The organism is Halalkalibaculum sp. DA3122 (assembly GCF_043951865.1).
Taxonomy (GTDB): Bacteria; Bacteroidota; Rhodothermia; order Balneolales; family Balneolaceae; genus JAMQKA01.
Window position 1 is genome coordinate 1 of sequence record NZ_JBINJF010000022.1, and the last position, 57,671, is coordinate 57,671.

Annotated in this window: 28 protein-coding genes and 1 pseudogene (1 of these 29 running past the window's edge); 27 read left to right on the plus strand and 2 right to left on the minus strand. The window is 51.7% G+C overall.

Going from position 1 to position 57,671, the window contains the following annotated elements:
• Positions 1-186 precede the first annotated feature (186 nt).
• Together ACG2F4_RS13830 and nhaC are read right to left on the minus strand one after the other, a co-directional pair.
• Positions 187-1,287, minus strand: a complete 1,101-nt coding sequence (locus tag ACG2F4_RS13830; protein ID WP_395261472.1) for a cis-3-hydroxy-L-proline dehydratase — start codon at positions 1,285-1,287, stop codon at positions 187-189.
• Between the two features lie 447 nt (positions 1,288-1,734).
• Positions 1,735-3,120, minus strand: a complete 1,386-nt coding sequence (gene nhaC / locus ACG2F4_RS13835) for a Na+/H+ antiporter NhaC (protein ID WP_395261473.1) — start codon at positions 3,118-3,120, stop codon at positions 1,735-1,737.
• 909 nt (positions 3,121-4,029) lie between these two features.
• On the opposite strand from nhaC, the pseudogene ACG2F4_RS13840 reads away from it, so the two are divergent.
• The 27 genes and pseudogenes from ACG2F4_RS13840 to ACG2F4_RS13970 all read left to right on the plus strand — a co-directional run.
• A pseudogene (locus tag ACG2F4_RS13840) lies at positions 4,030-4,541 on the plus strand (transposase).
• A gap of 458 nt (positions 4,542-4,999) precedes the next feature.
• Positions 5,000-5,656 (plus strand): RNA polymerase sigma-70 factor, encoded by a 657-nt coding sequence (locus ACG2F4_RS13845; RefSeq protein ID WP_395261474.1) that lies wholly within the window; start codon positions 5,000-5,002, stop codon positions 5,654-5,656.
• A 542-nt stretch (positions 5,657-6,198) separates the two neighbouring features.
• Positions 6,199-7,293, plus strand: a complete 1,095-nt coding sequence (locus ACG2F4_RS13850; protein WP_395261475.1) for a FecR domain-containing protein — start codon at positions 6,199-6,201, stop codon at positions 7,291-7,293.
• 125 nt (positions 7,294-7,418) lie between these two features.
• Positions 7,419-11,030, plus strand: coding sequence for a SusC/RagA family TonB-linked outer membrane protein (locus tag ACG2F4_RS13855; protein WP_395261476.1), 3,612 nt, complete (start codon positions 7,419-7,421; stop codon positions 11,028-11,030).
• Between the two features lie 40 nt (positions 11,031-11,070).
• Positions 11,071-12,678 (plus strand): RagB/SusD family nutrient uptake outer membrane protein, encoded by a 1,608-nt coding sequence (locus ACG2F4_RS13860; RefSeq protein WP_395261477.1) that lies wholly within the window; start codon positions 11,071-11,073, stop codon positions 12,676-12,678.
• A gap of 174 nt (positions 12,679-12,852) precedes the next feature.
• Positions 12,853-14,664, plus strand: a complete 1,812-nt coding sequence (locus ACG2F4_RS13865; protein ID WP_395261478.1) for a hypothetical protein — start codon at positions 12,853-12,855, stop codon at positions 14,662-14,664.
• A gap of 48 nt (positions 14,665-14,712) precedes the next feature.
• Positions 14,713-16,761: a beta-galactosidase gene (locus ACG2F4_RS13870; RefSeq protein WP_395261479.1), complete on the plus strand. Its 2,049-nt coding sequence runs from the start codon at positions 14,713-14,715 to the stop codon at positions 16,759-16,761.
• Positions 16,762-17,159: 398 nt separating this feature from the next.
• Positions 17,160-19,376, plus strand: coding sequence for a beta-galactosidase trimerization domain-containing protein (locus ACG2F4_RS13875; protein ID WP_395261480.1), 2,217 nt, complete (start codon positions 17,160-17,162; stop codon positions 19,374-19,376).
• A 72-nt stretch (positions 19,377-19,448) separates the two neighbouring features.
• Entirely contained in the window at positions 19,449-20,945 is a 1,497-nt protein-coding gene (locus ACG2F4_RS13880; protein ID WP_395261481.1) for an endo-1,4-beta-xylanase, read from the plus strand.
• A gap of 399 nt (positions 20,946-21,344) precedes the next feature.
• On the plus strand, positions 21,345-23,276 hold the full coding sequence (locus tag ACG2F4_RS13885) for a hypothetical protein (protein WP_395261482.1): 1,932 nt from the start codon (positions 21,345-21,347) through the stop codon (positions 23,274-23,276).
• Positions 23,277-23,740: 464 nt separating this feature from the next.
• Positions 23,741-25,180: a sulfatase gene (locus ACG2F4_RS13890; RefSeq protein ID WP_395261483.1), complete on the plus strand. Its 1,440-nt coding sequence runs from the start codon at positions 23,741-23,743 to the stop codon at positions 25,178-25,180.
• Between the two features lie 843 nt (positions 25,181-26,023).
• Positions 26,024-27,847 carry a hypothetical protein gene (locus tag ACG2F4_RS13895; protein ID WP_395261484.1) on the plus strand — a complete coding sequence of 608 codons (1,824 nt, stop codon included), beginning with the start codon at positions 26,024-26,026 and terminating at the stop codon, positions 27,845-27,847.
• A gap of 332 nt (positions 27,848-28,179) precedes the next feature.
• On the plus strand, positions 28,180-31,896 hold the full coding sequence (locus ACG2F4_RS13900) for an FG-GAP-like repeat-containing protein (protein WP_395261485.1): 3,717 nt from the start codon (positions 28,180-28,182) through the stop codon (positions 31,894-31,896).
• 185 nt (positions 31,897-32,081) lie between these two features.
• Positions 32,082-33,320 carry an FG-GAP repeat domain-containing protein gene (locus ACG2F4_RS13905; protein ID WP_395261486.1) on the plus strand — a complete coding sequence of 413 codons (1,239 nt, stop codon included), beginning with the start codon at positions 32,082-32,084 and terminating at the stop codon, positions 33,318-33,320.
• Positions 33,321-34,210: 890 nt separating this feature from the next.
• Positions 34,211-36,418 (plus strand): beta-galactosidase trimerization domain-containing protein, encoded by a 2,208-nt coding sequence (locus ACG2F4_RS13910; protein WP_395261487.1) that lies wholly within the window; start codon positions 34,211-34,213, stop codon positions 36,416-36,418.
• A gap of 841 nt (positions 36,419-37,259) precedes the next feature.
• Complete coding sequence (locus ACG2F4_RS13915; RefSeq protein ID WP_395261488.1) at positions 37,260-38,891, plus strand: glycosyl hydrolase family 28-related protein; 1,632 nt, start codon at positions 37,260-37,262, stop codon at positions 38,889-38,891.
• 467 nt (positions 38,892-39,358) lie between these two features.
• Positions 39,359-41,998, plus strand: coding sequence for a PQQ-dependent sugar dehydrogenase (locus tag ACG2F4_RS13920; RefSeq protein ID WP_395261489.1), 2,640 nt, complete (start codon positions 39,359-39,361; stop codon positions 41,996-41,998).
• Positions 41,999-42,106: 108 nt separating this feature from the next.
• A complete protein-coding gene (locus tag ACG2F4_RS13925) occupies positions 42,107-42,760 on the plus strand; it encodes a hypothetical protein (protein WP_395261490.1) in 654 nt (217 codons plus the stop codon).
• Positions 42,761-43,125: 365 nt separating this feature from the next.
• Entirely contained in the window at positions 43,126-44,583 is a 1,458-nt protein-coding gene (locus ACG2F4_RS13930; protein WP_395261491.1) for an endo-1,4-beta-xylanase, read from the plus strand.
• 264 nt (positions 44,584-44,847) lie between these two features.
• Positions 44,848-45,924 carry a YncE family protein gene (locus ACG2F4_RS13935; RefSeq protein WP_395261492.1) on the plus strand — a complete coding sequence of 359 codons (1,077 nt, stop codon included), beginning with the start codon at positions 44,848-44,850 and terminating at the stop codon, positions 45,922-45,924.
• A gap of 610 nt (positions 45,925-46,534) precedes the next feature.
• Positions 46,535-47,950 carry a glycoside hydrolase family 28 protein gene (locus tag ACG2F4_RS13940; RefSeq protein ID WP_395261493.1) on the plus strand — a complete coding sequence of 472 codons (1,416 nt, stop codon included), beginning with the start codon at positions 46,535-46,537 and terminating at the stop codon, positions 47,948-47,950.
• A 118-nt stretch (positions 47,951-48,068) separates the two neighbouring features.
• Positions 48,069-49,769, plus strand: a complete 1,701-nt coding sequence (locus ACG2F4_RS13945) for an FAD-dependent oxidoreductase (RefSeq protein WP_395261494.1) — start codon at positions 48,069-48,071, stop codon at positions 49,767-49,769.
• A 128-nt stretch (positions 49,770-49,897) separates the two neighbouring features.
• The gene (locus ACG2F4_RS13950) at positions 49,898-51,298 is read left to right on the plus strand and encodes a Gfo/Idh/MocA family protein (protein WP_395261495.1); all 1,401 of its coding nucleotides are present in this window, start codon (positions 49,898-49,900) and stop codon (positions 51,296-51,298) included.
• 225 nt (positions 51,299-51,523) lie between these two features.
• Positions 51,524-53,095: an arylsulfatase gene (locus ACG2F4_RS13955; protein ID WP_395261496.1), complete on the plus strand. Its 1,572-nt coding sequence runs from the start codon at positions 51,524-51,526 to the stop codon at positions 53,093-53,095.
• A gap of 154 nt (positions 53,096-53,249) precedes the next feature.
• Positions 53,250-54,722 (plus strand): sulfatase, encoded by a 1,473-nt coding sequence (locus ACG2F4_RS13960; protein ID WP_395261497.1) that lies wholly within the window; start codon positions 53,250-53,252, stop codon positions 54,720-54,722.
• Positions 54,723-54,956: 234 nt separating this feature from the next.
• A complete protein-coding gene (locus ACG2F4_RS13965) occupies positions 54,957-56,294 on the plus strand; it encodes a sulfatase-like hydrolase/transferase (RefSeq protein ID WP_395261498.1) in 1,338 nt (445 codons plus the stop codon).
• A 207-nt stretch (positions 56,295-56,501) separates the two neighbouring features.
• Positions 56,502-57,671, plus strand: the 5' portion of a protein-coding gene (locus tag ACG2F4_RS13970; protein ID WP_395261499.1) for an alkaline phosphatase D family protein. Its footprint extends 459 nt past the window's final position; only the first 1,170 of its 1,629 coding nucleotides appear in the window; the start codon lies at positions 56,502-56,504; its stop codon lies beyond the right edge, outside the window.

Genomic DNA, 57,671 nt, shown 5'->3' on the forward strand with positions numbered 1-57,671 from the left:
TGTACGGGCAGCCGGAATACGCCCAGCGGACGCGGGAGCTGAAAGAACGGCTGCGCGGCCTGCGGACTCAATACCGGGATACGACGGGCCCTCCGATACAATTGAATGAGGATCAGTCTGGAAAGTAATTACCGGATCCTTTTTAAAAATCAAGTGACTGCTGTGAGTTTTTACTGGAAGATCAAATTAACAACTCCAAACGGGATCACCTAAAACGTCCATTCGTGGTTTAATACCAAGGCCCGACCTGGTGGAGGCAGCCATGCGACCGTCCACACGTTGTGGAGCGCCCTCGGCAATAGAGGTAGTAACATAACTGTTGAAATCAGTAGAGCTAAAAATAAATTCCGGGGGGGTACTGTGGGCAAGATGAGCAATTGCTGCAGTTATGATATCTCCTCCCCAACTATCTTCCAAAGTCATTGCTATACCCAAAGAAACACAGAGGTCTCGAGCTTGCCTGGCACGGGTTAACCCACCGAATTTGCTGATTTTGATATTGACCACATCCATGGCTCGGTCATTAACTCCTTGTAATATCATCTCCACAGAATCTATAACCTCATCAAGGATGAACGGCAGGTCCGTATGTTCCCGAATTGAGTGACATTCCTGGTAGGAATTACATGGCTGTTCAATATATACATCAACATCTGCTACATTTTTTACTACACGCATTGCATCATGTTTCAACCAGCCCGTGTTTGCATCCGCAACTAAAACATCATCGCTATCAAGGACATTACGAACAGCGCGGATACGATCTATATCGTCATTTGCATTCCCACCAACTTTGAGTTGAAATTTTTTGTAGCCTTCTGCTTTGTAGTTAGCGACATTTTCAGCCATTTCGTCCGCCGGCCGTTGGGATATTGCTCTGTAGAGAGGAACATTCTCTCCATAACGCCCTCCAAGAAGCGTGCAGACAGGTTTATCAGCCGATTTGCCGAGTATATCCCAGCAAGCCATATCTATCGCCGATTTAACATAGGGGTGGCCCTTTAACAAATAATCCATCTGGCGATTGATCTTCTGCAGCTGTGTAGGGTCCTTTCCAATAAGTTGAGGGGCCATTTCCTTTAACCCCGTGCGTACACCACGGGCATAGGCAGGAAGATACACCGGGCCCAACGGACACACTTCCCCAACACCCGTAATGCCAGAATCAGTTTCCAGCAGGACAACAGTACTGTCAAACACGTCAACGCTTTTCTCTTCTGACCAGTTGTAACTACCTTCGTGGAGCGGAAGATCAACCTGATAAACCTTAATACTCGAGATTTTCATAGAATAAGTTTGATTTAATGTTTTTGATGTGGGTTAACTGGTTATGCTATTCAACTTTTTTAACAGACCCGTTGATAATTTGATGGCAAATACCAGAATATTTACCGAATTTGATTTGATAAAAGATAAAGTTATAACTTTAAAAGTATATGCTTGGGTTTATAGTACTTTTTTTTCTAAAACTGTTAGTTTTTTAATCACTTCCCTTTCAAATATTAAATCTATTTTATATAAGTCCCCGACTGGGGTGGTACCCCTGTCCTTCAGTTCTTGGATTTTTAGTTGAATAGTCCGAAAAATGGGAAGTTGAAACCAGCTGACCCCAATTATGCAAGCCCCTTAGTCTTGGTTTTCTATCGGCTTTTTTCCATGCCAAGGAAGTAAAAAAATCGAGGAAATCGGTAAGGCCCAAAAGGAATTCGTCTTTAATTTATAAAATCGAATTTCCTATTCCGGTTCCGTATACCAAATGGCAATATTGAACTGTCCAAAAATAATCGCAATCAACAAAACCAAAATATTATACCACAGAAACGGCAGGTAGCTAATTGTGCTGACGCCCAAGGTCGTGGCCATGAAAATTCCACCATCTGTCCAGGGTACCATGGGAGTAGTTACGGTGCCACCTGCTTCAGTATTACGGGAAAGAACCCTTCTGTCGATACCCATTGAGCTGTACCTTTTTTCGGTAAGCGTACTGGCTGTAATAAGCGAAACGTAAGCAGCACCGCCGAAAAAATTGCCGAAGAATCCGCTCAATATAGTGGAGGTGGTCAACTTCCCGACGGTATCGGCCCACGCGAGCAGTTGGTTGCCAATAACCTGGAGTATGCCCACTTTTCTCATCAGTCCTCCCAGTCCCAATGCGAACATGATTAAAACGATGACGCCATACATAGATTCAATTCCCCCCCTGTTCAGCAAGGTGTTTATAAATGCTGCATCTGTTTCTATTAAGCTGCCAGAGTACAGTGACCGAACTGAATCAAGGGTATTCAAGTTTTGAAAGGCTCCGGCACATACAACGCCAAGCAAGGCACCAAACGTAATTACCGGTAGTGAAGGTAATCGAAATACCAGTAGTACAATGACCACGACAGCGGGGAGCAATAGGTATATACCGGTATTAAAATGTGTGGAAATGGCCTCCCGAAATAGCGTCGCCTGGCTTAAATCAACGTTGCTACCGCCATAATTAAATCCTGCAATTAAAAACAAAACGAATGCAATTCCCGCTGCAGGAATACTGATATAGAGCATTGACTTTACGTGATCTATCACCCCTACCTGGCATAATGAAGCGGTCATAATTGTAGTATCGGATAACGGGGATAATTTATCACCCAAATAAGCTCCCGATATAACTGATCCTGCTACCAAAGGCAATGAAAAACCAAATCCTTGACCAATGCCCATCATGGCAATCCCGACAGTTCCGACAGTACCAAATGAGGTGCCAGTTGTAAGAGATGTAACACCACAAATGATAAATGCTGAAGCAAGAAAAGTTTCCTTGTTCATGATCGATAAACCATAATAAATGATACTCGGTACTATTCCCCCCGCAATCCAGGACCCAATCAGGGCCCCAACACCTATGAGGATTAGCGCAGCATCCAAGCCGCTGTATATCCCTTTGACCAGTCCATGTTGCATATCTGAATAACGAAATCCGATCTTTATACCGAGGCCAATTACGATAAACCAGCAGGCAAACAGCGCAAGTTGAATAGGCAACTGTAGCTGGGCAAGGGAAAAAAACAATATTGCCAGAATCAGTATCATTACAGCAATAACTTCCCATTTCGTCGGGAGTCGAAAATCATTATCCATAGTTCTGTATTTGATTACATCTCTAATATCGGGCAAGCTAAGGAATTCCTTAAATACATTAAGGAGAAAAGACTATAACAAAATAGAATTAACTAATTGAATACTATTTTGCTATTTACTGGCACAAAATTAAATTAAGGAAGGGTTTTGGAATGAATTTAAAATCCACAGTTCATTCATTTCTTTTAACAACGTGCTTCATTGTGCCTTGCAAGTCTCAGTGTCAGCCTGTCAGCTGTATACGAAATCCCGGGTGAGGAAACAGCCGGCAGGCACAACTCTTTGTTATACCGGCGGCTGGGTGATACACATGGAGGAGTGATCTGCGAAACGGCAACAACATTGCCCGTCAGGTTTTGGATTCCCCAATTGCCAAAAGTGGAGTTGCATATTCAGGATAAAGAAAGGAACCCTTATTCTTTAATAAAAGTCCATTTGGCCAGCAGTTTGGTGCCGGGATCAATAACCACTTCCTCAGGTTCTTTTTCGACAGGAATTGTTAGTTTCATAGTCCGTTGATCCATAACGTATTTTTTAACGTCCGGCAGAATTTGATCATCATCGTAGATCCCGATTTCTATGGGTATTTCAAACTGAAACTGCTTAGCTTGAACCTGGCTTAACTGTATCTAGAGTGTAAATCTAACTCTGTCTAAGTTTAGTAACTTAAAACTCACTAACTTAGACAATTATGACACAAGAAAAATAAATAACCTGCAGAAAAAAGCCCTCCAGCAATTAAGATCCGGAGAGTTGTTATTTGGCTCTGATGGTGCCTTCGCTCCGATGCTCAAAGGCTTCGTCGCAGGCGGAGATGGATGCGCATCTGGACCACCAGGAACGCAAGGCAGGTAATAAGCGTAACGGCAAAGGCAGAAAACAATCAAAAGCTCGGCCGGTAGCTTCTAAATCGACACTCCCCAAGACCGCCAGAGTAGCTTCTATCCCCAACTGGTCAAGAAACGCGAGACGGTGCTGGCGCAGAGCCTTGCCAGCAAAATTATCGGTCTCTACGGGCTGGGGATGAGTCTACGGGGCATCCGCGACCACATCGCTGAAATGTACGACACAGAGCTTTACTGCACCATGCTCTCCCAAATTATCGACCGGGTTATTCCGGAGGTCAAAGCTTGGCAGAGTCGGTCCTTGGAGCCGGTGTATTGCATCGTATGGCTGGATGCGATGCACTATAAGGTCCGCTCGGAAGGCCGTGTGACCCCAAAGCCCTCTACAACATTCTGGGGATCAACCGGCATGGCTACAAGGAGGTATTGGGCGCTTATATCTCCAAGAGCGAAGGGGCCAACTTCTGGCTGCAGGTGCTCTCTGATCTGAACAATCGAGGGTTGGAGGATATCCTGATTGCCTGTACAGATAACCTGCGAGGCTTCACCGAATTTCCTTCCATCCAACCTATATAGACACATGATACATTTTAGTCGGTATCGGATTTTGGAATAAGTACTCATCTATTGAAATTCTACAGGATTTGTCATGTTATCTAGGACGAATTGCAACAAATTATATGCAGATGGAATCAAATTTTTCGGTTTTATGTAAATGGATTATATGAATCGGCACTTTTGTGTAAAGCACCTAGTTCTTTTGTTTTGTAGAGGTCTAAATAGTAGATTCTTTTAAAACATTATTTTTCAACTTCTTATCTAAATTGAACTAGTCAATGTAAATAAATCAACGCCCGCAAAATTATTTAAAAAAGGTATTGAAGTTTGCTTTACAATGAGAAGAAAATATCGAGATTTATAAGATTATTAAGTTAAAAGTCCCAAAAACAACAAGATATGATTTATATTTAAAATAATTGTTTCATAGGCAATTATTAGCCAGCGGATTAGGGAATCATTTTAAGATATAAGGTATGTCTAGTAATAACAATAAGGGATCTAAAAATACTATAGGATCTGATTTAACATCTGATCGGGATGCTGTGGAAAAATATTGGGTAAAAGCTGTACAAAAGGGAGATAAACAAGCCTACCGCATGATGTTTGAGGCTTGGTATGATCCACTGCTCCGCTTTGCGTTCCGTTATGTTGAATCCAGAGCTATTGCCGAAGGTTTGGTACAGGAAGTATTCCTATGGATATGGCAGAACAGGGCGGACTGGGAAGTACGGGGTAAATTGAAAACTTATTTATTCAGGGCTGTAAAATATGAGGCTATTGACCACCTGCGAAAAGACCGAACCAGGGATAAATATGTTGAGAAATTTTCAGAGATACGTGAAACCAAGGTTGAGCCCAAACTGCCCGAAACCGATGATGAAAGTGAATTTATCCGCGCCACACAACAGGCTATTGAAGAACTGCCGGAACGGGCAAGAATGGTATACAAATTAAGCAGATTAGAGGGGCTTACGTATAAAGAAATTGCCCAGGTGCTGGAGATCTCACCCAAAACGGTTGAGACCCACATGAGCCGGGCACTGGATTACCTGCGGGACAGGTTAAAAAAATTTCTGCCTGTGCTGGTAACCCTGTTGTATTGTCTGCCAGGTGCTAATTTCCTTTTTTAGTGTAGCTACCACAAAATTCGCTAAGCATTTAGCCACAGATTTACACTGATTACAACAGATAAGAGGCCTTTATAATACTGTTGTTTTGACCTCCCCAAGCCCTACTGTGTATCCAACGGAGCTATGAAGAGATATTTCAAAGGTCTCGATAAGATTTATATGCCGAATAAGTGTCCTCTAATAACTACTACACGAATTAACTAATAACTATGCTAGTGTGGTGGTTACCACTTTAAAAAGTATAGTAACGCAAGTAGTGTAATAGTAAACAAGAATTCCCCTTTGAAGACCCTGTCCCGACCGCTGTCGGCAGGGTTTGGGAGATGTAGTACTCCCAATAAACTGTTTCACTACTTAACATACTTCGTGATAACCAACACTAGTTAAATATCGGAACCAGGCAGAATGCCGTCTGTCATATCTGAGAGGTGTTTTGCATAATGCGAAAAAAAATATAAAAAATTCAGGGTACCCGGATTTTGATACGCCGTTATAGGTGAATGTGATTTTATAGATCGTAAAACAAAAATTAAACCAAGAAAATGGGGTCACGCATTAATATAAATCAACTTCATCGCTACCTGAACGGGGAATGTTCAGAGGAAGAGAAGCGGCATATCGAGGAGTGGATGCGGAAAGACCTTGAAAACAAACAGGTTGTAGATGAATTACGCCGCATATTAAGCGTTCAGCCTGAAAAGGAGCTTAATTCGGATACGCAGATGGCCTGGCGAAAATTGGCCAATAAGATTAAGGAAAGCTCCCGAGAAAAGACAGACAAACCTGCAAATGATGACCAGCGGTCAGAAAAAAAGTATGTTTTTCAACATTCAGCTTCCCGCAGAACGGCCGCCAGTACGAAAAATAAGAACTACTTGAAATATTTTGTCCGGGCCGCAGCCGTTATGCTAATTGCACTGGTGGGCATCTATTTTTTTATCAATCCCGGAGCGCTGTCCACTTCTGACGCTTCTAAGAACGTTTCCATGAAAGAGGTGGTTACCAAGCGTGCACATGAGGCTGAGTTATCATTCAGTGACGGCACAAAGGTAGTGCTGAATGCGGAAAGCAAAATCAGGTTCCCCGAGCAGTTTCAGGCCAATACCCGCAAAGTTTTTTTAGAGGGCGAGGCCTATTTTGAGGTGGCCCACCTGCCTGATTCTCCCTTCATCGTACAAACCAATGGTGCCGAGGTCACTGTGCTGGGTACGCAATTTAACGTAAAAGCCCGCCCGGAAGAGTCTCAGATATCGGTGGCTGTTGCCGATGGAAAGGTTTCACTTGCATCAAAAAGCTCGTCTGAAGAAACCATTGGTGAAGAGGTTATTTTGGGTGCCAATCAGATGAGTGTCATTAAATCGGGGGCAGCTCCCATCGAACCTGCCAGTGTAAACATTGAAAAGCATCTTGCATGGTTACGGGGCGATTTTGCATTTGATGAGGAACCATTTGTCAACGTATTAAAGGAGTGGGAGCGCCGTTTCGATGTGAATTTTATTGTGGAAGACGCTTCACTAAAGTCAGTAAAGTTTTCAGGAGAATTCAGACGAGAAAGTCTTAACGAGATGCTTCAGTTAACATCTCAGTCTCTGAATTTTAACTACGAACGACAAAATAACACCATAATCATAAACTGATAAGATATCCATGAACATATGTACGACACACTCATAAATACAATGATGATATTATCGGTGCAATTGATGCCCGTAAATATTCGATTATAATGTTAATGTTAGTTAAGGAGGAAATGGGGATTATTATGAAGATACCGAATACCGTAATATACACACTAAGTGCATTAGTTTGCTGCCTCTTCTTGATGCCTTTTTTGATATCGGGCCAGACAGTTGAGGCCCAAAGCGGTGACGATTTGGATGCGACATATACGCAGCGATTGTCATCTGTGGATTATGTAGAAGTTGAAGAGGGTAAATACCGGACCTTTAATTTTGAGTTTCGGAAAACGCCCTTCAAAGATGCTCTCCAGAAAGTGGCAGAAAAAGGGAATTACAAACTGCTTTTTAACCACAACCTGGTATGGGATAAGCGAAAAGTGACTATGGAAATGAATCAGGTGAATCTGCGAGAAGCCTTCAACCGGATTCTGGGGCTTACCCCGCTTGATTTTGTTGTTGCCGGTAACGGCTACATTATCATTACGCAGAAAGTGGAGAATATGAAGACCAAAGTTCAGATTGAAACAGTTACTGGCGTAGTGACCGATGCCAATACCGGGGAGACGATGCCGGGAGTCAACGTTGTGGTTAAAGGAACCACAACCGGTACCTCCACCAACAGCGAAGGACGTTTTGAATTAAACGTACCCTCTCTGCAGGATACACTGGTATTTTCTTTTGTGGGATATCAGCGCAATGAAGTACCGATCAACGGGCGCACGCAGTTGAACGTGAATTTGCAGTCTGAGGCTATATCGGGAGAAGAAATTGTAGTCACCGGTTATGGTACGCAGGCCAGAAGAGAGGTAACAGGCTCCATCGCCTCCGTTGAATCCGAACAGATCAACCAGGTGAGTGAGTCTTCACTGGAAAATGCATTACAAGGTCAGGTTGCCGGCTTGCAGATGACGCAGACTGGTGGTTCGCCCACGCAGATGTCACGAATTGTGATCAGGGGTATCAACTCGATATCAGCCGGTACTGAACCGTTGATTGTCATTGACGGCATGCCCGTTAACGGCAGTCATCAGGATGCCGGCGGCATGGACCAGGGTATCAACCCGCTCTCCCTGGTTAATCCGAATGATATTGAATCGATCGAGGTGCTGAAGGACGCTGCCGCAACCGCTATTTACGGTTCTCGTGGCTCCAACGGGGTTATCCTGATCAGCACCAAAGACGGAAGGCGCGGCGCTGGTACGTTTGACATGAACTATCAAACCGGATTCAGCACCCCCGTCGGTACCTACGACCTTCTCGATACGTCTGAGTGGCTGGAAATAGTGGATCTTGCACGTGCAAATAATCCGAATAATCTGGATCCATTCGACCCGCTGAGTGATTATGACTGGCTAAATCTGCCTCCCGAAGGCCAATTAGACAGACAGGAGATTCAGAACATCAATACCGATTGGTTTGACAGGATCCTGCGGCCGGGGCAATTCCACAGCTTAAATGTTTCGTCCAGCGGCGGTACAGAGGGAGGCACCAGCTACTACGTGTCTGCCAACTACCGTACGGATGAGGGGTATCTCAAAACAAACAATATGAACCGGATTGTTACCCGCGCCAACGTTGATCTCGCACCTCTCGAAAACCTTACCGCCGGTATTCGCACCAACTTTACCTTCCTGCAGCAGGATGAAGTACCGGTCAATGGCGGACCGCCCTGCTGCAACGATCAGGTTGCCAATGGTAACTGGACCCAGGCCGTTTCCGGAGCACTGCCCTGGTTACCTGTTTATAACGATCAAGGCGAGTTGTTCCACCAGCGTTCTGGAAATAACCTTGTGGCTACCCTACACGACGAGTGGTACACATCATGGAGCAGAAATCTGCGTACGCTCGGTAAAATATTTGCCGATTACCAGATTCCCAATTTTGACAATCTGGAGATTCACTCCGAAATATCCCTTGATTACAAGTATAACAATGCTCTGAGGAGTGCGACCGGTGATCTCCGGCCTTCAGGGGAGCCATACGGGCGCCAGCAGGGTTCCGAAGCCTGGTCGTATAATTACAACATTTATGGGACCTATCAGGACAGCTTCCTGGGGCTGCATAATATAAAAGTTACAGCCGGTACGGAGGCGTTCTCAGAAAATTCACTGAATTCCTTCCTGGAGGCCCTGAACCGCACGGCTACGGATGAGATGATCGGTAGCCCGGGAGGTAGTTCTATACAACGCTTGTCATTTAACCGAAGCCGGGAAACCCGGTTTATCGGATACTTTGCACGCGCCAACTATAATTATCAAGGACGCTATATCGCACAGTTTAGTATCCGTCGTGACGGATCCTCCGTATTTGGTGCGGATAAGCAGTTTGGTACTTTCCCGGCTGGATCTGTCGGCTGGGTTATATCCGATGAGCCCTTTATGCAGAATGTAGACTTTTTGAGTTTCCTGAAACTGAGAGGAAGCTATGGACTGACAGGTAACGCCAACATACCCACAAACGCAAAATTCAACAGTTTCGCAGGCTGGAAACGATATGGCAGCGTGCCAGTCGGGTACTACTTCAACCAGGTTGGCTCTCAGGAAGTTGGTTGGGAGACAACCGAAAGTACTGATGTAGGTTTTGAATTCGGAATCTTGAATGACCGGATTACGGGTAATGTATCCTACTACAAGCAGGATGTTACGGATATGCTGCTCGCAAGCCCGATAGCCCAATCCAATGGAACCGCATCGGAGCAGATTTGGGCAAATATCGGTGACCTGCAAAATCAAGGTTTCGAAATTTCAGTCAATTCCCAGAATGTCGCAGAAGGCGATTTCTCCTGGAGGACCGAATTAAACCTGACGCTCAACGACAACGAGGTACTCTCGCTTACGCCTGTTATTTCAGATAACAACTCCGGTCTGCGGCAAGGTGTAACCAACACGCGTATCGGTCAGGGCATTGGCCTGTACTTTATGGCTGAATCGGCCGGATTAAATCCGGATACCGGATATGAAATGATCTACGCGGTGGACAATGATCCGTTCCTTGTCAACGATAACGGCGAATATGTGGATCAGAATGGTAATGTGATAAGCGAAGAAAACCGGATAAATAACCCGAACTTCCTTGAGACGACCGATGAGATGATTCCGGCCACAGAATCCAATGTGAGCAATAACCGCACACTGATGGAGGGCAAGAGCGGCATCCCGACCTATTATGGCGGGCTTACCAACACGCTTTCCTATAAAGGCTTCGACTTCACATTTACCCTGAATTTCCAGGGTGGTAATTACATATATGATCAGGTTTTGCAGGGCAAAACACGGCCGGCAGGTACAGGTAACTACAGTACTGAGCTGCTCGGTAACTACTGGACAGAAAATAACCGAAATGCCAGGTATCCGAAGCCAAGCTGGAACAACCAGTACATGGTAGACGGCAGTGTAGAGAGTTTCGGCACGCAAACATCGATGTATCTTTACAAGGCAGATTTTCTGCGTCTGCGCCGGGTACGGATAGGATACAACCTGCCTCCCTCCATATTAAACACTTTGAATATGCGTGGGCTCGAAATCTACCTCAGCGGAACGAACCTCTGGACATATGCTCCGCACCATCCGGGTCTTGACCCCGAGGTCACCAGCTTTGGCAATCCGGAGCAGCGAAATCTGAACCCGGGCGTGTTGGGTACAGGGTATCTGCCCCCTTCCCAACAGTTCAGCTTGGGTGTTAATCTGAGCTTTTAACAACAAGTTTGTTACTCTCTAATCAGAAAAGGATATCATTATGAAGAAGACGAAATTACTAACATTCATAGTCGCCTGCTTGTTTGTGGCAATCGGTTGTGAAGGAGAAGATTACCTGAATAACGTGACCCCCTCTTCAGGTGAGGGTCCCGGACAGGGTGAATGGCAATCTGTAACCGATCTGGAACACTTGGTCGTAGGCTCCTACTGGATGACCTCAGGCGAATGCTGCAATGAAACCACATTTACTTTTAGCAGCTTTGCCCGAACATTGCCAACAGATATTACGGTTCCGTTCAGTGATGCCGGAAACGGCTATTTTATCGGACCTAGTGAAGCCAATGTGTTTTATGATCTGAATCATAATCCCGATAATTCGGCGCTAAATAAAATTTGGCGGAGTGCGTATGCCGTAATAGGTAACTCCAATGACGGCATTCAGTTCATTAATGAAAATTTCATGAACAACGATGGTGAACCTCCGTTTGAGGATCCCGATAACCAGATCTCCAGGATCTACGGTGAATTCAAGTTCCTTAGGGCATATAATTACTATATGCTGGCCAAAACATTCTCTCCGCCCTACAGCCAGGATAATCTCTCGGAACAATCAGTCATAATACGTACCGAACCAACGGCCGGATTTGGTGAAGCCAACAAGCCCCGGGGCACAGTTGAAGAACTCTATGATGTGATCGTTTCAGATCTGGAGGCTGCGATCGAAAATCTGCCCGATGCACCGCGCTCGGTCGATCCGGAGCAGTATAATTACAGCCGGGCCACCAAACCCGCTGCAAAACTGTTACTTGCACGGGTAGCTTTTGAAATGCAGAACTGGGACCTGGCCCAGCAAATGGCGACCGAGGTTATCGAGGATTCCCGGTTTACTCTGGATGAGGATCCTATCGTGGCCTGGGAGCAGGATATCCATACCCGCCCCAATGAAGTGGTCTGGTATTACCAGTATGTTGACGGTGACGGCGTAGGCCATGCCAGTAACTGGAAATGGCCAAAAGCGTGGAACTCATGGAACGCCACACGTGCCGACTGGGGGCTGAGTGGTTCTATTGTCAACAACTCAAAGTTCATTGCTGCCAGTTATTCCTTCCTTGAAAAAGTGGATTGGATCGATAACGTAAATGACAGGAATGAGACCACAGAGGCCACCAACGACCTGCGTTACCAGCAGCTGTACAAGCGGTTTGAGGCCGGTGATGACACCGGCGGGCTTGAGTTCGATCGGCCTACTGTTTGGGTGAACAAGTACTATAGAAATCCCGACGCTCCGCCGGTGACCAATGTACCGCTGTTGAGGGTTTCTGAAATGTACCTGACCCGGGCGATTATCTCATTCCTCGGCGGCAATGGTGCCAACCAGGATGTTGCCCAGGCGCGCAGCGACATCAATACCATTCGCGAGCGGGCAGGACTCAGTCCCATTGCACAGGGTGATCTCACCGCCGAAATAATTCACGCAGAACGGATGCGGGAACTCTCATTCGAAGGAGACCGGCTGCCGTATCTGCAGGCACTCCGCCAGGATATACCTCGTGGAGACCGTTCTGCAAACAGCCCGTTGCCATGGAATGACGGAAGCCTTGTATTCCCCGTCCCTACTGGTGAAACCGACTTTAACAATGCTCTATAAGTAATGTTGAGCTGGCAGAACCCTTAAATTACTGAAGGAGTACGATGGAAACTTCGTACTCCTTTTTATTTGCAGGAGGAAACCTTGGGAAATCAGCATCCGGATAATTCATCCTGGTATCTGGTGATGAGGGTTTAATTGAATAGTGGAAAAAATGCGGTTTAAAGGGATGTGATGAAAGAAGATACAAGTATATTTCGCTGCATTAGGTTTGTACAATTACTAATTCTGTTGGGTTTTGCCATTCATTTAGCAGGATGTGAGTCGAATTCCACTTCCGAGAGGTACAGTAACCAGTATATAAAGGGATGGAATATTCTTTCTGATAACGAGCAGAAATCCCAGCTGGTGATCGATCATCTGGAGGAATACGATATCAATCACCTGCAGATATCCCACCAAATTGTCATGGATCTGAAAGATGTCCGCAACACCGAAAAACGGCAACTTACCAATGAGCTGACTAAAAAGGCCCATGAAAAGGGAGTTGAAGAGGTAGTGGTGTGGGATCACGCTCTTTATGATCTCGACTACTATCCCGATCGATTTAAAACCGGTCCCGACAGAACCATCAACTTGGACAATCCCGAATTCTGGAAGTGGGTAAAACAGGATTACCGTGATATGCTGGATATGGTTCCCGGGATAGACGGTATCGTCCTCACTTTTATCGAAACCGGCGCACATGTGGAGGATCAGTATTCCAAAAAATTGGAAACCGAGGGACAGAAGCTGGCGGCCCTGGTGGATACGCTATCCAGCGTGATTATTGACGAGCGGGACCTTTCGCTGTATGCCCGTACCTTCTTTTACACCAAGCAGGAGATGCGTGCCGTGCTGGATATGGTTGAGCTGATTGAGCATGACGAGATCACAATCATGATGAAAGAGTCGCCGCACGATTTTATCATGACGCACCCGAACAACCGTTATGTGGAGCGGGTGGACCGCCCGGTACTTGTAGAGTTTGACCCAACCGGGGAATTCCACGGACAGAGCATCGTGGCCGGAACGTTTGCGGAGCATATCAGAGATCGATGGTCCTATTTTCTGAACCAATCCAATGTCGTCGGTTATGTGGCCCGTACCGACAGGTTTGGAACTACCCAGATCCTGAATCGTACTTCAGAGCTGAATTTATATACCCTTCACGCACTTCAGCAGAATCCGGATCTCGACCTCGACCGGATCTATGAAGAATTTATTACTCAGAACTACGGGAAAAAAGCGGTGCCACCTCTAAAGCTAGTATTCCAAAAGGCCGAGGACATTACCAAGTCCGTTTTTTACTCACTGGGATTGAATACGGCCAATCATTCCCGCCTCGATTTTGATTATCCCTCCATATACGGCAGACACGTCTCCGGGAAGTGGCTGGAAAATCCCGTTGCGGATATCGCTCATAATGTGGATACCACCCTTCATTACTGGAATGAAGTGGTCAATCATCTTTCTCCCCCGCGATATAAAGAACCTGATGGACCCTTGAAGATAGAGGCCCACTGGGTAGTGGAAAACGGATGGGTGGAACCGGGTGAAAAAATGACTATGGAATACCTCCGGATGGTTGTCAGGGAAAAGAATTACGGGGTGGAACTGGCACGTAAAGCCCTTCAGGAGATCGAAAACGCCGAGCCGTACATTGAAAGCAGTCAACAGTATGACAAGCTATATCAAACATTCAGGCGAACTCTTATCACCGCCAGGCTGCGAAGAGGTGCAGCCAAATCGTATTACGGGTACAGGTTGTATAACCGGGGTGCGCCATACCAGACCGAAGAGCTGAAAGAAGTACTTAAAAGCGGGCTACAGGAATTGGCAGCGATGGCGGATACCGTCGAAGCTTATCCCCACCCGCATACCGAAGGACAGTGGAACTGGTGGGAAGATGCGGAGGATGCCCGTGAGCTGTATCGCAAAGTAAATTCGGACGGGTATGAGCCGTACGGATCGACCGGAGTTCAACTTGTTCAGCCGTTGAAATGACTGTTGAACCGGGACAGCAAATTTTATGTGAAATTAAATCGCAGGCTTATGAAATCACTCTTGGAAAAATGTGGTGAACTGTCGATCGCAATATTGCTGGTTGTATTATTCTCTGTTTCGGCTTCGGCCCAGGTACCGGAAATAGGCTCGCAGGTAGGCCTGCCGGACGACCCGCAGCAGATCGATTCGCTGTTCAAAATCCTGTATGAACACAACATGCCGGTGGCCCGTATCTGGGTTACGCTGGACCCGTTCAGCCCGGAGAAGTGGGATTTTTCAAAATACGATGCCGCTTTTAATGCCGCCGAAAAATACGGGGTCGGAATCTGCCCCACGCTGGGTCCGGCGGGTACGGGTGTATCGGTGATGCTGAAAAACCGGGAGGATATGCACGAGGCGCGCCACTACATCAAAACCGTGGTGAACAGGTACAAGGACCACCCGGCCCTGGATACCTGGATGCTGCTGAACGAACCCGGCACCTTTCCCGCCACCGACCCGCTGCCGATGAGCCGCTTCCGGGATTGGCTGCGTGAAAAATACGGCTCTGTTGACCAGATGTGGGGCGATTACGCCTCCTTTGAAGAAGTTACCTACCGGGACAGCTGGGAGCAGGGTCCTTCCCGTGCCTTCGTGGACTGGTACACGTTCTGGCGCTTCCACATGACCTGGTACCTGGACTGGATCGGCAGCGAGGTACGCAAATATGACAAGAAAACCCAGCTGCACGCCAACGGCCACTCGCTGATTAGCAACGTCACCAACATTTCCACCGATCTGCCTTCCTGGCGTGCGGTGCTGGATCATATCGGGGGATCGATGCACCCGTCCTGGCATTTCGGGGGTATCCTGGATCGCGATCAGTATGCGCTGGGGGCCGCCTATGAGTCGGCCCTGCTTCGCGGCAGCGCCGAGCCGAAACCGTTCTGGATTACCGAGCTACAGGGGGGCAACAACCTGTACCGGCCGGCCTACCCGTTTCATCCTACCGAGAAGGATATCGCCCAGTTCCTGTGGACGATTATCGGTTCCGGCGCCGACAGAGCCATTTTCTGGACCTTGAATGCCGATTCCGACTGGTCTCTGCTTGACTTCCAGGGCCGCCCCAGCGAGCGCATCAAAACCGCCGGCCAGATTGCCAAAATTGTGAACAAGCACAGCGATTTCTTTGCGGGGGCAGAACCGGTTACCGCTCCCGTAACCATCATGCTGAGCCTGGAAACCATGACCCTGCAGCTGGCCACCGAGGGCTGGAATATCGATGTGGAAGAGGATCATATCGGGCGCAAACGAAATGCGCACGTGCTTTCGGCCCTGGCCTATTACGAGGCGTTCCAGGAGCTGGGGATCCCGGTGCGCATCAAACATATGCACGATTTTGGCTGGAATCGGAATACCGGGGAATCCAGGATGATCATTTTACCGCATGTCACCTCCGTGACCAAAGAACAGGCGGAGGGACTAGAGACCTTTGTAACCAGCGGAAACACCCTGCTGGCCAGCGGATTGACGGGGATTTATGACCAATACCGTGATTTCTGGCCGACCAAAGACGATTTCCCCCTGCAAGAAACTTTTGGGGGAAGATACACGGAGATACGCCTGTTAAGTCCATACGGGAATATAGAACTGAATGAACCCGATGTTACGCTGCCGTATCATCTCTGGGTCGGGGAGATCGAGGCGATGGGCAGCAGTTCGATCGGGGATGAAAACGGCTGGACGACAGGAACCCGGCATTCGGTTGGTGGTGGAGAAAGCATTTGGGTGCCCTCCCTGGTCGGGCTCGGGGCCTGGCAGAAGGACAATAAAGGGCTGACCGGTTTTATCCGCTATTATACCGGAGATTTGATCGATCAGGTTCCGTTCCGTTTTAAAAAACAGTGCGAAGGTTGTGTGCTTCGCATCATGGAAAATGAGGGTCGGTATGTAACGGTGGTTACCAACGGCACCGAACAACCAAAGCGAACCGTACTGCATGTGAAACACCCGGATTTGAAAGCGGACCTGCTTTGGGGCAAAAAAGACCAGGTAAACACTGAAGGGAATGAAATATTCCTGGGACCCCGTGAAACCGTGGTGATCCTGTGGAAGTGATAATATTTAACGTGAACTATATAATAAAAATAAGTACGAGAAGAGGTTGTCTGCCGGCCTTTGAAATTTTTGTTGGTACAGTGACCGCAGCCGGAGCGTTAAGCCCCGACAGCTGTCGGGAAACAAAAATTTCACCAGCCGGCGATTTTTTTGGTTCATTTTTTCATCGGTGAAAAAATGAACACTACTAAAAAGGTATCCAAAGACCATATAAGCGGTATGCACAATTTTTCTTAACCTGACCTAATGATCTTTAGGAATCAATGTTGGGCTACACAGTCTTTTTGATCACTTTACAGCGCGTCCAGTTAACTCTTCAAATTGACTACCTCCAACCGTAAAACGGCAATCTTAAATTTTCTGATGCCCGTTTAATTAATAACTAAATGACGAATGTTATGAATACACAAAAAATATTCTGCCTGCTGATATCCGCTTTAATGGCAACACTGATTGCCGGTACAGCCGCCACCGCCCAGGATAACCACGATTACCTAAAGGAGAAGTACGCCAACATGCACCACTCCCCAGTGCAGGAGAAATTCGAAAAAATTGCCCCCATGCCGATCGGGGCGGTGTATGTGATGCGGCCCGGCGATACCGAGGAGGACATCCGCTGGCACTTCCGGACCATGAAAAAGCTGGGGTACACCAATTTGAAGCAGCTGATGACCACCCCGGAATGGAGTGAAGAAGAGGTGAAGATGATTGCGCTGGAAGAGGGCATCATCCCGTGGTGGTACAGCCAGGGCGGCTGGGAGGCCATCAGTGACGAGCTGCTGAACGAGCTGGGAATACCCGAAGATACCCCTGTCGAGGACATTCGCAATCACCCCAAAATGCAGGAATACCAGCTCGAGGTGATGAAGGATCGCGTGCGGAAGACCGCGGAGTTCAAGGAGCAAAACCCCAACCAGGAAGCTCCGGATGGAAGCAGCACCGCCTTCGATCCACAGGTGGGCGGCACTGAAATGGACCTCACAGAAGAGGGTGAAGAGCTGTTTGTGGAATGGGCCAAAGAGCAGTATGGAACCATTGAGAAATTAAACGAGGCATACAACCAGGATCACGCGGGACTCAATATCGGGGATTACGGCCAGATCGGATTCAGTTCCTGGGAGGATTTTGAAAAGAACTGGAAGAATCTCAGTACCAAGGAATACAGGCACATAAGGGATGTTTTCCGCTTCAAGGCGGATCACAACCTCGACAATATCCGCAATGATGCCCAGAGATTTACCGATTTTTATCCCCACGCCCCCTACCGCGGCGGCGGTGAGCTGGGACTGTTTTACCCGCAAACCTGGTACAACGTGGACCTCGAGGGCATCGCCGAAGTGATGACCGATTTCGGCACCTTTTATCCCTCCATGCACTTTTCATGGCATTTCGAGCGTGTGGACAACGAGGTGCTGCGCCCCACCTTCATGCAGGCCTCCTACGCCACCGATATTTTTAAAGGCGGATGGGCGGCCGCGTGGGAGTCGACCGGTGGTCCCCAGTATTTCAGCGGCAGCGGCCATGGATTTAAGGTGGATGACCATACCATGACCCAGTTCATCTACAATCATATTGCCGCAGGTTTTAAAGGATTCGGCCTGTGGGCCTGGAGCGCACGCACCGCCGGCTGGGAGGCGGGCGAATACAGCCTGCTGGGAAAAAATAACGAAATCACGCCTCGCGCACGGAAGGTGGGAAAAATCGGGCAGGCGCTGCAGGAATACCGCGATGAACTCTGGGATGCACAAAAAGAGCCTTATGTGGGCGTATTTGCCGACTGGAACAACGAGGCGGTCTGGACCACCATAGCCGTACACGGCGAAGATGATTTCAGGATGTTTCCGATTGAAGCGCGTGTAGGTGCCAGCCGGGCCTTGATCAACGGTGACGTTCCGTTCGAGTATGTCACGGAGTCTGACCTGAGAAAGGGACTTGCCCAGCGGTACCGGGTTATCTACATGTCGGCAACGCTGGCTATCGAAAAGGATATGTTCGGGATCCTGACCGAGTACGTCGAAAACGGCGGCCGGCTGGTGATGGATATGCCGGGCGCGTGGTACGACTCCTACACCCAACTGCTGGACACGGGAAAAGGCAGCAAATTTGAACAACTGTTCGGGGCCGCCATCCACGACTACCAGAAAGCCGACAAGAACCGCCCCAACAGTATCGGGGATTTTGAGGTGCACGGCGTTACGGCGGGCATCACCCCGTATACGGCCGATGTGGTAGCCAGCTTTTCCGATCGCGGAGAACCGGCCATCACGGAGCATCATCTGGGAGAGGGAACGGCCGTTCTGCTGGGCTACGAAGCTTCTCACATGACGTTTAAACCGGGCAATAAAGAGGCCGAACAGATGCTCAGGGATTACGCGCTGGGTCCCTACGACGTCCCGTTCCACTCCGAGGAGGCGATCGCCTACCGGATAGCGGCCCCTGAGGCTGACCACTACTTTTTGCTGAACGACAGCAACCAGGACAAGATGGTAAATCTGGATATCCGGGACTATGAATACAGCAGGGTTACCAGTCCGGTTACCGGTGAAACCCACGAGCTCGGAAAATCCGTGATGGTGGAAAGCCACAGCGGCCGCTGGTTGCGCTTTGAAAAGTGATTTTGTGACAAGATCCTCTGGATTACCGAAACCCTGAGGGTCTGCGTGAATTCAAATAAAAAAGTAATTTCAATGAGCAATCTCTCCAGAAAAGAATTCCTGACGCACTCCGCCCTCGGACTGGCCGGAACGGCGCTGGGCGCCAAAGGATTGTCGGTCGACACCCAATCCACGAACCCGGCCCTGGCATCAAACAGTAAATTTGCAAACGGGAAACTGCGCAGTGATGAGGAGGTGCTGGAGGCCGCCCGGCAAAATATCGACACGTACCGGAAGGGCGACGTCGCCGTTCGATTGGTCGGGCAGGACGGTAAACCGCTGACCAACTTCCCGGTGGATGTGAAGCTGCAGCAGCACCATTTCAAATTCGGCGACAACAACGTTGCGATGGACCAGATGTACCGGGTCGGGGATGCCCGTGCGGAGCGGCTCGAAAATTACCGCGACCTATACGCCAACCTGTTCAACGCCCTGAATTGTACCTGCTACTGGACGGAGCGCCCTCGCAACAACCTGGCCAAAACAGCCGATCAGCAGGGGGAACTGGACCTGGACGGTTTCATCGATTCCGTGGAATGGGCACTTGCTCACAATATCGCTCCCAAGGGTCACAACCTGTTCTGGACCGTGCCGAAGGCGGTGCCCGACTGGCTGGAAAAATACCCGTATGAAACCCAGATGAACTATGTGGAGGTGCGCATACGGGATCTGACCTCCCGCTTCAAAGACCAGGTGCTGGAGTGGGATCTGCTTAACGAGATTCTCTGGGAGCCCGCCATGAAAAATTTTGATAAACGCGAGTGGCCCTACCTGGAGTCCTATGAAAATATCGTCGATATGATCTGCACCATCATTCAGTGGGCACGGGAGGAAAATCCGGATGCCGCCTACCTGCTGAACGACTACGGGACCAATCCGAACGCGTTCGTCGGACGCGGACTAACTTCCCAGGACGGCCGCAAGGTGACCAACGAGTTGCAGCGCAAGCGGTATATCGAGATCGTGCAGCGGCTTTCCGGGCAAGGGTGCCAGCCGAACGCCATCGGACTGCAGTGCCACATCGACATGCCGATCACCCTGCAGCAGACGGTCGATTATTTTGATGAGATGTCGGCCGCCGGCGTGCCGCTGCAGGTTACCGAATATTTCGTGGGCGAGGATGACCTGCAGGAGAGCGGCCTGGAAAAGTACATGAGCGACGATCCGGACGAGGCGATGGCCCGCTACACGGAAGATTTCATGACCGTCGCCTTCGGGCACCCCGCGATCAAGGATTTCTATTTCTGGGGTGTGATGGGTGATGCGGTAAAGTGGGAGGGGGAACTATCCCCGGCTTACAACCTTCGCCCGGTGTATCACACCATTGACAAACTAATCAACGACCGGTGGACCACCGAAGAGAGCTTGGTAACCAACGGCGACGGCTACCTGCGCTTCCACGGTTTTTACGGCGACTACAGCGTGCGCTACCGGGTGCCGGCCAACAAGGATATGGAGATCGGCAACCGCTTTAGCGTGGTGCCCGGCCAGTCCATGCCTCTGGAGATTAAGACGGTGGTAAGCCAATAGCCTTTTCAAGGTGGAGCACACCTGAAAGGTGTACCCCACCGGGATTATTGTAAGCAAGTGCGGTCCACTTACATAGTGGGCTGCATTTTCACGGAATCGTATGTGGCAAGTTAAATTAATCTAAATATGGATATGAGATTTGAGTTAATATAGCAACCGGCCTTTTGAAATTTTTGTTGGTATAGTGAGTGCAGGCGGAGCGTAAAGAAACCATTTCTGTTTGAGATCCGCGTTTCCCAGCGGATCGAGTTAAATGGTTTTAGCGTAGACGCAGGGAACGCGACAAAAATTTCACCAGCCGGCGACTTTTTTGGTTCGTTTTTTCGTCGTTGAAAAAATGAACATACCCATTGAGATGGTTCTAATGTTTAGTTCAAAATCTACACCCGCTTCTTCAGCATGAAACGAAAGATTACCAATACCCTTAAAAGCCTGTTTTTCTGGTTCCTGGTTATAGCATTGCTCCCCCGGCACGCTTTATCCCAGGAAAATCCGGTCTGGGACTGGCTCATCAATACCGACACCCTGCAAGGCAAGCACGCCACCGGCGAGCATCCCCGCGGTTTGATATCCCTGGATGACGTTCCGGAATTGCGCGAGCGCATCAAGACGGAACCCTATAAAAGCTGGTTTGGGAATTTCCGGGAGAAGGTGCGGGATGTCGATTATGGCACTTCTTACGAAGCCCAGGAAACGGCTAAACTGGCGGGTGACCAGTGCCTGCTGTATACCTTTACCGGCGAACAAATGTGGGCTGACCGCGCATATTCCAACCTGAGAGAGGTGTTCAGGGATGATCAGATTTTCAATAATCCCGTGTCAAGGGGATTGACACGGGCTGCCATGCTCCGGGGTATGGCCGTGGCCTATGACCACTGCTACCCGGCCTGGTCGCAGCCGCAGCGGGATGACGTAAACCGGCAGATCTACAAAATCACCTACGCCACTTCGGCTAATATGGGTCGCGAAGCCAATTACAGTCTCGTCAGCAACTGGATGGGCGTGCGCTGGGGAGCCGTCCTGTTTGCCAGCCTAGTGTGGGACAATCCCACCGCCGGGGAGCCGTCGATCATGGAGCCGCTCCGTTGGGACACCTTCAAGCGGTTATCTGACCACATGGAGATAAATCTGCTGGAAAATGGCTGGAGTGCGGAGAGCATGGGGTACCACGCCTACAACTGGTCGTTCATCGGTCCGGCGCTGATTGCATTTGAGAACCGGCTGGGCGACCAGATCCCAAGTGTGCTGCGTTTTTTCGAACCGGCATCGGAGCAGTCGCTTTGGGGGATCATGACCTCGACGGTCTCCATCGAGCGGCAGGAGAGTGAGGTCGGTGTCAAGGCCGACCTTTCCGACGACAACCAGAATATGGGATCCGGGCTGATCGGCATGGGATTCCGTCTCTACCCGGAACGTCAGCTGCCGGCACTCAAGTGGATGCACGATTACCTGGACCGCGGCAATATTTACAGCCTGCTCTACTACCCGGAAACGGTGGAGGCAAAGAACCCGGCGTCGATCGGCTGGCAAACCTATGCCGACGAGCAGCAGGGCGTGGTGGTATTCCGCGACCGGTTCCGCAACGAAAATGATATCGTGGCCACCTACAACACCTCGGCGGAGCGCTTTGCCGGGCACTGGGGACCGGATGCCAACACCGTGCGACTGATCGGGCTGGGTTCGTTCTTTATCGACGGCGCGGGACGCACGCAGCTTGTGGCCGGCCAGACCAACCTGTTTCCGGGTCCCGTCTCGAAAGACCAGGAGGGCATAAAAAGCGAAGGTACTTTTTTAGGATTTGAGACCTTACCGGACGGATCAGGTTTTGCCTGCGGGCGGGGGAGCAACACAGGCGTCAAAAACCAGCAGACCTGCTTCGTGGTCGATTACTCCGTTTTTGAGGACCAGGGCGGGGTATTTGTGCTCGATTATGAATCGGACAACGGTGAAATTTGGCGGCTGAATACGCCGGAATACAATACCGTCGACGTGCACGAAGGCGGATTCACAATCACCAACCCCGACGGGGCCAGCCTGCGTGCCACAATTTTAGGCGTGGAGCAGCCGCTGGACATAACCACCGGGCGCGTACGGTACGGCGGTGAAACCGAGCGGCATAATCCCGGTATCGACTACCGCGGGAAGAACTACCAGTATAACAAGTGGATCGACGTGGCAAATGAGGGCCATATCACCGTGGTGTTGACGCTGCTCCCGAAAGGGGCGTCCCATCCCCAAATTAGCAGCGGGAAAACAGCTGATGAGATCTATATAGATGACCATTCGATACAACTACCGAAATGCGAAAAGAATGAATGTACAAAGAAGTAATTATGATAAACAAGATTATCGGTTTACCAGATCGGATTGATGTTTTTTGTGCTATCTGCGAGATCAGCGTAATCAGCGGTAGATCGTTAGGAACCGGAGGTGGGGCACCATTAAATATGGCTTCCTCAAAAAGTCACAATAGCCTTTCCTCTGGCGGGGAGTGTTCGTTTTTGTTCACCCAAAAAGGAACATTTCTATCATCGGAAAGAGGATATTGTGATTTTTTACGGTAGGCCTAGCTATGAAGATGATTAGCTGGCTTTCTCCTCAAAATTAAAGCTAGCAACATAATGAGCAATATTTATCCATTACCTATGCAAAGTGGTTGACCGAAAATATGCGATATCTGCGCCATTTGGGCACTAATATTCTCCCGCAGATTACGCTGATCTCGCAGATGCTGTACTGGTATTAAAATTTAAAATAAATTGAACGACATACACAGTAAGCAGATAAATCGGATCATGAAATTCCCTGAAAGCAAAATCATAAATATTTCTATCGCAGGCTGTCTGGTGCTTCTGATAGCCGGGATGCTTTCCTGTAGGCAGGCTCCCGATCAGTCCAATCCCCGAAAAAATGTACTGTTCATCATGATCGATGACCTCACGACCGACCTGGGCAGTTATGGCAATTCCGTGGTTAAATCGCCGAATATCGACCGGCTGGACGAAAACGGCATCCAGTTTACCCAGGCCTACACCCAGTTTCCGCTCTGCAATCCCTCACGAGCTTCGCTGCTGACCGGTATGTATCCCGGTAAAGTGGGAGTCAAGAATTTGTCGGATGGCCTGAGGGATAATATCCCGGACCTGGTCACCCTGCCCCAGCTCTTCAGGGAAAACGGCTATTTTACGGCCCGGGCCGGTAAAATCTTCCATATGGGCGTTCCCGATGACATAGCGGTCTGTTCTTCCGGTGCGGACGACCCGCGCTCGTGGGATATCACCCATAACTGCAAGGGATTTGAGCTCAACACCAACGGCGTGTTTTACAACGCCACGCCCTACGAGGAGGACACCGTCGGCACCGGCGGAGCCATCAGCTGGCTCAAGGCGAAGAAGCACGACAGCCTGCAGCACGATTACAACGTCGCAACCCGTACCATCGAGCTGATCAGGGAGCACAAAGATGAGCCGTTCTTTATCGCACCGGGGTTTATTCGTCCCCATGTACCCCTGGTGGCCCCGGAACGCTTTTTTGCGATGTATGACACCGCCGATATCACCCTGCCTCCCGCTCATCCCGATGACCGGGCGGACATCCCGGAGATCGTGCTCGACTACTTTGCTTCCGACTATGATATCACCAAAAACGAGCACAAGCGGGCCATCAGAGCCTATTATGCCTCGATCACGTTTGTGGATGAACAGGTAGGACGCATCCTGGAGGTCCTGGAAGAGGAAGGACTGCGGGAGAATACCATCGTTGCGCTGGTCAGCGATCACGGGTTTCAGCTCGGCGAGCACGGGCTCTGGTTCAAGAACTATCTCTACGAGGAATCGAACAGGTCCCCGTTGATTATTCATGATCCCACGCAATCCGGCGGCGTGCAGCAGTACGACGGACTCGTTGAATTTGTGGATATCTATCCGACGATAGCAGAGCTGGCCGGATTACCGTATCACGACAGGGTCCAGGGCAGGAGCCTGCTGCCGCTCTTTAAAAACGAGGAAATCGATGAAATAGAGTATGTAAAGATAGAAACCAAACACGGCAGATCGATTCGCTCCAAAGAGTGGGTCTATAACCGGTACCACAGCGGTACGGAAGAAATATTTAACCTTCGGGAGGATCCGCATGAGTTTAATAATCTCATGGATGACGATATCTCACCGGAAATCAAAAATGAGCTTAGAAACGAGTGGAAGGAGGCATTCAATGGTTTCGATAATGAAAGGTAGCAGAAAGGAATCAAGGGTGGATGAGTTCAGCGGAGGTCAATGAAGTTATTCGGTTGAAATCTTTGGTGTTGAAGATTACTAGTGCATGTACAGAGGCCTTTTCGGCAGCTCTGGCTATCAGGGCATCATAGACAATTGGGCCTTCAAGATTGTACTCCTTTACATAGTTTAGCACACCTAAATAATCCTCTTCCGCCAGACTGATTTGCTTAAAAATAGGTAGCATGGACTGATGGATTATTTGGAAAGTTTCATTCGCTGTAAAATTAAGGGTACCCCAACCCTCTGGTCAGGTTTCGATACACTTCCGCCAGCGAGTGGGTAGCCATGTAAAAGGAGGTGGACTGATCCGCATATTTTTTAAACAGAATGGAAGATTCTTGATGATTTGGATGAGATTTAACAAGCAAAGCGATCAGCAAATTACTGTCGAACAAAACACTCATAACCCAACGGGTCGTCTTAAGATAATAGCATCACGATCTGAATCTTCCGGAAAATCCCGTGCGATGTCCTCTTTTGTAAAGGCCGGACCTGATAACAATGTCAACCCGGTTTCCGGATCTTCAACCAGCCGGCATTCTTCATTTTCCGGTTCTTCTACGGATCGGTTTGTATCCTCTTATGTGGAACTCATTTTTTAAAATGATTTGGTTATTGTAATTGATGAACGTATTGAAACGAAAGTTATTTAATCAGATGAACATGCAACATATCAAAAATTTATTTCTTTTTCCTGCGTGTGGCTTGTTAACGTGTTGTCTGCTGGTTTTTAATGCAACACCGGCTGTAGCTCAAAATTCCAGAACAGCCGGTAATTTCGTTCAGCATCCCCGGCTGTTTTTGCAAGAAGATCGTCTTCAGCAAATACGGCAGGCCGTTGAGGTGGAAGGCTCCCATCATGCTGAAGCTTTTCAACTGTTGAAAGAAAAAGTCAAGGATGGGTACGAGGCCTTTGGGGCCACCGAATCCAACTGGAATTACGCCCGCTCCTACCTGGCGCAGAGCGCTGCTTTCCTGTACCAGTTGACCGGTAATGAGAAATATGCCGATATCGCTTATGAAACCCTGGTGGCCGTGCATGAAGATCCGGACCCCGACGGGCGCCTGCCGGAGGAGGGCTACGGCCTGTCTCGTGCCACGGTGGGAATGGGATTTGCCCTGGCCTACGACTGGTTGCACGATGCCTGGAGCGCGGAACAGCGGGCCTATATCCGGCAAAAAATTGTTACTGCTCTTGATGCCTGGGAGGAGTATTACCACGCCAACATCGACCACACCTACGGCTCCAACTGGACGGCGGTCTGCCGCGGCGGGGAACTGATCATGATGCTGGCGGTGGGTGAGGAAAAAAGCAGGTCCGAGCGGTACGAGACGATCAAGGAGCACCTGAAAAAGCATATCCGTAACGGGTACGACAATCTCGGGGTAACGCAGGAAGGGATCGGCTATACGAGTTACGGCGGCATCTTCCTGCTGCCGGCTATCTATGCCGCCCAAAGCGTGGGGGACGACGAACTGTACCAGGCGGCCCGCAGTATCGACTGGCACAGGCAGGCGATATATGCCGGGTCGTTTGCCGGTATTCCCCAAAATGGAACGATGACCGGGCACAAGATCTACCTGATGTCCGGCGTGGGCGGCCCCGCGATCAACGAAGAGGGCTGGGCCAGCCTGCTGCTGAACTGGGCACCGGAAGAGGATTTGCCCTACTACCTGTGGTGGTACGACCGGCACACCGGCAAGCTGGCTGTCCCCCGGGATGATCCGTCACAGCGATACGACTTCAAACGCCAGGGCACCATCTGGGCGATGCTCTACTACCCGGAGGAGCTGGAAGCCAAAGATCCCACCGGCGTGTATCCGAAAGCGATCCGCAGCGGGTGGGGCACGACGCTGTTCCGCAACCGCTGGAAGAATCCTGATGACATTTTTGCCAATCTTATCGCCGACGGCTCGGACCACAGCCATGCCTGGTCGCAAACCGAGGCGGGACAACTCGGCCTGATTGGATTTCAAAAAATGTTCATCGGGGGACCGAACAAGGAGCGGGCTCCCCGTTATTACAGCAAAGTGCTGATGAACGGTAAAACGGGAGCTGAAAATACGACCGGCAGGCAGGTGCATTTTGAGCAATATGAAAACGGGGGCTATTCCGTAATCGACGGCGGAGCTCAGTATGGGAAACTGGGAGTGGATCGCTATCGCCGGCACATGTTGGTACAGTTCGCCGATCCCGAAAAGAATGAAGCGCTGGTGGCGGTGGCGGACCGGCTGGAGGCGGACAGCACCATGAGCTATACCTGGAACCTGAATTACGGCTCGCATGAACCGCTCTGGGGTTTGACTGTTGAAACGGGAACCGAAAAAAAGCTGCCTACATTTACCATCCAAAATGAGCGTGAAGGTCGCTTTCACGGATGGGTAATCGCCCCCGAAGCAGCGGACCTGGAAACCGGGGAATCACTCCAGATAAACCAAAAGGCGGAAAATACTCAGTTTTTTGTGATCGGCTGGACCGGCCGCGGAGTACCGCCGGATATGCGGAGCCTGGAACGCGGTACAAATGGAATTCGTGTACAAATCGGGGACAAAAGTTTCGTACTGGATCAGGTTAACAACCGTCTGTTCACTGGTGAACAAGCCAGGAATTTTAAGATTGATTGATCTGCCTGAAATGAGATATTGAAAAAGGCTTTGTACAATGTGATTTCAAGTCAAAGCAGGTTATTCGCGGACTTATCAGTAGAAAATGGTGTCTGCTGTTTGAAGCCTGAGTATTTTTCTGCTTGTATTGGGCACCCCTAAATCCCCTAAAGGGGACTTGCAGAATTGCATTTAAGATCAAATCTGCCAATTTCAAAACTTTGAAAATATTTATAATCCATTTTCGGATGATATCCTCAGAATTAGGCACTTTAGGAAAGTCCCCTTCAGGGGTAAACCAAATGAGCGGGCAAAATAGAATAACATGGAAACAATTAAATAAACACTCGTCGTTGAAAATTATAAACGCAATCATATTTATAACTAGCTTAAGCCTGCTCATTGGCTGTTCGCACTCTGCCCCGGAAGAGTCCGGTCAAAAGGCGGCAGGCGGTGACGGCAAGGGCTACCGGTTTGAAGAGTTAACCCCGGCTGAAGAGGGGCAACCCGGCTTCCGTCAGCTCTCTTCCTCGGATACTAATATCGATTTCACCAACCGGCTCACGCTGGAGGAGATCGGCGAGAACCGCCACCTGATGAACGGCTCCGGGGTGGCCGCCGGCGATATCGACGGTGACGGGCTGGTCGACCTCTATTTTAGCGCCCTGAACGGCCCCAACCGGCTGTACAAAAATATGGGTGGCATGGAGTTCAGGGATATCACGGATCAGGCCGGTGTGGCTCATGAAGGATATTACTCGACCGGTGCCGTTTTTGCCGATGTTAACGGGGATGGGCACCTGGATCTGCTGGTGACCTGTTTCAGCAAGGAAAACGCGCTCTACATCAACGATGGAAACGGGCAGTTTCACCGCCGGGAAGACACCGCGCTGGGAGAAGCCAACGGCAGCACGACGATGGCCCTGGCCGATATCACAGGGAACGGGTATCTGGACCTGTATATCGCCAAGTACAAGGAGAAGTCGGTCTACGACCTGTATTCCTCCAACCAGATCGAATGGAACAACATCCTCACCGAGCCTCTCGGCAATCTCTCCAAAAAGTATGAGCTGGCCCCGCCGTTCGACCAGCATTTTAAAATTCACTACGAGGACGGCAAAGTGGCGGGCCGGTACGAGATCGGGGAGGTGGACGAGCTATACCTGAACGAGGGCGGTGAATTTGAAAAAGTCAGCGACACCGATCTCGAAGAGATGTTCCTGGATCAAAACGGGAACTTCCTGGGGCTGCAGCCCGACTGGGGGCTCACCGCCCGGTTCCAGGATCTGGACGGTGACGGGCTGATCGACCTTTATATCTGCAACGATTTTGAAGCCCCCGACCGGTTGTGGATGAACCAGGGTAACGGGCGGTTTAAGCTGATCGACTGGCAGAAGATCCGGAGCCTCAGTAACTTCAGCATGGCGGTCGATTTTTCCGATATCAACCGGGACGGCTACCAGGATATCTTTATTTCCGAGATGCTGAGTACGAAGCACTCGAAGCGGCTGACGCAGGCCGGCCCGGAGGACCCGGATGAAATACCGATCGGCGATATCGAATCGAGGCCGGTCTACAACCGCAACTCCCTGCTGCTGCAGCGGCGGGACCATACCTACGCGCAGATCGCCTACTACAGCAACACCGAGGCCACGGACTGGTCGTGGGCTACGCGTTTTCTGGATATAGACCTGGATGGGTATGAAGATCTGCTCATTGCCACCGGGTACCTCTGGGATGCGCTGGATATCGACGCGCAGATTGCCCTGCACGAATCGGGACAAAATATCATGGATCACTACGTGGAGTTCATGAAAAAAGCCCCCGAGCTGAAGCAGCCGAACCGGGTACTCCGGAATGACGGGGACCTGACCTTTACCGACAAAACGGAAGACTGGGCTATCGGCGAGGAGGATGTCTCGCAGGGCATGGCGCTGGCCGACCTGGACAACGACGGGGACCAGGATGCGATCATCAACCGGCTTAACAGTCCGTCGGTAATCTACGAGAATGTGAGCAGTGCCCCGCGTATAGCCGTGCGCCTGAACGGGAATCCGCCGAACACGCAGGCGATCGGTGCCAGGGTTGAGCTGCTGGGCGGACCGGTGCCCGCGCAGGAAGAGCAGCTTTCAGCAGGCGGCGATTACCTGTCCCATTCCGAGCCGATGGCGATGTTTGCGGCCGCCCCGGACTCCAATCACACGATAAGAGTCAGCTGGCCGGGCGGCGGGCAGACGGTCATCGACAGCGTGAAGGCCAACCGGGTCTATGAAATTGATGAATCCAGCAAACAAAATGTCTCGAACGAAAAAACTGAAGAAAGAGAATCATCCCAATCACCGGTATTCAGGGAGCAATCCGCCTACATAAGTCATTCACACCATGAGGATACATTCCCCGATTTCAATCTCCAGGCGCTGATGCCCACCCGGCTGAGCCAGCTGGGGCCCGGGATCGCCTGGCTTGATATAAACCGGGACGGCCGTGATGACCTGTTGATCGCATCAGGAAAAGGAGGCCGCATGGCAGTGTTCCAAAACAGCGGGGACGGATCTTTTGATACCGTTGAATTGGGACCTGCTACCCAAACGGCCCCCGGCGACCAGACGGCGATCATCGGCTGGCGGCAGGGCGATCAAACGAAGCTGGTGGTGGGCAGCTCCAACCTGGAGCAGAAAGGCCCGGAGCATCCCTCCGCTTATATCTACACCATAGACGAAAACGGGTTAGTGCAAAGCTCTGCCATCCCGGGCGTGCACTCCACGACGGGCCCGCTGGCCGCCGCCGATATCAACGAGGACGGTTACCCGGACCTGTTTGTGGGCGGGCGGCTGAAACCCGGCATCTACCCGCAGAGCGCCAGCTCGCGGCTGTTTATTAATGAAGGCGATTCGTTTCGGCTGGACGAGCAGAACAGCGGGCTGTTTGAAAATATCGGTAATGTGACCGGGGCGGTATTCGCGGATGTCACACAGAACGGCCGCCAGGACCTGCTGCTGAGCACCGAGTGGGGACCGCTGCTCCTGTTCAAGAACAACGGCGGTCGTTTTGAGGAAGTCACCGCTGAATACGGGCTGGACCAGTACCGCGGCTGGTGGAACGGGGTGGCGGTCGGCGATTTCACCAATAACGGCCAGCCCGATATCGCCGCCGCCAACATCGGGGAAAACAGTGTCTACCAGATGGAACTCGGCCAACCACTGCGGATGTACTACGAGGATTTTAACCGGGACGGCCGGGTCGATATCATCGATTCCTATGCCAATCAACAGGGGGATTATGTGCCCCGGAAGAAATTATTGACCTACCAGCAGCAGGAACTCCCGTTCTATAAAACGACCAGTCACGAGACTTTTGCCAATGCCACCCTGGATGAGATCCTGGGCGGCCGCCTGGACGACGTGCCGTACAAGCAGATCAATACCCTCCGGAGCATGGTATTTATTAATGATGGGAACAGTTTTGAGGCAAAACCGCTGCCCCCACGCGCCCAGTTTTCAATGGGTTTTCATCCCGCTGTGGCCGATTTCAATAATGACGGGAACGAGGACCTCTTCCTCAGCCAGAACTTTTTCGCGTTCCCGCCGCAGGTTTCGCGCCTGGATGCGGGACGCGGCCTGCTGCTTGAAGGGGATGGGAGCGGCAATTTTAAACCGGTTGCCGGATCCAAAAGCGGTATCAAGGTGTACGGGGAACAACGGGGAGCCGGCTTCGCCGACTACAATGCCGACGGCAAGGTGGACTTGGTGGTCGCCCAGAACGGCGCGCAAACGAAACTCTACCGCAATCAAGCCGAAAACCGCGGGTACCGGGTGACGTTAAAGGGGCCTGACCGGAACCGGGATGCTGTGGGATCAAGCCTCCGCCTGGTCTATGAAAACGGGGAGAAGGGTCCGCGGCGGTATGTGCAGAGCGGAGCTGGTTACTGGTCGCAGGGCAGTTTTATCCAGGTGCTTGGGGCAGGCAGTACAGGTGCAGCCGAAATCGAAATCCGGTGGTTTGACGGGACTACTCAAACGGTGGACCTGGAGGATGGAAAATGGGATTATGCAATTGACTATCCAAAATAAAATATCGTTTACAGTATTTTGATGGAGCTCGGATGACATTTCGAGTAAACTTCACCACAAAGTGGCACAAAGTAGGCACAAAGTTACACCAAGATGGCTTAAATATTTTTTGTGCCCCCTTTGTGCCTTCTTCGTGTTACTTTGTGGTTCATATTATTAGGGATAACATTTTAAATCGATTTAACATGAAGAAGTACCTTCGTTCTACCTGGATTCTAATTTCTCTGCTGCATGTAACTACAACTGGTTTTGGTCAATACGGCAGTATAAACGATGATCCCGAATTCACCATAAAAAGCCTCGAAACCATCACCAATCTCTCCGTTCCGGATTGCGATGGGCTGGCCCTCGGTGATATCAACGGGGACGGCAAGACCGACATCCTGACCTCCGCCAGTACCACCAGCCTGGTGTTCTGGTTTGAGCGAGGCGACACCCCGCGCGACTGGACGCGCCACCTGGTGTGGGAATCGCGCAACAACAACAAGATCGAGGGCAACGACCTGGGCGATTTCGACGGCAACGGTAGCCTCGAGGGCATCTCGCTCGACCAGCGACAGGGACAGATTCTGCTGCATAAGCAGATGGCCGACCGATCCTGGCAGACAGCCGCTATCATGGAAAATCGCCCCATCCTGCAGGATTCCTTCGTCAAAGACCTGGACGGCAACGGACGGCCGGAACTGATTTACACGTTCGAGGGCAACAAAGAAGGCGTGGGCGGTGTGCACCGGCTGGAGCTGACGGGGGATGACCCGCTGAATCCTGCACACTGGCGGGATCACACCTTGTCAACTTACGAAAGCGCGTGGTGGCTTGTCCCGGACTTGATGCAATTTTCAGGAGATGGCGAGAAAAACGATATCGTATATACCGCCCGGCACCTGCTGGGGCGCAATCCCGGTTCCAGGCCAGGTCTTTTCTGGCTGGAACGGCCTGCCAAGGTATCAGGGAAGTGGCAAAGCCAAGTCATCGATACCACGCTGGAACATCCCCTGCACGTCGATAACGGCAATTTCAGTGGTAACGGCAGCGGGCAGGACCTGGTGGTCGGCGGATTTAGCACCGACCGGCTGTACTGGTACGATTTTTCATCGGATTGGAAACGTAATTCTATCCCGGTACCCGAGATTCGCGGGAAAGCGGCAAAAGATATCTGGAATGTGCGGACACTGCCCTTTAGGAGCAACGGGCGCGACTTGATTCTTGCTGTCCCATCCGAGGGCAACTGGTCGCAGATGGTGGTCTTCGAGTACCTGGATGGAGTATATCGTGGCAAAGTGCTTAAAGAGCTGCCTTACGGCCACCCGATGGAGGACCGTATCCTGTTCGAGGACCTCAACGGCGACGGCACACCCGAAATGATCATCGCGGATTCCGGCGGACACCTGCTGCGGATTATGGAATTCGTGTTTCGGGATTGATTGCAGAATAAATGAGCGGATTCGTTTAGGGTGCCGCCGGGTTGACCCATCCTTGTTCCTTCCCTACAGAGCAGGGAAGGAGACGCCTGTCTTAGGCTTTACAGTTTTGAAACAACGTTGCGTCATCCTGGAGGAGCACCGAAAGCTTTTCGGTGCGTCGCAGCCGAAGGATCTCCTTAATACGGGCATCGCTTATTTAAGTGGTACTACTCACACGTCAGCTGCTTATTTCTTTGAGATCCATTCGACTGCGGCCCTGGAAATCCACCAGGGCTTCCGCTCAGGATGACGTGGCGTTGTTTAGCTCAACTTCCGAAAAATGTTAAAAAACGTTCTGTGTGAACCGGAAACGATGGCATGTAGTGCTACGCGCCCCATATAGATCCCTGGTATGGCCTGGTCTTGTGCCATCGATATAATGTCGGGATACGTATCGGATTTGTTGCTGTGGGTTGACCTCCTTTTGTTTTCCCCCCTGCGGGGCAAGGGGAAAGACGTTTATATCAACTTTTGCAGCGGATTCAAGCCATCCTGCCCGGATAGGGATGGGTCACCCCAGGGCGTCCGAATCGGTTGCTATTCGAACATTTATTGGTGCCAAGACACGAGATTTTTTTTTGAACATACCGTTTCCCGCTAATACTACGGGTAAGTTTGTAGCACCTACATGGCCGTTTTGCGGAAGTTGAGTTAGAGAATGCTTACCCGGCTGTGATCACTGTGACAACAACTCCAATGGCCGGAATTGGGAGCTTGTTTATAAAAGTTTCTGATTTTCATATCAAAAGAAACCACAAGTTTTTACAACCACAATTAGGGGACAGAACGTCGACATTCGCCTGTAAATATAATCACACCGTACAACCAAATTTCAAAATAAGGGAATACGCATGAACTACAGGGGATTCATACGATTGTTGGGATCAGCATTAATTCTGGGATTGGTAACCTTGCCGGTTTACGCCCAGCAGGGCCACGATTTCATGCACGATAAATACGACCAGATGCATGACTCCCCGATGCAGCAGAAATTCGAAAAGATAGCACCGGTGCCCGCAGGCGTGGTCTACATTCAGCGTCCCGGCGAAGGGGAGGAGGAGATTCGCGAGCATTTCCGAACGATGAAAGAGCTGGGATTTACCAACCTCAAGCAGGTGATGTCGCTGCCCGGCTGGTCCGAGGAAGAGATAAAGCTCATCGCCTTGGAAGAGGGCATCATCCCGTGGTGGTATGCCGAGGGCGGCTGGGAGCCGATTACCGATGAATTGATTGCCGAGTTGGGGTTGGAGGATCTGACCATGAAGGAGATCCGTCGCCATCCGAAAATGATTGAATATCAAAAAGGGGTGATGGAGAAACGCATCAAGCGATCGATGGCCTACCAGGACTCGACAGGGCGGGATGCTCCGAACGGCAGCAGCTCGGCGTTTGATCCCACCGTTGGCGGGCGCGGGCTCGACCTTTCACCGGAAGGCGAGAAGCTCTTCGTTGCGTGGGCCCGGGAGCGGTACGGGGATATCGAAACACTGAATCACGCCTATAACCAACATCACGCGAACCTTCAGGCGCGGGGTGGTGCCTTTGAGTCGTGGGACGATTTCGCAAACCGCTGGGATCAGTACAACCACCGCGAGTTTCGTATCCGTCGGGATATCCTGCGCTTCAAGGCCGACTATGGTATGCACAACCTGCAGGAACAGGTGGACGAATTTCATGAACTGCACCCCCATGCACCCTACCGGGCCGGCGGCGAGCTGGGGCTGTTTCGTCCGCACGCCTGGTTCGGGGTCGACTTCCCGGGCATCGCCGACATCATGGAGGATGACGGGTCGTTTTACCCATCCATCCACTTTACCTGGCACTTCGACCAGGTCAACGACGAGCTGGGTCCCACCGTGTACATGCAGGCCAGCTACATCAACGACATGTTCAAGGGCGGCTGGAGCGGCGGCTGGGAAACAACCGGCGGTCCGCAGCAGTTCGGCGGGGAAAAGTTCGGTCAAAACAACAAGGGCTTTACCGTCGATGCCCCGGAGATGCAGCAGTTTACGCTGAGCATGCTCGCCTCCGGGTTCAAGGGCTGGGGACTCTGGTCGTGGAGCATCCGTACCGCCGGCGCAGAAGTGGGGGAGTACGCCCTGCTGGATCACCAAAACAATGTGACCGAGCGGGCCCGTGAAGTCGGCAAGATCGCGCAGGGGATGCAGAAATATCGCGAAGAGCTCTGGGCGGCCCACAAGGAACCGCTGGTGGGCGTCTTTTTCGACTGGGACAATGAGGCTATGTGGACCGCGCTTTCCATGAAAGGGCAGGACAGTCTCCGCTACCGCCCGATGCAGGCGCGCGTGGGACTGACACGCGGGTTGATCAACGCCGATATCCCCTTCGAATACCTGAATCCCGATGACCTGGAGGCGGGGCTGGCCAACCGGTATCCCATCATCTACCTGCCCGGAGTTATCGCGTTAAACAAGGATCTGCTTCCCATTTTTACTGATTATGTAGAGCAGGGCGGGCGGCTGGTGATGGACATGCCGGGTGCGTGGACGGATACCTACTCGGCGCTCTTCCCCCGGGGCACCGACTCCGAATTTGCAGAACTGTTCGGAACCGTGCTTCGGGAATACCATTTCTCGGGCATCAACCGCGACTGGTACCTGAACGGGGAGAAGCTGATCGGCTCCATCGGGTCGCTGAATCCCCGGGAGGCCGACATCATCGCCCGCTTCGACAATGGTGAACCCGCCGTCACCGAGCATCAGCTGGGAAAGGGCACGGCCGTAATCCTGGGCTACGAGGCGGCGCGGTTGTGCTTTCGACCCGGGAATACCAAAGAGGAAAAGCTGCTCCGAACATTCACTATGGGCGATTATACCACGCCCTTTCATTCAGACGGCGCTATCGTCTACCGGCTGGCCAGCCCCGATGCCGACCATTACTTTTTGCTGAATGAAGGCGAGCAGCGAAAGGTGAAACTGAATTTCGATTACTACGAGTACGACAGCGCCAGTGATGTGGCTACCGGGGAAGCCGTTGCCCTGGATGGGTGGATCGATCTGCCCGGCCACGGGGCACGCTGGCTGCGGTACGAGAAATGAAAGAACACAGGATCTTGTCTCTGATTCATTTAATTCTGCCTTTTGGGCTGTACCACAAAGTTGAAAGGAGGAGTAACAATGGGTCACGAAGGGTAAAAAATTTTTAAAATACCGGTGCAAACTCCCCGCTCGTGTCCATTGGTGGCGTATATTTTGGCTCGGGTAAATGGTTGCGCTGTATTTAGGACTTCCTCAAAAAAGTCACATTTGCTACTTTCCAATAATAGAGTTGTTCCTTTTTGTGTGAACAAATCCCGAAGGTGTTCGGGACTAAAGAACCGGACACCCCAAAAATCACCGCCGGGATTAGTTATTGGTTATTAGGAATTAGTTACTCGTTTGTCCCAAATAACTAATAACCAGTCACAAATAACTACCCTGCGCCTATGCTGCGTTTGCCCCGGCGGCTCAGAAATCACGAGGCCGGGGAAGGGAGAAATCCTGGGATTTGGGGCAGTCCCAAGTCCAGAAAATCCCTGCACCTGATTCCGGTAAAACCACGTGGTGTGGATAAGCAAGGGCCGGGTTGGAGCCTACGGTAGAACAATATCTGGGATTTTATGGTGAGTTTTTTGGTTCGTTTTTTCCACACCGAAAAAATGAACAACCCATACCGGGAGTACCGGCAGGTAGAGATCTCAGGCTTGCAAAGGATTTCCATCCGGCCACAAATGCAAGGAAATTTGGCAAAAGCCAGTAAACCCATGTATTTAATTATCAATTTGTTCACTTATTCATAGTTATCCAGTCAAATAGCTTGTCATAAGTACGGCCTATAAATTAAAAAGTAACCCAAAAACACTCTCAGGATATCCATAACAACATAGCTTACATATGCAGTGTGGTAGTACTTGCGGCAGGCATCATCGGGATGATATACGCAGATCCCGGAATTCATGCGGAAATCCAAACCAGCAAGTACAAAGTTGACACAACCACCAGCCGTGATCTTTGGCGGCAATACAAGCAAAATCCCAACACCCATTCGCATATCCCGAATGTATCGTATGCGGGATATTACAACAGCGAAAAACCGCTGATAGCCCCTGAAGTTGTAGCCGATGTCGGGGATTTCGGAGCTGCAGGCAACGGAAAGAGGGATGACATAGATGTATTCCGGTCCGCCATAAGGGCAGCTGCGGGCAAAGGCGGCGGAACGGTTCACATACCACCGGGAACATATCGGCTTACAGGAGTTATTTACCTTCACCAAGACGGAGTGGTGCTGGCCGGGTCCGGGCAAGACAAAACCACACTCTTATTTGACGCGTCACTGACCGAAGTCCTCGGTGCCAACCGATCCGGATCCGGCCACGCTTCCGCATGGTCCTGGATGGGAGGCATGATCTGGATAGGACCTGAAGATACCTTTAACGGCAAAAAGAGATCCTATAATTCCGAATCCTGGCGTACTGCCAAAACCCTCACCGGGCTGGCAAAACCTGCAAGTCGCGGTGACAAGGTGGTGTATGTGGAAAATTCCTCCGGGTTGCAAGCGGCTGATTTTGTGCTCATGGCGTGGTCCAACCCGGTGGATCTTTCCCTGTTGCTGGAGATGGCCGGTCGTCCCAAAATGAAGAATTATGACTGGAAGAAATCGGGGGCACGTCTCATTCAGAAGCAGGAATGGTTCTGGCCCGTTGTTATTGATTCCGTGGAAGGGAAAAGGGTTACGCTCAATCAGCCCTTGCGTATCGATGCGCTTGAAAGATGGGATGTCCAAATTAAAACACCCGGTCCCCATGTGCATGATGCCGGAATCGAAAATCTCAAAATTTCCTTTAAGAATGCACATCCAGTTCGTGAACACCTGGAGGATGTCGGCAATAACGGGATTTACATAAATCGCGCGTTGAACTGCTATGTTCGAAACGTTAAGATACGGAATGCGGAAAACGGGTTGATTCACGCATCCGCCAAACAGACCACCGTCTCAGGCATTCATATCGAGGGGACCCGCATGCATCATGCCACCGCTCTTCGGGTGAGTTCGCATGATAACCTGATCTCGGATTTTCGTATCGAAGCCGAGGTACACCACGGTATTAACACCGAGGCTCTTTCCACGGGCAATGTATGGCGCAAGGGACGTATGGACCATGGTACATTTGATTCGCACCGGGCGATGTCGTGGGGACTGCTGCGGACCGACATTACCATTCACAATGACGGAAATCCGGGTGGGGCGAGCGATACCGGGCCGTTTTTGGGACAGCGTGTCGTACACTGGAATATTCGGATCACCAACGGTAACCCGGACTGGATATACCAGCCGGAAGCGATCTCGATGGGTGCCTTAGTTGGGATCCGGGGTGCGCCGGTCACCGAAGAGCCTGCTTGGGCAATGCCCGAGGGAGACAAGGGTTACCTTATTGCTGATCCGGGCCAGGTACCGGAACCGACGGACCTGTTCGAGGCCCAGTTTAAACATCGCACCGGTCGGCCGCTGAATATTAATTTGAATGAGAAATAATAAATGAGATCAAAATTGGTGATGAAATGAGAACTCGGTATATGAGAGTTAGCAAACTTCACTGATAAACTCTTTTCCCAGACCCTTGAAATCTTTGTAGTTACAGTGAACGGGCCCGGGAAGTCTTATCAAATACAATGCCGCGTCATCCTGAGCGAAGGCCCTGGTGGTTTTCCAGTGCCGAAGTCGAACGGATACTCCGTGTTTATGGCAACTGACGCGTGAATGATACCACTGAAGCTGGCGCTGCCCGTATTAAGGAGATTCTTCGGCTGTGTCGCACCGAAAGCTTTCGGTGCTCCTACGCTCAAGATGACTCAGCGTTGTTTCACAACCGCAAAAGCTGGGATTTTATTGGTTTATTTTTTCATCAGTAAAAAAATGAACACTACTAAATGTGGATTCTGAAACCCAGACTATACAAATAGTACATTTCAATAAATATTAAAAATGAGCTGAAATTATTAATGAATAAAGGATTCCATAAGCTCTTCTGTATAATTCTGTTGATTGGTGTAATTATTCAGTGTTCCGAGACAAGAAATACAGAAAAACCCGACCCGGGCTACTTCCAGCGTACCATCCTCGATGAGAACCTGAACGAGCCGATGGAGCTGGACGTATTCGAGGATGGCCGGGTAATATTTGTAGAGCGGTACGGCACCATAAAGCTCTACCACCCCGATACCCGTGAGACCGAAATTATCGCCGAGCTGAACGTCAATGCCGTATTCAGCCACGGACTGCTGGGCGTGGCGATCGATCCCGATTTCCGGACCAACAACTGGGTCTACCTGTTCTACTCACCCGAAACCGAAGGGGAGCAGGTGCACCGGATATCTCGTTTCAAGTTAGTTGAGGATCGTTTGGATACCCAGTCCGAACAGGTCATTCTGACGATTCCGGTCCAGCGGGACTATCACGCCCATGAAGGCGGTTCGCTGCAATTCGGTCCCGATGGAAACCTCTACATCGCCACCGGCGACAACACCAGCCCGTTTTTCCCGGACACCCGGGCCCCCGTCGACGAGCGTCCCGGCAAGCAGGCATTCGACGCCCGGCGCACCTCCGCCAACACCAACGACCTGCGCGGGAAAATACTGCGCATCAAGCCGGAACGCGACGGTACTTACAGCATCCCCGACGGGAACCTGTTCCCGAAAGAAACACCAAAAACGCGCCCGGAGATCTACGTGATGGGCGCTAGGAACCCGTTTCGCATGGCCGTGGACCAGGAGACCGGCTACCTGTACTGGGGCAATGTAGGCGGGGTGGATGAGGTGCACCAGGTAAGAGAAGCCGGGTTTTACGGCTGCTGGCCTTACTTTTATGGCAATCACCAGGTTTATGACCATGTGAAGAAATACCTGGATGATATCCCTGATCCCGATAACCCGGTTAACCGCTCTCCCAACAACACGGGTCTTCGCGAGCTGCCCCGGTGCCGGCCGGCCTTCATGTGGTACTCGGACGAGCGGTTTGAGTTGCTCGGGGGCAGAGACGGCGGGAAAAATATTATGGCCGGTCCCGTGTACTATAGCGGCCGCTACCCGGATGCCCCCGGCAAGCTGCCGGAGTACTATGACGGCAGGCTGTTTATCTACGACTGGGTGCGCGACTGGATCCGCGTGGTGGAGATGGACGAGGATTACCGTTACCACGGCATGGAAACCTTCATGGACTCCACCGAGTTTTCCAGCCCGATGGATATGGAATTTGGTCCGGACGGCACGCTCTACCTGCTGGAATACGGCTCGCAGGGATATGCGCAGAACCCCGACGCCAGGCTCTCCCGCATCGAATACGCAAGCGGAAACCGGCGGCCTGTCGCCCGTATCAGCGCCGGGGAAACAAGGGGGGCTGCACCCTTCGAGGTTCGCTTGTCTGCCGAATATTCCCACGACCCGGATGAGGGCGACCGGCTCAGCTACGCCTGGCGGGTTGAGGGAGGGGCCAGGGAATCCACCGGTCTTGAAACCCGGTTCCGATTCACCGAGCCCGGCCGGTACCGGGTGGAGCTCACCGTAACCGATTCTGAAGGGGAAACCGCCCGAGACCGGGTGGAGCTGCTGGTGGGCAACGAACCGCCGGAGGTGGAGATCGCCTTGGAGGGCAACCGCGACTTTTACTGGGATAATGCCAATTACCACTATGAAGTGACCGTATACGACCGCGAGGACGGGGAGATTGGCGAAGGAATCGATCCCTCGGAAGTAAAGGTAAATTTCAAATACCAGCCTGCAACCGGAACGGCAGGCGGCGGAGAGCAGCAGGTGCCACGCGGTAAATCTCTGATGAGCCAGAGCGACTGCAGTGCCTGTCATACCGTTGATCAGCAGGGTATCGGTCCCTCATTTCGGCAGATCGCGAATCGGTATGCCGGGCGGGAACAGGTGGTGAATACGCTGGCCGCCGCCATCATTACAGGCAGCAGCGGAAAATGGGAACAGAACACCCAGCCGATGCCGCCGCACCCGCAGTTAGAGAAACAGGAAGCGGAACAAATGGCCGAGTATATCCTCTCGCTGTCAGAAGAAAAGGCCGGTATTTCGGGGCTGCCTGTATCGGGAACCTTGCAATTTGACGAGCACTGGAAACAAACCAGGGGCAGCTACCGGCTGACCGTCTCCTACTCCGACCGCGGGGCCAACGGCATCAGGGGCCTCGAAACCACGGAAGAGATACTGTTTCGGCCACCGCGGCTGCAGGCGGAAAATTACGACCACGGCCACAGCGTGAAAACCCGCAACAAGTTTGTGGACGGCATCCAGCACGGCGCCTATATCGTGTTTGAAGATGTGGATTTGACTGAAGTTCGATCCGTCTCATACAATGTGGCCTCCAACATGGTGGGCGGCACGGTGCAGATGCGGCTTGACAGCTTGGAGGGACCGGTCATCAGCACCGCCGAAATCGAGGGAACAGGAGAGGAGGTGGATTGGCGTGAAGAGCTCTATACCACCTCGCTGGCGTGGACGGAATTCGCGGCGCCCGTAAAAGAAACCGCCGGGGAACATGACCTCTTCCTGCTGTTCCGGAACGAAAAGGCAGCACAGGATAAACTGTTTATTCTGGATTGGATTCGGTTTCGGAATAAGCAGAATTAGGGAGGTAATTTAGGATCTGCCTTTTGAAAATCCATTCAGGGATGGCTATGTAGCATACGCCTGTTAAACAGATATTCAGCAACACTAAACACGGGGGATTCTCATAAAATGATGAATACCACAATCCGAAAATTCGTAATCACAAGTCTGTGTATAATTTTTTGCGTTATCAGTATCAAAGAAACAGCCGCCCAGGATAAACCCGGTCTCTTCTTCCGGGAGGACTGGAAAGAGATCCCAGCCGAAATCCCCATTACGCAGCAGCATGTGGCCAACCCGGATTTAACCCTCAAAACCTACGGCCCCGGTGGCGACAGCCTGAAGAAAAGCCACCACGACCATATCCCCGACGATCCGTGGTACCTGTGGTCGGGCAATGCGGAAGGTCCCTGGGCTGCGACCCTGAAGCACCAAAGCCAAAACGTGGATCTGACCGGCAATGCCAGCATCACCTGGCGAAGCCGGCAGTCGGGTTTTCACGAACTGCGGATTATCCTGAAAATGTCAAACGGCGACTGGCTGATCAGCGACCAGTCGGATGGGGCGGCCTCGGACTGGCGGGTGCGGGAATTTATACTGAAAGATATCCGCTGGCGGGCGTTCGACATCGAGGATATCCGCGAGGGCGGCTGGGTGAGTGAACCCGACCTGTCAAACGTCGAGGAGATCGGGGTTACGGACCTGCGCCGCGGGCACAGCTCCCCCTCCAGCTCCCGTCTCGACTGGATCGAGGTGTACGGCGAACCGGTGGATCGACCTTAAATAATGTGAGCCAGGGAGAAGAGAGATTTTAGATTAAATACGACGCGGTAATGCTCCGGCCTTTGAAAATGGTGCCATGGTAATGGTAGCAGGAACATGAGCTTTATTAATAACAACGTCACGTCATCCTGAGTGTAGCGAAGCGGAATCGAAGGATCTCCTAATTCATGGCAACTGACGTATGAGTGATATTCAGGGCAACGGCATTTTCCGAATTTAGGAGATCCTTCGACTGCCGTGCGCCGAAGACTTTCGTACTCCTGTGCTCAATATGACTCATCGTTGTTTTGCAATAATTCGACCGGCGACCTTTAGGTTTCCGGTTCTTCAGTTCTTAGTTTTTTGGAATTTCAAATCGGTCCAATATGAGTGAAAAACCAGATAAAAAAAGCTTCACCCGTAGTGAATTTTTAACCCTTACCTCGCTGGGATTGGGTTCGGTCGCGCTGCTGTCCGGCTGCGGGGATGCACAACCCGAAGTTGAGAACCGGGTGCCGGCCGGGGAGGAGTGGCGCAGTGTCCCCGAAGACTCCGCCTCCTATCTTTCGGAACAGGCATCCCAGAATAACATTTTGCAGGAGGCGGCCGACGGGATTGCCCATCACCGGAAGAGCCCGGCCGCCCTGCGAGTCCGCGATGATCAGGGCAACGTGTTGCGGGGACTGGAACTGGATATCACCCAGCAGGAATCACTGTTTGAATGGGGACTCTCCTTCATTGAGGATATCGAAGACCGGCATAAGCCCGCATCGGACCGGAAAATGCGTCATGTTCGGGAACTCTTTAATTTTACCACGGCCAAATGTTACTGGGATGAGCGGTGGCACCAGCCGATCGAGAAAGAGGAGGGTAACCGGATCTACCATGTGTTCCGGGATGAAATATTGTATGGCCGGGCAAACGGGCTGCAGATCAAGGGACATCCCCTGGTTTGGACGGTACGCAAAGCAATACCCGGATGGCTCGATAACTACGAGCACCCGAAGAGGCTGGAGATCCTGGAATCGCACGTGCGGTCGCTGGTGCGGCAGGGGAAAGGACTTGTTGCTTCGTGGGATCTGGTCAACGAAATGCTGTGGGAGCCCACCTTCCGGAACTACCTGCAAAGGGACTGGCCCCATATCGAGCCGGTCGATGAGATAGCAGATTATATCGCCCAGGCCCTGCAGTGGGTCAGGGATGAAGATCCGGAACCGGCCCTGGTGATCAATGATTACGGACTGCAGGTGGCACCTCACGAAGACATAACAGCAAAGGGGCAGCGCGAGCGGTATGTAGCACTGGCTGAGCTTCTTAAAGAAAGAGGTAGTGCCCCCGATGCCATCGGCACGCAGGCGCACGTGGGCGGCTGGTACACGCCCGAAGTGTTCAGGGAATCGCTTGATCACTTGGCGGAAGCGGGGTTGCCGATCCAGGTTACCGAATTCTGGGCGCACCTCGAGGACCTGCCGGAGCTACGGACTATGTCCGAGTCCGAACAAACGGATGCCCTCATCCGATATATCACCGATTGCTATACGATCGCCTTTGGTCACCCCGCCGTCAGCCATTTTTCCTACTGGGGCGGGGGACGGCATTTCTTTGACGAGAACGGAGCTCCCACCCGTGTCTACAACGCTCTTTACGACTTGGTTGCCAACCGGTGGACAACGGAGTTATCATTGCAAACGGATGAGGAGGGATTTATAACTTTCAGGGGCTTTCACGGAGATTACACCGGGCGGTTTCGTGATAAACGCGGCAACCGCCACGAATTCCGGTTTTCGGTGCTGCCGGGCAGGGACAACCGGTTTGAGCTGGAAATCAAACAAGGTATACGCTGAAAAATGTATTTGCCGGGTGATCTAATCAAGTTTTGGGATACAGATGGGACCCCTAAATCCCCTAAAGGGGACTTTCCCACGGTGCCATTAAATTGGTACTGGGTCTCAACACAAAGTTGGAACCATATTAGGGATGGGTGAATGGCAGGATCAAAAAACAAGCTATCCAGAAAGTCCCCTTTAGGGGATTTAGGGGTAATACAAAAGTTTGAACAAGCTACATGAGAAATAAATTTACCATCTAAAGCTTCCTGAATATTCCCTATGCACCGAAAAAAATTTCTTGATCTCCTCATAACGGGTTCACTCCTGTCTTTCACCGGCACTCTCATACCAGGCTTGCGGCAGGAAACCTCAAACGATAATACGCCCGCTATTTCGAAATACCTGTTTGTGGCCGGGGAGCGAAGCCTGGGCGGCATCAAGGTGCTGGATATCGATGATGGCCACACGCCGGTTGATGAGATCGATTACGGCGGCGGCGACGCGAAGGGGATCACCGCCAGCGCGGCGACCGGGATGCTGTACCTCTCGTCCCACTGGCAGGATGAGGTCGTCTGCTGGAATTTGACGGCCTCAAAAGTGGAGTGGAGAAGGTCCTACGGTCGCTACGCCGACCGGCTGAGTGTAACCCCCGATGGCGAGCTTCTGTATATCCCGCTGCGGCAGGATGGGGAATGGGTGGTGTCAGATGCCTCCGACGGCACGGAAATCACGCGCATCCAAACACCGGGCCGCCCGCACAACACGCTCGCGGCAAGAGGCAGCAACCATATCTACCTCTCCGCCCTCGACAACCCGTTTCTCTACCAGGTTGACCGGGAATCGCAGAATATCGTTAAGGTGATCGGCCCGTTCAGCAGCGGACTTCGACCTTTTACGGTCAATGCGGATGAGACGCTGGCGTTTGTAAATGTGGATGGGCTGCTCGGATTTGAGATCGGTGACATCAAATCAGGCAGGCGGCTGGTGCAGATCGGCGTCGGTAATTACCCGGAACCGGAAGAAAGCTACCACAACACGCCCAGCCACGGCATCGGCCTGCGGCCGGACGGGAAGGAGATCTGGTGCGTTAATGCCGGCGGGTACCTGCACGTGTTTGACCTGACGAAGTCGCCGATCCGGCAGACCCACGATATCAAAGTAAACGGCGACCCCGGCTGGATCACCTTCAGCATCGACGGGGCCTATGCCTACTCCGCCACCGGGGATGTAATTGATACCCGTAAAAAAGAAATAGTTGCCCGGATACCTCCCAGCGAAAAGATGATCGAAATCGATTTTAGAGACGGGCAAGTGGTGCGCGTGGGGAGCCAGGTTGGGATAACCAGGAAAGTATAACGTGACCTGGGTTCAATTATGCAAGTAGAATAACCGGCACGTACTTACAATCACTCCTGGAAGAGTGGATCTAAAATCCGAGTTTTTTCGGAATTTGGACGGTAGGTGTCCGGTTCGCTTCCTGCCGGTAAGGGACCTCAGATCGACTTCAGGAACGTCTGAAGTCGATCATCTCCCCTCACAAGGGGAGATTTCCGTGAAGCCCATACCTGGTACCGGGACACAACACAAAGTTGGAAACATATTGTAGACGGGTGAATGGCAGGGCCGCAATAACAGGCAACTCCGAAAGTTCCCTTTAGGGGATTTAGGGGTAATAGAAAATGGACAAGTAGTTAGGTTTTTGCGTTTTTATCACAGTTAATCATCAAATTAATATAATCACAGTTCACGAAAATATCTGAACTGTGATTACCGTGATTAACAGGATGAATTATAATGTGTCAATCCAAAACTCCAATTTTTGTGTATAAAATTCAGGGTATCCCAAACCGGATACGCCTGTCTAGTGAACCGGCTTAATCCAGTAACGGGGAAGGTGCGTGAGTGACCGGGATGCGCATGTTTCGCCACTTGAATTTATAATGCTAAAGAATAAGGGACTTTCTTTATGGATAACAGCATGTCGCGGCGCGAAGCACTGGGAATGGGCACCACACTTGCAGCCGGATTTTCGCTTTTCCCCTCCATCATTTCATCCAACGCATTACGCCGCAATGCCCGCGAGTTTAATGTGATGGATTATGGTGCTGAGGGTGACGGTACCACCCTGGATACCGAGGCCATCCAGCAGGCCATTGACAAAGCTTCCGATGCGGGCGGCGGAGCCCGTGTGCTGCTGCCCGGCGGTCACAGCTATTTGACGGGCACGATTGAGCTGAAAAGCAATATCGATTTCCACCTGGCCGACGATGCCGAACTGTTGATCAGCACCAACCGGGAAGATTACAAAACGGGCGCGGCCATCACCTCCCGCGATATTCGCAATCTCAGGCTTTCCGGGACCGGCAATATTGAAGGGCAGGCCAAAGAGTTTATGACCCACTACGAGGAGGAAAACCAGTACTGGTCGCCCAAAGACTGGCGGCCGCGCCTGTTCCAGCTCTATACCTGCAAGGGACTGGAAGCCGTCGATTTTTCATTCGGCAATTCGCCGCTCTGGGGATTCCACATGGTAGGCTGCGAGGATGTGGGGATCGACAGCCTGACCATCCGCAACGACCTGGAAGTGCCCAACTCCGACGGCATCAACCCGGACCACTGCCGCAACGTGGAGATCAAAAACTGCGATATCGTGGCCGGTGATGACAATATCGTGGTGAAGGCGACCCGGCAGGACCGGGAATACGGTCCCTCGGCCAATATCCATGTGTATGACTGCGTGCTCCAGTCACAGTCGGCGGCTATTAAAATCGGTACCGAAACCACCTCTGATATTCATGATATTTTGTTCGAACGCTGTATCATCAAAGACAGCAACCGGGGGTTTGGGATTCAGTCCCGCGATGAGGGCGAAGTCTACAACATTACGTTCCGTGATATCGAATTTACGGTAGAACAGGTTCCGGATATCTGGTGGGGACTCGGAGAGGGCATCTCATTTACCTCGTTCCCGCGTACCCTGCAGAGCGAGGTCGGTGGTATCCGCGATATCAAGCTCTCCAATATCAAGGGTATGACCGAAAACAGCATCCGCATCAATGGATCACCGGAGAGCCGGATTCAAAATATTTCGCTGGATAATGTGGATATCCGGATGAACAAGCGAACCGAGCACTCCGGCGGCCGGTACGATAATCGTCCCACAGAAGTTTACCAGGGCATCGAGGTGCACGACAATCCCGGCTACAGCATCCAGTACGCCGACAATATCTCGCTGAACAACTGCAGCATCGAATGGGGTGAAAACCGGGCGAAGTACTACACCCACGCCCTCGAGTCCGAGCACGTTTCCGGGCTGAAAATGACCGGCTTTGAAGGCGAGGCGGCCCATCCCGACTTGTACGATTCAATAGTCATTTATTAGTACTATCGAAATAATTCCGTTGATTTTATTAAAGAAAGGCACACATTTTATACGCAATACGCAATACGCAATACGCATATACCTAATTTTCTAATTTATTCTAAAACGAATTTAGATTATGCCCATAGACAGAAGAGACTTCCTGAAAGGTTCCATGGCAATTGCAGGCGGACTGATCCTGCCGGCGCACCTGGTGGGGTGTCAATCCGGGGATGACGACACGGTATATGATGTCGTCGTTTATGGCGGTACCTCGGCAGGCGTCATAGCCGCCGTGCACGCGGCAAGGAGCGGTCGGTCGGTGGTGCTGATCGAGCCCACGAACCACCTGGGCGGGCTCACCACCGGGGGACTGGGACGCACCGACCTGGGTGTTGAAGACACCATCGGCGGCATGTCGCTCGATTTCTACCGGCGCATCCGGCAGTACTATCAAAATGAAGAGATCTGGCAGTACCAGACCTGGGATGAGTATATGGACCGTACCTACCTGCTTGAGGAGGACAGCGAGGGCATGTTCGGATTCGAGCCGCACGTAGCCAAAGAAATTTACCGGCAGATGCTGGAGGAGGCCGGCGTGCCCGTGGTGATGGAAGATCGGCTAATCCTGAACCAGAGCGGCGTGGAGAAGGAGGGGAACCGCATCACCACCCTGGTCACCGAAGAGGGAAATCGTTACCGGGGGCGTATCTTTATCGACGCCACCTACGAGGGCGATCTGATGGCAATGGCGGGCGTCTCCTACTATGTCGGGCGGGAATCCAACAACCGGTACGACGAGTACCTGAACGGGGTGCAGCTGGAGCGCTCCCACAACCATATTTTTCATCACCCGGTGGATCCGTATGTAACGCCCGGCAATCCCTCCAGCGGCACCCTGCCCGGCGTGCACGACAACGATCCCGGCACCACCGGTGAGGCCGACCACCGCGTGCAGGCCTATTGTTACCGCCTCTGCATGACCGACGTGCCGGAAAACAGCCGCCCAATCGAAAAGCCGGTGGGCTACGACGAGCAGCGCTATGAGCTGCTGTTTCGCTATTACGAAACCGAATACGATGAAGTGCCCTGGATCAACGCGGCCATGCCCAACCGGAAGACCGACATCAACAACCGAGATGCCTTTTCAATGGATAACATCGGCAAGAACTACGATTACCCGGAGGCCGATTACGCCGAGCGGCGACGCATCATTGAAGAGCACGAGCACTACCAGAAAGGCCTGATGTGGACGCTGGCCAACCACGAGCGGGTCCCCCGGAAGGTGCGGGACGAAGTGAGCAAGTGGGGGTATGCCAAAGATGAATTTACCAATAATGGAAACTGGCCGCCGCAGCTCTACATCCGCGAAGCCCGGCGTATGATCGGCGAATATGTGATGACCGAACACGACTGCCGCCGCATGCAGGTGGTGGACGACTCGGTGGGACTCGGGTCCTACAACATGGACTCTCACAACGTGCAGCGCTACGTCACCGAAGAGGGCCACGCCCAGAACGAGGGGAACCTGGAGTTTTCGCCGGAGGGTCCCTACGCCATCTCCTACCGCTCGCTGATTCCCAAACGAAACGAGTGTACGAACCTGCTCGTCCCCTGCGCCGTATCAGCTTCCCACATCTCGTTTGGTTCCATACGGATGGAGCCGGTATTCATGCTGCTCGGACAGTCCGCCTCCGCAGCAGCCGATCTGGCACTGGATGCAAATGAAGTGGTGCAGGATGTGAATTATCCTGATCTCAGGAAACGACTGCTGGATGAAGGGCAAAAACTGGATGTGGATCTCGAGGAATACCCGGAAAACCCGCCGGACTGGATCTGATCAGGTGATGGCAAAAAGCACCTACCCTCCGCGGGCAGGGTTCGACTTATTTTATTGGTTCCCAGAACGGGGTTGAAAACCCTGCACTTTTCGTGCAGTGAGCATTCATTTAAATTTAAAATATAAAGATGGGTAAAACAGACCGGGATAATTTTAATCGGAAATCATTTATAAAAAAACTGGGCGGTGCGGCAGCGGGTGTGGCGGGTTTCCCCTTTGTTCTGGGTGCAGGTAAGCGCAATTCCAGCCGGTTCGAACAGAGAAATCCACCTTTGAAAAATGTCGGGCCCAATGATTATATAAATTTGGGCTTAATTGGTGCGGGTGGCAAGGGCCAGGACAATATATCCGCAGCACTGCGGTATAACGGTTTTCGGATGGTTGCAGCTTGCGACCTGTACGAAAGCCGTTTAAAACGGTGTAAAGAGAAATTCGGGGATGACATTTTCACCACAACAGATCACCTGGAGCTGCTGAACCGGAATGAGGTGGACGCTGTAATCATCGCCAGCACTGATCACTGGCATCACCGGCATGCGGTGGATGCACTCAGGCACGGCAAACCAGTGTACCTGGAAAAACCGATGACAAAAACGATCGCGGAGGGGCATGATCTCATTGAGGCTGAACAATCTGCCGGAATTCCTCTACAGGTCGGCAGCCAGAGAACCAGCCATATCGTTTACGAAAAGGCCGGTGAGCTTTATAAAGCCGGAGAAATAGGGAAACTCAATTACGTTGAAGGCTACTGGGACCGCTATTCCGCAAAAGGGGCCTGGCAATACACGATTCCTCCCAATGTTTCAACAGACGAAGTGGACTGGGAAACGTTTCGTGAAGATCTTCCGGCCATACCGTTTGATCCTAAACATTTCTTCCGGTGGAGAAACTACGACGAATATGGGACGGGGATACCGGGTGATCTTTTTGTTCACCTTTTTTCAGGGTTGCACATGATTACCGGTGCATTGGGTCCCGAAAAAATAACCGCTTCCGGAGGGCTGCGTTACTGGCACGACGGCAGAGATGCCGAAGATCTGGTACTGGGCATCTACGATTATCCGGAAACAGACCAACACCCGGCATTTAATCTTTTTCTGAGGGTTAACTTTATCGATGGTTCCGGCGGTGGTTCCAGGATTCGACTCGTAGGCTCGGAAGGAGAAATGGAGGTCAGCTGGACCAAATTGATCGTTCGAAAGGGTAAAATGCCGGAGCTGGCAAATCCGAAGGTGGGAGATCTGGATGAAGAGACCAGAAAAGAGGTTATGGCAGAATACGAAAGGAAACTGTCGGAAAAACGAGCTGAGCTGATCGACCCTCCTGAATACGAATACAACGTTCCGGACGGCTACAGCGACGGGTATGACCACATGGTGAATTTTTACAAATCCATTCGCGATGGCCATGAAGTACTGCAAAATGGAACATTTGGATTACGGGCGGCGGGTCCGGCTTTGCTGACGACAGAAAGTTTGCGAACCAATACCATCGTAAACTGGGATCCGACTGAGATGAAGGTAAACTGACGTAACTGCTGCATGAGGACTTGAAATGCCGATGTTTTTATCTCCCCAATCCCTTCGGTGTTCCAGGAGATGACTCCTCCTAAAAATAAACCCGCACCTGCATAGCGAACATCATTTCCGGCCAGGGGTAACCCGATAAACTCGTAAGTCGGTTGTATAATTAAAATTTGAATGGTAAATAGGTTGACAACAGTCATTTTTAAAAATAGTGAGCTTAATGTGAAGATGAGAAAATTATATAGATGGGTTAAACGTACCGTTTTTCCAATTTTTGCCTTATTAGTAGTTTCCGGCTGTAGCCCGGATGAAGGCACAGAAACAGAACCCGCCAAACCCAACATCATAATTATTTACGGGGATGATGTGGGGTACTACGATATCGGGGCCTACGGGACCGACATGATTCCAACGCCCAATATCGACCAGTTAGTTGCTGACGGAATTCGATTTACCTCCGCCTACGCCACCTCCGCCACATGCACGCCCAGCCGCTACTCGCTGCTCACCGGGGAGTACTCGTTTCGAAATGAGCGGGCACAGATATTGCCCAGCGACGCCCCGCTGCTTATCGAGCCGGGCAGCCCTACCATCCCCTCGGTGTTAAAAGAATCCGGGTACCGAACCGCGGTAGTGGGAAAATGGCACCTCGGGCTGGGTGAGGGAGCCGTCGACTGGAACGGCGCCGTAAAACCAGGTCCGCTGGAGGTGGGATTCGACGAATCGTTTATCCTGCCGGCCACCAACGACCGTGTGCCCACGGTGCTGCTGGAGGGCCATCACGTGCAGGGATTATCGGAAGAGGATGAACCGCTGCGCATCAGTTACGATGAAAAGGTCGGTGACCTGCCCACCGGTGAGTCACATCCCGATAAGCTGCATTACCCGGCCGATCCGCAGCATTCGGGCACCATCGTAAACGGCATCAGCCGTATCGGGTGGCAGACCGGCGGGCAGTCGGCCTGGTGGGACGACCAGCAGCTGGCACGGGTGTTTACCGAGCGAGCCCAAACGTTTGTAGAACAAAACAGGAAGAATCCCTTCTTCCTGTTTCTTTCGATGCACCAGAATCACGTGCCCCGCTGGCCGAACGAGCAGTTCGTCGGGGAAAGCAAGACCGGCTTGCGCGGCGATGCCGTGGTGGAGCTCGACTGGGTGGTGGGGCAGATCGTCCAAAAAATCGAAGAGATGGGGATTCGCGAAGAAACCCTGATCATTTTCACCAGTGACAACGGCCCGATTTTCGATGACGGGTACACCGACGGCTCCATCGGGGAGGCCAACGGGCACGATGCCAGCGGGCCGTTCCGGGGCGGCAAATACCACGCCTTTGAGGGAGGCACGCGCCTGCCGTTCATCGCCAGCTGGCCCGGCAGCATCGAAAAGGGTACGGTCTCCGATGCCATCATCAGCCAGGTAGACCTGCTGGCTTCGCTTGCCGACCTGGCCGGTGTCCAACTCCCTGAAAACGAACATTTTGACAGCCGGAACCTGGCTCATACCCTGCTGGGACATACGAAGCAGGGCCGTGAATATGTCGTCCAGCAGGGAGCGGGCGGGGTGTTCGGCATCCGCAAAGGCCAGTGGAAGCTGATAGAATCCGAAGATAAGCCCCCCGAGTGGACCGAAACCAAGCACAACGAGCACCAGAACCCGCTGACAACCTCGCAGGTGGATGCCGGCAGGTACCTCTACAACCTGGGTGAAGATCCCGGTGAAACGAATGATCTGGCCGACCAGCACCCCGAAATTGTGAAAGAGCTGTCAAACCTGCTGCAGGAAATCCGCAGCGGTAAATAAGGAGTTCCCCAATATTCGTCGGACGACTGTTTTTGTCGTCCGACGAATGAACAAAGTTCAATTTGAAGATAATTTAAACCTTACAGACAGTAATTTTCAGGATTGAAGTTTTAACTAAAAACTGATCTGAATTAAAGCAAAGACAAGAATTCTAATGAACGGGAAACGAAATATTTTTAAACTCTCCACGCTGGGAATTCTACTAATTTGTTACAGTATTTCAGTTTGCGACCTGCATGCCCAAGCCCCGGGCCAGAGAGCCGATCAAACCCCAAATTTAATCATTATTTTCACCGATGACCAGGGCTATGGTGATCTCAGCTCCTACGGGCATCCGGAAATTGAAACCCCCAATATCGACCGCCTGGCGGAAGAGGGGATGAAGTTCACCGATTTTTATGTGCCGGCTCCCGTGTGTACGCCGTCGAGAGCAGCCCTGCTGACCGGTACCTATCCCAAGAGGGTGGGGCTGGCTCACCGGGTGCTCTTCCCCTACTCGAAGACCGGTCTGAATCCCGATGAAATAACCATTGCCGAGATGTTAAAAGATGAGGGATATGCCACTGCTGCCATCGGGAAGTGGCACCTTGGGCATTATGCCCCGTTCCTGCCCACCAACCAGGGATTTGATTACTATTTCGGAATCCCCTATTCCAACGACATGGGCGACGTGGACTACGACCGGTACAATATGGCGGAGGATTACGTTTCGGGGCCGATTCCTGTGTATCGGAATGAGGAGGTTATAGAAGTGGATCCTGACCAGTCGCGGCTGACGCGAAGATACACCGATGAAGCGATCCGGTTCGTCACCGAAAATCGCGATCAGCCGTTCTTCCTGTACCTGCCGCACAGCATGCCCCACGTGCCGATTGCCGCCTCACGGCATTTCAGGGGGAAATCCGATTACGGCACCTACGGTGATGCAATTGAGGAGATTGACTGGGGCGTCGGGGAGATTCTGGATCACCTGGAACATCTCGGGATTGCCCGGAATACGGTTGTGATGTTCGCCACTGACAACGGGGCCTCAGAGTGGGAAGGCCAGGGCGGTTGGGTCTGGACGCCGGAGTGGGATGGTCGTGTTACCCGCGGCACGCAAACCTACCGTTCGGGATCAAACGGACCGTTGCGGGGCGACAAAAACACCACCTGGGAGGGGGGCATGCGGGTGCCGTTTCTAATTAGATGGCCCGAACGTATACCCGCAGGAGAAGTCTCTGGAGCACTGGTCACAAGCATGGACATTCTGCCAACCATCGCCGGTATTTTGGGAATCGAGCTACCGGCCGATCGCAAAATTGACGGCTATGACATCTGGCCGATCCTCTCCGGCACCCAGAAAGATGAAAGTCCCTACCAGGCCTTTTACTACTACCGGGATGATCGACTGCAGGCGGTGCGTAGCGGCAGGTGGAAACTCCATGTGTACCGCCCCGATTCGGGCGCCACCGAAATGCTGTACAACCTGCAAACCGATATCGGGGAAACGACCGACGTCTCAGATGAACACCCTGATGTCGTGGAGCGGCTGCAACGGCTGGCAGAAGAAGCCCGGCGGGATCTGGGCGATGCCGCCACCGGCCGGGAAGGCAGCAACGTGCGACCGATCGGTAAAATTGAATAAGAGGGGGCTTTGCAAACCCCTCACTTTAAAAGCTTGTCATTTTGAGTCCGCGATGTAATCTCCCTTTAGAGTCTCTGACGGGAGATTGCCGCACCCCTGTTCGCTTCGCTTACTTAGGGGCTCGCAATGACAGCTGGTTTTGCAAAGGCTCGGTAACAAAACTATTACCCGGCGTCCATTTTCAGTTCGCGGTTAAAATTACTTTACATAAAGACGATAGATATCAGATCACATATGGAAAAAACATTTAAAATTTTAGCAATTCTGCTAATTCTTGTATGGAGCCAGGCGATTCCTTGCATTGGGCAGTCTGAACCGCCAGAAAAACCCAATATACTGGTGATCATGCCTGATGATCTTGGCTGGCACGATGTAGGGTACCAGGGCTCATCCATTAAAACCCCGAATATCGACAAGCTGGCTCAATCGGGCCTGATCCTGGATCAGCACTACGTGATGCCCACCTGTACGCCTACGCGGGTGAGTTTGCTGACCGGTCGCTATGCCAGCCGTTACGGCGTTACCGGCCCGGATTACGGCGAGGTGATCGACCGTGGAGATCCCACGCTTGCGTCGCTGCTGTCACGATCCGGCTATTTCACCGCCATTGCCGGCAAGTGGCATCTAGGTTCACCACCACATACACCGCTGAAATACGGCCTTGATTCCAGCTACGGCTATTTTGACGGGCAGATCGACCCGTACACCCACAACTACAAGATGAAAACGAAGCTGACCAGCCGTAAGTCGTGGCACCGCAACGACGAGTACCTCGATGAGGAGGGCCATGCCACCGACCTGATTACCGATGAAGCGATCCGGATCATTGAGAAAGACCGGGAACAACCATTTTTCCTGTTTGTGGCGTACAGTGTTCCCCATTTTCCGCTCGATGAGCCGGAAAAATGGACCTCGAACTACGAGGATGTGCAGATGAGTCCCTCCCGAAAATGGTTCGCGGCCAGCGTGACCCACATGGATGACGGAATCGGCCAGATTATGGAGGCCCTGGAACGGACCGGCCAGCGTAAAAATACGCTCATTTTATTTGCAAGCGACAACGGAGGGCAGCACAGCTGGCACAGTGATACCGAGTACCGGGGTAGGTACGCCGACAAGCCGCACCGGGTACTGGGCAACAATTTTCCGCTGCGCGGCTGGAAGGGGGATCTCTACGAAGGCGGTATCCGCGTACCGGCGGTAGTTAACTGGCCGCGGGTATTTGAACCGGGCGTCGTCGAGGTGCCTCTCCATATTGCCGACTGGTTGCCGACTTTCCTGGCGCTGGCTGATGGCAGCGAACATGTCACCAACCGCGCTCTTGATGGAAAAAATATCTGGCCGGCTCTGACCGGGGAGGCCGAAGGTTATTCTGACCGAACGCTCTACTGGAAAACCGGCGGAGAATATGCCGTGCGGCAGGGCGACTGGAAACTGATTGTGCAACGCAATGACCAGGCAAAAGAGCTGTACAACCTGGCGGATGATTTCCGGGAGACCACGGACCTGAGCGATGAAGAGCCCGAAAAAGTGAACCAGATGCTGAATCTGCTGGGTACTCTGAAAAAGTAAGACACCGTAAAACAATAGCGGTGATATAACGCGATAAATTTCAACTTATTAATACTATTTAATACTATGATATTCATTTTTTCGAAACGCTGTGATCGATTGTATGTCAAAATAGGAATTGGTCTGTTGCTGGTTGGAGGGCTGTTCTTCTCACCCGTACAAGCTCAGCAGGCTGTATCGCCCTACGATTTCCCTTATGGATACCCAATGCCTGAATACCCTGTAGCGGGCGGTTCGCATCCGGCCATGGCTGGTGATTACTACGACAGCAAGCCGGATCCCCAACGAGAACTCAAACGCATCGGCCCATATGCGTTACGGTTGATACAGACCGACAGTGCCCGGGAAGCAGTTCGGTACACGGATTGGTATCGCCAGCACTACCCCAATTTATTGGACGGTGAAATGTTATTCATGCGGACGGTGGCCCTGGCTCAACTGGGTCAACTCGATGAGGCCGCCGAGAGCATGGGAAAAGCCTTGGCTGAAACAAATATACCTCCACAGCAGTTTATTGCGGGACCGCGCCGCCTGCTGGCCCCACTGCATGATCATCCCGCATTCATAAAACTAAGGGAGGACATGAAAGGAACACTTGTTCATGGCCCGATGCTGGGAGCCATGACCGATCACAGCGTTAATGTATGGGTAAGAACCGTATCAGAGACCCCGGTCAGAGTGGTGATGAGCAGGTCTGAAGAGATGTCGGACCCGATCGTTACAGAACCCGTTATGAGTAAGGCTGACGATGATTATACGGCTGAAATATCCGTAGAGGGACTCCAGCCTGATACCCAATACTATTACGAAGTCCAGGTGGGTCAGGAAAAACATCCAATACGCGCCGACCACCAGCAGTTTCGCACGTATCCGAAGCGAGATTACCCCGCGGCATTTCAGATGGTGTTCGGCGGATGCGCGGGATACGTCCCCCACAAAGAACGGATGTGGGATACGATTCGAAAGTTCACCCCACGGGCCTTTCTGACTCTTGGGGATAATGTCTATATCGATGACCCGGAAAGTCCCGATCAAGCGCGATTCCATTATTATCGGCGCCAGTCAAGGCCGGAATTCCAGCGGTTGGTCGGATCCAGCCCGGTCTATTCCATCTGGGACGATCATGATTTCGGGATGAACGACAGCTGGGGCGGTCCCAGGGAGGATCTGCCGTACTGGAAACCGATGGTGTGGGATATTTTTACCGAAAACTGGGTCAATCCGCCCTACGAAAGCGGTGATCGGCCGGGCGGATGGTACGATTTTACCATTGCAGACGTACAGTTCATCATGCTGGATACCCGCTATTACCGCGAGGATGCCGGGCGCTTCGAGGGCCAAGGAGTTGAGAATCCCTCGATGCTGGGGCCTGAACAA

Excerpts from the sequence above, each read along its gene's own strand:
- ACG2F4_RS13830 (WP_395261472.1), bottom strand. The coding sequence starts at position 1,287 with ATGAAAATCTCGAGTATTAAGGTTTATCAGGTTGATCTTCCGCTCCAC.
- nhaC (WP_395261473.1), bottom strand. The coding sequence starts at position 3,120 with ATGGATAATGATTTTCGACTCCCGACGAAATGGGAAGTTATTGCTGTA.
- ACG2F4_RS13845 (WP_395261474.1), top strand. The coding sequence starts at position 5,000 with ATGTCTAGTAATAACAATAAGGGATCTAAAAATACTATAGGATCTGAT.
- ACG2F4_RS13850 (WP_395261475.1), top strand. The coding sequence starts at position 6,199 with ATGGGGTCACGCATTAATATAAATCAACTTCATCGCTACCTGAACGGG.
- ACG2F4_RS13855 (WP_395261476.1), top strand. The coding sequence starts at position 7,419 with ATGAAGATACCGAATACCGTAATATACACACTAAGTGCATTAGTTTGC.
- ACG2F4_RS13860 (WP_395261477.1), top strand. The coding sequence starts at position 11,071 with ATGAAGAAGACGAAATTACTAACATTCATAGTCGCCTGCTTGTTTGTG.
- ACG2F4_RS13865 (WP_395261478.1), top strand. The coding sequence starts at position 12,853 with ATGAAAGAAGATACAAGTATATTTCGCTGCATTAGGTTTGTACAATTA.
- ACG2F4_RS13870 (WP_395261479.1), top strand. The coding sequence starts at position 14,713 with ATGAAATCACTCTTGGAAAAATGTGGTGAACTGTCGATCGCAATATTG.
- ACG2F4_RS13875 (WP_395261480.1), top strand. The coding sequence starts at position 17,160 with ATGAATACACAAAAAATATTCTGCCTGCTGATATCCGCTTTAATGGCA.
- ACG2F4_RS13880 (WP_395261481.1), top strand. The coding sequence starts at position 19,449 with ATGAGCAATCTCTCCAGAAAAGAATTCCTGACGCACTCCGCCCTCGGA.
- ACG2F4_RS13885 (WP_395261482.1), top strand. The coding sequence starts at position 21,345 with ATGAAACGAAAGATTACCAATACCCTTAAAAGCCTGTTTTTCTGGTTC.
- ACG2F4_RS13890 (WP_395261483.1), top strand. The coding sequence starts at position 23,741 with ATGAAATTCCCTGAAAGCAAAATCATAAATATTTCTATCGCAGGCTGT.
- ACG2F4_RS13905 (WP_395261486.1), top strand. The coding sequence starts at position 32,082 with ATGAAGAAGTACCTTCGTTCTACCTGGATTCTAATTTCTCTGCTGCAT.
- ACG2F4_RS13910 (WP_395261487.1), top strand. The coding sequence starts at position 34,211 with ATGAACTACAGGGGATTCATACGATTGTTGGGATCAGCATTAATTCTG.
- ACG2F4_RS13920 (WP_395261489.1), top strand. The coding sequence starts at position 39,359 with ATGAATAAAGGATTCCATAAGCTCTTCTGTATAATTCTGTTGATTGGT.
- ACG2F4_RS13925 (WP_395261490.1), top strand. The coding sequence starts at position 42,107 with ATGATGAATACCACAATCCGAAAATTCGTAATCACAAGTCTGTGTATA.
- ACG2F4_RS13930 (WP_395261491.1), top strand. The coding sequence starts at position 43,126 with ATGAGTGAAAAACCAGATAAAAAAAGCTTCACCCGTAGTGAATTTTTA.
- ACG2F4_RS13935 (WP_395261492.1), top strand. The coding sequence starts at position 44,848 with ATGCACCGAAAAAAATTTCTTGATCTCCTCATAACGGGTTCACTCCTG.
- ACG2F4_RS13940 (WP_395261493.1), top strand. The coding sequence starts at position 46,535 with ATGGATAACAGCATGTCGCGGCGCGAAGCACTGGGAATGGGCACCACA.
- ACG2F4_RS13945 (WP_395261494.1), top strand. The coding sequence starts at position 48,069 with ATGCCCATAGACAGAAGAGACTTCCTGAAAGGTTCCATGGCAATTGCA.
- ACG2F4_RS13950 (WP_395261495.1), top strand. The coding sequence starts at position 49,898 with ATGGGTAAAACAGACCGGGATAATTTTAATCGGAAATCATTTATAAAA.
- ACG2F4_RS13955 (WP_395261496.1), top strand. The coding sequence starts at position 51,524 with ATGAGAAAATTATATAGATGGGTTAAACGTACCGTTTTTCCAATTTTT.
- ACG2F4_RS13960 (WP_395261497.1), top strand. The coding sequence starts at position 53,250 with ATGAACGGGAAACGAAATATTTTTAAACTCTCCACGCTGGGAATTCTA.
- ACG2F4_RS13965 (WP_395261498.1), top strand. The coding sequence starts at position 54,957 with ATGGAAAAAACATTTAAAATTTTAGCAATTCTGCTAATTCTTGTATGG.